The sequence below is a fragment of the Xanthomonas sp. F1 genome, assembly GCF_014199855.1.
This window is the reverse complement of sequence record NZ_JACHOK010000007.1, coordinates 56,317-112,568: the sequence shown is the minus strand read 5'-3', so window position 1 is coordinate 112,568 and position 56,252 is coordinate 56,317. Positions and strand designations below refer to the sequence as shown.

At 68.4% G+C, this 56,252-nt stretch carries 57 protein-coding genes (2 of these 57 only partly in view); 22 read left to right on the top strand and 35 right to left on the bottom strand.

From position 1 onward, the window contains the following. Window positions 1-233, bottom strand: partial view of a DNA/RNA non-specific endonuclease gene (locus GGR71_RS15410; protein WP_160963248.1) — the 5' portion only. Its footprint begins 523 nt before the window's first position; the window shows 233 of its 756 coding nt (coding positions 1-233); its start codon is at window positions 231-233; its stop codon lies off the left edge, out of view. Between the two features lie 197 nt (window positions 234-430). Between GGR71_RS15410 and GGR71_RS15405 the strand changes: the two genes are divergently transcribed. Beyond that, window positions 431-2,938 (top strand): PepSY domain-containing protein, encoded by a 2,508-nt coding sequence (locus GGR71_RS15405; protein ID WP_160963250.1) that lies wholly within the window; start codon window positions 431-433, stop codon window positions 2,936-2,938. A 539-nt stretch (window positions 2,939-3,477) separates the two neighbouring features. Here GGR71_RS15405 and GGR71_RS15400 read toward each other — a convergent pair. Then, window positions 3,478-4,368, bottom strand: coding sequence for a TolB family protein (locus GGR71_RS15400; protein ID WP_160963252.1), 891 nt, complete (start codon window positions 4,366-4,368; stop codon window positions 3,478-3,480). Between the two features lie 52 nt (window positions 4,369-4,420). Between GGR71_RS15400 and aroE the strand changes: the two genes are divergently transcribed. From aroE to GGR71_RS15355, 9 genes are all read left to right on the top strand, one after another. Then, complete coding sequence (gene aroE / locus GGR71_RS15395; RefSeq protein ID WP_160963254.1) at window positions 4,421-5,269, top strand: shikimate dehydrogenase; 849 nt, start codon at window positions 4,421-4,423, stop codon at window positions 5,267-5,269. Between the two features lie 37 nt (window positions 5,270-5,306). Beyond that, window positions 5,307-5,654: a hypothetical protein gene (locus GGR71_RS15390; RefSeq protein WP_048491292.1), complete on the top strand. Its 348-nt coding sequence runs from the start codon at window positions 5,307-5,309 to the stop codon at window positions 5,652-5,654. Between the two features lie 127 nt (window positions 5,655-5,781). Beyond that, window positions 5,782-6,126 carry a hypothetical protein gene (locus GGR71_RS15385; protein WP_160963256.1) on the top strand — a complete coding sequence of 115 codons (345 nt, stop codon included), beginning with the start codon at window positions 5,782-5,784 and terminating at the stop codon, window positions 6,124-6,126. 50 nt (window positions 6,127-6,176) lie between these two features. After that, complete coding sequence (locus GGR71_RS15380; RefSeq protein ID WP_160963258.1) at window positions 6,177-6,533, top strand: hypothetical protein; 357 nt, start codon at window positions 6,177-6,179, stop codon at window positions 6,531-6,533. 67 nt (window positions 6,534-6,600) lie between these two features. After that, window positions 6,601-8,730, top strand: coding sequence for an ATP-dependent DNA helicase DinG (gene dinG / locus GGR71_RS15375; protein ID WP_160963260.1), 2,130 nt, complete (start codon window positions 6,601-6,603; stop codon window positions 8,728-8,730). A gap of 133 nt (window positions 8,731-8,863) precedes the next feature. Continuing rightward, window positions 8,864-9,361: a hypothetical protein gene (locus tag GGR71_RS15370; RefSeq protein ID WP_237474581.1), complete on the top strand. Its 498-nt coding sequence runs from the start codon at window positions 8,864-8,866 to the stop codon at window positions 9,359-9,361. Window positions 9,362-9,899: 538 nt separating this feature from the next. Further along, window positions 9,900-11,423, top strand: coding sequence for a catalase KatB (katB, locus tag GGR71_RS15365; protein ID WP_160963262.1), 1,524 nt, complete (start codon window positions 9,900-9,902; stop codon window positions 11,421-11,423). Between the two features lie 65 nt (window positions 11,424-11,488). Further along, a complete protein-coding gene (locus GGR71_RS15360) occupies window positions 11,489-12,046 on the top strand; it encodes an ankyrin repeat domain-containing protein (protein WP_160963264.1) in 558 nt (185 codons plus the stop codon). A gap of 233 nt (window positions 12,047-12,279) precedes the next feature. Continuing rightward, complete coding sequence (locus GGR71_RS15355; RefSeq protein WP_160963266.1) at window positions 12,280-13,851, top strand: SDR family NAD(P)-dependent oxidoreductase; 1,572 nt, start codon at window positions 12,280-12,282, stop codon at window positions 13,849-13,851. Between the two features lie 96 nt (window positions 13,852-13,947). On the opposite strand, the gene GGR71_RS15350 is transcribed toward GGR71_RS15355, so the two are convergent. The 3 genes from GGR71_RS15350 to GGR71_RS15340 all read right to left on the bottom strand — a co-directional run bounded on the left by GGR71_RS15350 (window position 13,948) and on the right by GGR71_RS15340 (window position 15,644). Further along, window positions 13,948-14,478: a hypothetical protein gene (locus GGR71_RS15350; RefSeq protein ID WP_237474582.1), complete on the bottom strand. Its 531-nt coding sequence runs from the start codon at window positions 14,476-14,478 to the stop codon at window positions 13,948-13,950. 114 nt (window positions 14,479-14,592) lie between these two features. Further along, complete coding sequence (locus tag GGR71_RS15345; protein WP_160963268.1) at window positions 14,593-15,015, bottom strand: hypothetical protein; 423 nt, start codon at window positions 15,013-15,015, stop codon at window positions 14,593-14,595. Window positions 15,016-15,176: 161 nt separating this feature from the next. Next, the gene (locus GGR71_RS15340) at window positions 15,177-15,644 is read right to left on the bottom strand and encodes a metallophosphoesterase family protein (protein ID WP_160963270.1); all 468 of its coding nucleotides are present in this window, start codon (window positions 15,642-15,644) and stop codon (window positions 15,177-15,179) included. 372 nt (window positions 15,645-16,016) lie between these two features. On the opposite strand from GGR71_RS15340, the gene tcuC reads away from it, so the two are divergent. After that, a complete protein-coding gene (gene tcuC / locus GGR71_RS15335) occupies window positions 16,017-17,324 on the top strand; it encodes an MFS transporter (RefSeq protein ID WP_160963272.1) in 1,308 nt (435 codons plus the stop codon). A 96-nt stretch (window positions 17,325-17,420) separates the two neighbouring features. Here tcuC and acpA read toward each other — a convergent pair whose 3' ends face one another. From acpA to ilvD, 18 genes are all read right to left on the bottom strand, one after another. Then, entirely contained in the window at window positions 17,421-19,133 is a 1,713-nt protein-coding gene (gene acpA, locus GGR71_RS15330) for an acid phosphatase (protein ID WP_160963274.1), read from the bottom strand. Window positions 19,134-19,296: 163 nt separating this feature from the next. Further along, entirely contained in the window at window positions 19,297-19,587 is a 291-nt protein-coding gene (locus GGR71_RS15325; RefSeq protein ID WP_184452093.1) for a hypothetical protein, read from the bottom strand. Window positions 19,588-19,625: 38 nt separating this feature from the next. Further along, entirely contained in the window at window positions 19,626-20,624 is a 999-nt protein-coding gene (locus tag GGR71_RS15320) for an AI-2E family transporter (RefSeq protein WP_017907681.1), read from the bottom strand. Window positions 20,625-20,883: 259 nt separating this feature from the next. Further along, the gene (locus GGR71_RS15315; RefSeq protein ID WP_160963278.1) at window positions 20,884-21,273 is read right to left on the bottom strand and encodes a VOC family protein; all 390 of its coding nucleotides are present in this window, start codon (window positions 21,271-21,273) and stop codon (window positions 20,884-20,886) included. Next, window positions 21,270-21,608 carry a hypothetical protein gene (locus GGR71_RS15310; RefSeq protein ID WP_160963280.1) on the bottom strand — a complete coding sequence of 113 codons (339 nt, stop codon included), beginning with the start codon at window positions 21,606-21,608 and terminating at the stop codon, window positions 21,270-21,272. Before GGR71_RS15310 ends, GGR71_RS15315 begins: the two co-directional genes overlap by 4 nt. A gap of 30 nt (window positions 21,609-21,638) precedes the next feature. Then, window positions 21,639-21,932: a hypothetical protein gene (locus GGR71_RS15305; protein WP_160963282.1), complete on the bottom strand. Its 294-nt coding sequence runs from the start codon at window positions 21,930-21,932 to the stop codon at window positions 21,639-21,641. Window positions 21,933-21,947: 15 nt separating this feature from the next. Beyond that, on the bottom strand, window positions 21,948-22,244 hold the full coding sequence (locus GGR71_RS21145) for a DUF2695 domain-containing protein (RefSeq protein ID WP_237474584.1): 297 nt from the start codon (window positions 22,242-22,244) through the stop codon (window positions 21,948-21,950). Window positions 22,245-22,313: 69 nt separating this feature from the next. Beyond that, on the bottom strand, window positions 22,314-22,616 hold the full coding sequence (locus tag GGR71_RS15295) for a hypothetical protein (protein ID WP_160963284.1): 303 nt from the start codon (window positions 22,614-22,616) through the stop codon (window positions 22,314-22,316). A 73-nt stretch (window positions 22,617-22,689) separates the two neighbouring features. Further along, window positions 22,690-23,160, bottom strand: coding sequence for a DUF1161 domain-containing protein (locus GGR71_RS21140; protein ID WP_237474589.1), 471 nt, complete (start codon window positions 23,158-23,160; stop codon window positions 22,690-22,692). Between the two features lie 5 nt (window positions 23,161-23,165). Next, a complete protein-coding gene (locus tag GGR71_RS15285) occupies window positions 23,166-23,705 on the bottom strand; it encodes a hypothetical protein (protein ID WP_237474585.1) in 540 nt (179 codons plus the stop codon). Window positions 23,706-24,154: 449 nt separating this feature from the next. After that, window positions 24,155-24,556: a hypothetical protein gene (locus GGR71_RS15280; protein WP_160963286.1), complete on the bottom strand. Its 402-nt coding sequence runs from the start codon at window positions 24,554-24,556 to the stop codon at window positions 24,155-24,157. Window positions 24,557-24,872: 316 nt separating this feature from the next. Then, entirely contained in the window at window positions 24,873-25,193 is a 321-nt protein-coding gene (locus tag GGR71_RS15275; RefSeq protein ID WP_160963288.1) for a hypothetical protein, read from the bottom strand. A 13-nt stretch (window positions 25,194-25,206) separates the two neighbouring features. Beyond that, window positions 25,207-25,698, bottom strand: a complete 492-nt coding sequence (locus GGR71_RS15270; RefSeq protein WP_160963290.1) for a hypothetical protein — start codon at window positions 25,696-25,698, stop codon at window positions 25,207-25,209. 63 nt (window positions 25,699-25,761) lie between these two features. Continuing rightward, window positions 25,762-26,178, bottom strand: coding sequence for a DUF4279 domain-containing protein (locus tag GGR71_RS15265; RefSeq protein WP_160963292.1), 417 nt, complete (start codon window positions 26,176-26,178; stop codon window positions 25,762-25,764). Window positions 26,179-26,384: 206 nt separating this feature from the next. Then, a complete protein-coding gene (locus GGR71_RS15260; protein ID WP_160963294.1) occupies window positions 26,385-26,825 on the bottom strand; it encodes an OmpA family protein in 441 nt (146 codons plus the stop codon). 454 nt (window positions 26,826-27,279) lie between these two features. Then, the gene (locus GGR71_RS15255; RefSeq protein WP_160963296.1) at window positions 27,280-27,738 is read right to left on the bottom strand and encodes a hypothetical protein; all 459 of its coding nucleotides are present in this window, start codon (window positions 27,736-27,738) and stop codon (window positions 27,280-27,282) included. A 47-nt stretch (window positions 27,739-27,785) separates the two neighbouring features. Then, window positions 27,786-28,223, bottom strand: coding sequence for a hypothetical protein (locus GGR71_RS15250; RefSeq protein WP_160963298.1), 438 nt, complete (start codon window positions 28,221-28,223; stop codon window positions 27,786-27,788). A 275-nt stretch (window positions 28,224-28,498) separates the two neighbouring features. Next, window positions 28,499-30,337, bottom strand: a complete 1,839-nt coding sequence (gene ilvD / locus GGR71_RS15245; protein ID WP_160963300.1) for a dihydroxy-acid dehydratase — start codon at window positions 30,335-30,337, stop codon at window positions 28,499-28,501. A 243-nt stretch (window positions 30,338-30,580) separates the two neighbouring features. Here ilvD and GGR71_RS15240 point away from each other — a divergent pair, with 243 nt between their 5' ends. From GGR71_RS15240 to GGR71_RS15220, 5 genes are all read left to right on the top strand, one after another. Then, complete coding sequence (locus GGR71_RS15240; RefSeq protein WP_237474586.1) at window positions 30,581-31,942, top strand: glycoside hydrolase family 5 protein; 1,362 nt, start codon at window positions 30,581-30,583, stop codon at window positions 31,940-31,942. Window positions 31,943-32,032: 90 nt separating this feature from the next. Beyond that, complete coding sequence (locus tag GGR71_RS15235) at window positions 32,033-32,590, top strand: DUF1190 domain-containing protein (RefSeq protein WP_026143325.1); 558 nt, start codon at window positions 32,033-32,035, stop codon at window positions 32,588-32,590. A gap of 34 nt (window positions 32,591-32,624) precedes the next feature. Continuing rightward, on the top strand, window positions 32,625-33,806 hold the full coding sequence (locus GGR71_RS15230; RefSeq protein ID WP_160963302.1) for a glutathionylspermidine synthase family protein: 1,182 nt from the start codon (window positions 32,625-32,627) through the stop codon (window positions 33,804-33,806). A 67-nt stretch (window positions 33,807-33,873) separates the two neighbouring features. Next, on the top strand, window positions 33,874-34,473 hold the full coding sequence (locus tag GGR71_RS15225; RefSeq protein WP_160963324.1) for a hypothetical protein: 600 nt from the start codon (window positions 33,874-33,876) through the stop codon (window positions 34,471-34,473). Between the two features lie 229 nt (window positions 34,474-34,702). Continuing rightward, a complete protein-coding gene (locus GGR71_RS15220; RefSeq protein ID WP_160963304.1) occupies window positions 34,703-35,368 on the top strand; it encodes a hypothetical protein in 666 nt (221 codons plus the stop codon). Between the two features lie 541 nt (window positions 35,369-35,909). Here GGR71_RS15220 and GGR71_RS21135 read toward each other — a convergent pair. From GGR71_RS21135 to GGR71_RS15170, 10 genes are all read right to left on the bottom strand, one after another. After that, window positions 35,910-36,095, bottom strand: coding sequence for a hypothetical protein (locus GGR71_RS21135; protein ID WP_456362630.1), 186 nt, complete (start codon window positions 36,093-36,095; stop codon window positions 35,910-35,912). Between the two features lie 155 nt (window positions 36,096-36,250). Further along, entirely contained in the window at window positions 36,251-36,562 is a 312-nt protein-coding gene (locus tag GGR71_RS15210; protein ID WP_160963306.1) for a hypothetical protein, read from the bottom strand. A gap of 383 nt (window positions 36,563-36,945) precedes the next feature. Further along, window positions 36,946-38,244 (bottom strand): DUF58 domain-containing protein, encoded by a 1,299-nt coding sequence (locus GGR71_RS15205; RefSeq protein WP_160963308.1) that lies wholly within the window; start codon window positions 38,242-38,244, stop codon window positions 36,946-36,948. Window positions 38,245-38,449: 205 nt separating this feature from the next. Beyond that, on the bottom strand, window positions 38,450-39,442 hold the full coding sequence (locus tag GGR71_RS15200; protein ID WP_160962540.1) for an AAA family ATPase: 993 nt from the start codon (window positions 39,440-39,442) through the stop codon (window positions 38,450-38,452). Next, window positions 39,439-40,626, bottom strand: a complete 1,188-nt coding sequence (locus GGR71_RS15195) for a DUF4350 domain-containing protein (protein WP_160962542.1) — start codon at window positions 40,624-40,626, stop codon at window positions 39,439-39,441. Before GGR71_RS15195 ends, GGR71_RS15200 begins: the two co-directional genes overlap by 4 nt. After that, window positions 40,623-42,329, bottom strand: a complete 1,707-nt coding sequence (locus tag GGR71_RS15190; RefSeq protein WP_160962544.1) for a DUF4129 domain-containing protein — start codon at window positions 42,327-42,329, stop codon at window positions 40,623-40,625. The genes GGR71_RS15195 and GGR71_RS15190 overlap by 4 nt, the downstream gene beginning before the upstream one ends. Further along, entirely contained in the window at window positions 42,319-43,374 is a 1,056-nt protein-coding gene (locus tag GGR71_RS15185; protein ID WP_160962546.1) for a stage II sporulation protein M, read from the bottom strand. Before GGR71_RS15185 ends, GGR71_RS15190 begins: the two co-directional genes overlap by 11 nt. Beyond that, window positions 43,371-44,048: an RDD family protein gene (locus GGR71_RS15180; RefSeq protein ID WP_160962548.1), complete on the bottom strand. Its 678-nt coding sequence runs from the start codon at window positions 44,046-44,048 to the stop codon at window positions 43,371-43,373. The genes GGR71_RS15185 and GGR71_RS15180 overlap by 4 nt, the downstream gene beginning before the upstream one ends. 172 nt (window positions 44,049-44,220) lie before the next feature. Next, window positions 44,221-45,144, bottom strand: coding sequence for a DUF2167 domain-containing protein (locus GGR71_RS15175; protein ID WP_160962550.1), 924 nt, complete (start codon window positions 45,142-45,144; stop codon window positions 44,221-44,223). A gap of 130 nt (window positions 45,145-45,274) precedes the next feature. After that, a complete protein-coding gene (locus tag GGR71_RS15170) occupies window positions 45,275-45,835 on the bottom strand; it encodes an RBBP9/YdeN family alpha/beta hydrolase (protein WP_160962552.1) in 561 nt (186 codons plus the stop codon). Between the two features lie 123 nt (window positions 45,836-45,958). Here GGR71_RS15170 and GGR71_RS15165 point away from each other — a divergent pair, with 123 nt between their 5' ends. Then, window positions 45,959-46,432 carry an Lrp/AsnC family transcriptional regulator gene (locus tag GGR71_RS15165; protein WP_160962554.1) on the top strand — a complete coding sequence of 158 codons (474 nt, stop codon included), beginning with the start codon at window positions 45,959-45,961 and terminating at the stop codon, window positions 46,430-46,432. Window positions 46,433-46,440: 8 nt separating this feature from the next. Here the strand turns inward: GGR71_RS15165 and GGR71_RS15160 are convergent, their stop codons facing one another. Further along, window positions 46,441-46,992, bottom strand: a complete 552-nt coding sequence (locus GGR71_RS15160) for a gamma carbonic anhydrase family protein (protein WP_160962556.1) — start codon at window positions 46,990-46,992, stop codon at window positions 46,441-46,443. Window positions 46,993-47,270: 278 nt separating this feature from the next. Here GGR71_RS15160 and GGR71_RS15155 point away from each other — a divergent pair, with 278 nt between their 5' ends. The 4 genes from GGR71_RS15155 to GGR71_RS15140 are packed head-to-tail and all read left to right on the top strand — an operon-like array spanning window position 47,271 to window position 52,393. After that, a complete protein-coding gene (locus GGR71_RS15155) occupies window positions 47,271-48,779 on the top strand; it encodes a right-handed parallel beta-helix repeat-containing protein (RefSeq protein ID WP_160962558.1) in 1,509 nt (502 codons plus the stop codon). 38 nt (window positions 48,780-48,817) lie between these two features. Further along, a complete protein-coding gene (locus tag GGR71_RS15150) occupies window positions 48,818-50,101 on the top strand; it encodes a carbohydrate porin (RefSeq protein ID WP_184452091.1) in 1,284 nt (427 codons plus the stop codon). A gap of 36 nt (window positions 50,102-50,137) precedes the next feature. Continuing rightward, window positions 50,138-51,037, top strand: a complete 900-nt coding sequence (aroD, locus tag GGR71_RS15145) for a type I 3-dehydroquinate dehydratase (RefSeq protein ID WP_237474521.1) — start codon at window positions 50,138-50,140, stop codon at window positions 51,035-51,037. Window positions 51,038-51,085: 48 nt separating this feature from the next. Beyond that, window positions 51,086-52,393 carry an MFS transporter gene (locus GGR71_RS15140; protein WP_160962560.1) on the top strand — a complete coding sequence of 436 codons (1,308 nt, stop codon included), beginning with the start codon at window positions 51,086-51,088 and terminating at the stop codon, window positions 52,391-52,393. A 417-nt stretch (window positions 52,394-52,810) separates the two neighbouring features. Here GGR71_RS15140 and GGR71_RS15135 read toward each other — a convergent pair whose 3' ends face one another. Further along, window positions 52,811-55,240: a membrane-bound PQQ-dependent dehydrogenase, glucose/quinate/shikimate family gene (locus GGR71_RS15135; RefSeq protein ID WP_160962562.1), complete on the bottom strand. Its 2,430-nt coding sequence runs from the start codon at window positions 55,238-55,240 to the stop codon at window positions 52,811-52,813. Between the two features lie 297 nt (window positions 55,241-55,537). Between GGR71_RS15135 and GGR71_RS15130 the strand changes: the two genes are divergently transcribed. After that, window positions 55,538-56,252: the 5' portion of an efflux RND transporter periplasmic adaptor subunit gene (locus GGR71_RS15130; protein ID WP_184452089.1), read on the top strand. Its footprint extends 476 nt past the window's final position; 715 of the gene's 1,191 nt are visible here — the first part of the coding sequence; its start codon is at window positions 55,538-55,540; the stop codon falls past the right edge of the window.

The window sequence follows — 56,252 nt, the reverse complement described above, 5'->3', positions numbered from 1 at the left end:
GCGACCTGCTGGTCGGTGATGTGCTCGGCCGAGTACAGCGGACCCTTGGTCACGCCGGAGGCCATCAGCACGTATTCGGTATGGCAGACCTCGGTGGTGCGGCTGGTGATCGACGCGTCGAGCGTCGGCGCCTTGCCGCCGGCGTAGAGCGTGGGACAGCTGGTGGCGGCGCTTGCCGCCTGGGCGGCGAACAGCGCAAGCAGGGCAAGACAACCGCGCAGGGAGACGGACATTGCAGGAACCTCGGCTGGTCAGGGGAGGTGAAGAAACTGGCGAGATTCGATGTCCGTCAGGTGACCATTCGATGTGCCGCAAATGGCAACCGCGCCGCGGGTCACGCTTGGCGGTAGACGCCGCGCCGCGCCGGATCAATCGCATGCGATAAGCGTTCTCATTTACAATGCGCGACCGCCCGTTCTGCGCCTCGCCCGTGATCAAGTCCTTGTTGTTCCAATTGCACTGGCTGCTCGGCATCAGCGCCGGGCTGGTACTGTCGGTGATGGGCCTGAGCGGGGCCACGCTCGCCTTCGAGGACGAGATCGTGCGCCTGGCCAATCCGCCGCTGGCGGCCATCGCCGCGCGCCATGCCGCCGGCGAGCAGCCGCTGCCGCTGGCCGAGCTGGCGCGGCGCCTGGACCTGGACGGCGCGCACCGCAGCAACCGGCTGCTGATCGACCCGACCGGCACGCGGCCGTCCGCGGTGCGCCTGCCCGGTCGCGACGGCGGCCGCCTGTATTTCGATCCCTACACCGGCGCGGTGCTGCCGGCGCCGCGGCTGGACGGGTTCTTCTCCTTCGTCGAAGACCTGCACCGGCGCCTGGCCGCGGGCGAGCGCGGCAAGGCGGTCACCGGGGTTTGCGCCTTCGTGCTGATCTTCTTCTGCCTGTCGGGGTTGTACCTGCGCTGGCCGCGGCGCTGGTGGAGCTGGCGCGCCTGGTGGGCGGTGGAGTGGAACCGGCAGGGCCGCAGCTTCCTGTGGAGCCTGCACTCGGTGATCGGCACCTGGTGCCTGCTGGTGTACCTGCTGATCGCCGCGACCGGGCTGTACTGGTCCTACGACTGGTACCGGCAGGGGCTGGTGGCGATGCTCGGCGGCGATGCCGCGCCCAAGGAGAAGGAGGGCGGTCGCGGCGGCAAGCCGCCGGCAGTGGACTACGCACGGCTGCAGGCGGCCCTGGCGACCGTGCCGGCCGCGCAGCGCGCCTATCTGGACCTGCGCCTGCCCGGCCGCAGCGGCCAGCCGATCGTCGCCCGCTACCTGCCGCCCGATCCGGCGCACGACCGCGCCTACGACAGCGTGGAGGTCGATCCGGCCAGCGGCCGCATCCTGCGCCGCCTGGACTACCGCGCGCAGCCGCTGGGCCGGCGCCTGCTGACCAGCATGTTCGCGCTGCACACCGGCAGCTTCTTCGGCCTGCCCGGGCGCGTGGTGATGCTGCTGGCGAGCCTGTGCATGTCGCTGTTCTTCGTCACCGGCTGGATGCTGTACCTCGACCGTCGGCGCAAGAAGCGCGCATTGCGCGCCGCGCGGCGCGCACTGCCGGGGCTGGTCGGCGATGCCGCCGGCGCCTGGCTGGTGGGCTTCGCCAGCCAGAGCGGCCTGGCCGAGCGCCTGGCCTGGCAGACCGCCGCGCAACTGCAGGCGGCCGGCCTGGCGGTGGAGGTGCGCTCGCTGGCCCAGCTGGATCTGGCGCACCTGCGCGGCGTCGAACGCGCGCTGTTCGTGGTCAGCACCTTCGGCGATGGCGAACCGCCGGACGCGGCGCGCGGCTTCGTCCGGCGCGTGCTGCGCCAGGCGCAGGCCCTGCCGGAGTTGCGCTACGCGCTGCTCGGCCTGGGCGATCGCCAGTATCCGCAGTACTGCGGCTTCTCGCGGGAACTGCAGCACTGGCTGGACGCGCAGGGCGCGCAGGCGCTGTTCCCGCCGCTGGAAGTGGACAACGCCGATCCGCAGGCGCTGGCGCAGTGGCAATGGCAACTGTCCGCGCTCACCGGCGTGGCGGCGTCGGCGCCGGTGCTGCAGGCGCCGGCGCCGCTGGACTGGCGCCTGGCCGGCCGCGTCCTGCTCAATCCGGGTAGTGCCGGCGCGCCGGTGTGGCGCATCGACCTGGCGCCGCCGCCGCAGGCGCACTGGCATGCCGGCGACATCCTGGAAGTGCAGCCCTGCCACGCCGACGAGACGGTCCACACCTGGCTCGCCGCGCAAGCGCTGGATGCCGAACAGACGGTGCAGGCCGATGGCCTGCGGCAACCCTTGTGGCAGGCGCTGGCGCCACGCGCGTTGACGCCGCCGACGCCAGGCGACGACCTGCAGGCCTGGGTGGATGCGCTGCCGAACCTGCCGCTGCGCGAATACTCGATCGCCTCGGTGCCGGCCGACGGCCTGCTGCAACTGGTGGTGCGCCTGACCCTGCGCGACGACGGCAGTCCCGGGCTGGGCGCCGGCTGGCTGTGCCAGCATGCGCCGCTGGGTGCGGTACTGCGCGCGCAGGTGCGGGCCAACCCGGGATTCCGCCGGCATGGCGATGCGCCGATGCTGCTGATCGGCAATGGCACCGGCATCGCCGGCCTGCGCAGCCTGCTGCGCGAAGCCGAGCAGGCCGGCGTGCAGGGGCACTGGCTGCTGTTCGGCGAACGCAATGCCGCGCACGATGCGCTGTTCGGCGACGAACTGCAGGCGTGGCAGGCCGCCGGCCATCTGCAGCGCCTGGATCTGCTGTTCTCGCGCGACCAGCCGCACAAGCGCTACGTGCAGGACGGACTGCGCGAGTCCGCCGACGCGGTCCGTGACTGGGTGACGCGCGGCGCCACCGTGTACGTCTGCGGCAGCCTCGCGGGCATGGCGCGCGGCGTGGACGTGGCATTGCGCGAGATCCTCGGCGAGGACGCGCTGGATGCGCTCAGCGCCGAGGGACGCTATCGGCGTGACGTGTATTGAGGTGATGCGCCACCAGCGGCGGGATCAGCTGCCCCGCGTGCTTGCGTCGCCGCTGCACGTCATGTGCAGGCCGCAGATGGTGACTTCAGGGCGCCTCCTGCCGTCTGCGTCGGGCCATGGATCAACCGGATGCGCTGTGCTTCGTAGGAGCGGCTTCAGCCGCGACCGGTACCCGGCAGGGCACGTCGCGGCTGTTCCTGCAAAAAGGGGTGAGATGCGCTCCTGCACGACGACGGCGTGTCTTGCTGAGCTGCAGTAGAGCGAGCTGCTAGATGAGATCTTCGGTCGCGGCAAGCGAACCGGCGATACGTCCAGGTGCCATGCGTCGGGACTGAAGTCCCTCCCACAACGGGCTTCTCGTATGCCCTTGTTGTCGGCCGGCATGGCAGCAGCCTGGGTATCCCGAGACGTCCGCTGGCGGTGCAGGACGACGCTGGCCTGCTGCACTTCGGCGCGTCTCGCCATGTAGCTATCCTCCGCCCGGCAACGCGCGTGCCGCACTCGAACGCCTCAGTGCCTCGCGTCGCCGCTCGACCCGCTTACAGGCAATCGCCGCTGCCCGTCGCCGCCGGCGCCTTGATCCGGTACAGGTCGCGCTTGCCGGCCTTCGGCGCGCGGGCGCTGCCGGACAGCAGCAGTTCGCCGGGTTTGGACGCATCCAGCACGGCGCCGGCGGTGTGGCCGTCGCTGTTGTTGAACGACAGGGCCAGCGGTTGCGGATCCGCGTAGCGGCCGCCGGCGCACTGCGCCAGCAGCACCTGGCTGCTCGTGCCGCCATGGGCACGCGCGAACAGCAGCGCGCGGCCGTCGCCCAGCCACGCCGCATCGGTCTCGTCGTCGGCGCTGTTGACCGCGGCCAGCGCCTGCGGTGCGGCGAACGCCTGGCCCTGCAGGCGCGCCACCAACAGGTCCAGGCCGCCGGCGCCGCCATGGCCGTCGCTGGCGAACAGCAGCCGGGTGCCGTCCAGCGACAGGGCCGGTGCGCGCTCGTTGCCCGGCGAATTCACCGCCACGCCCAGGTTCTGCGGCGCGCCGTAGCCGCCGTCGGCCAGTACCGGCGCGCGGTACAGGTCGCTGCCGCCGTGGCCGCCGGGACGATCGGAGGCGAAGTACAGCCAGCGGCCGTCGGCGCTGAAGAACGGGTCGCTGTCCAGGCTCGGCGAGTTCACAGGTGCCGGCAGCGGTTGCGGGTCGCGCCAGCGGCCGTCGCGCAGCACCGCCTGCCACAGGTCGCCGCCACCCGGCCCGCCGGCGCGGTCGGGACTGGCCCAGACGATGCGCTGGCCGTCGGGCGCGACGCTGGCGCGGGTCTCGTCCGCGGCGGTCGAGACCACGCCCATGCCCTCGATGCCGAATTCGGAAAGCGCGAACGCACACGGCGCGCAGAGTAAACTCGCGGCCAGCGCGAGCGGCAGGACAGGGGTCCGCATGTGGGAGTCCATGGAATGTCGCCGCCAGTCTAAAACAACCAACGAGCGCTCCATGCCCAACTCCCGTTTTGCCGTGTTCGGCCATCCCGTCGCCCATTCGCTGTCGCCGCGCATCCACGCCGCCTTCGCCAAGCAGACCGGCATCGCCCTGCAGTACGAGGCGATCGACGTCCAGGCCGAGGGGTTCGCCGCGGCGCTGGCCGCCTTCGCCGCGGCCGGTGGCGTCGGTGCCAACGTGACCCTGCCGCTGAAGGAAGCCGCCTTCGCGCTCAGCGTGGTGCACAGCGCCCGCGCGCAGTCGGCCGGTGCGGTCAATACGCTCAGCTACCGCGATGGCCAGTGGCACGGCGACAACACCGACGGCGCCGGCCTGGTGCGCGACCTGACCGGCCGCAACGGCCTGGACCTGCGCGGCCGCCGCGCGCTGCTGCTGGGCGCCGGCGGCGCTGCGCGGGGCGTGGCGCCGGCGCTGCTGGAGGCCGGCGTGCAGCAATTGGTGGTGGTCAACCGGGCGCCGGAACGCGCCGATGCGCTGGTCGATGCGCTGGGCGAGCCGGCGCGGGCGATCTCGCGCTACTGGGAGGACCTGCGCGAGCTGGGCGATTTCGAACTGATCGTCAACGCCACCACCATCGGCCGCGACCCGGCCGCCAGCTTCACCCTGCCGCTGTCGCTGATCAACAGCATGACCCTGGCCGTGGACCTGAACTACGGCGAGGTCGCGATCGCGTTCCTGGCCTGGGCGCGTGCGGCGCACTGCCGCGACACGGTGGATGGCCTGGGCATGCTGGTGGAACAGGCCGCCGAGAGCTTCGAGACGTGGCATGGCGTGCGTCCGGACACCGATCCGGTCTATGCCGCGCTGCGCGAGCGCGACGCGGTGCTGGTCAGCGCCGACTGAAAGACGTCGCCTCCACCATCTATCTGGGAATAAACGCATGGACGATTCGTTGATGCTGCAAGTGCTGACCCGACTGCTCACGCAGTTGCCGCTCGCGCTGGTCTATGTGGTCGGGCTGGCGCTGCTGTTCACGCGCCATCCTGGCCGTGCGCGCACCTTGGGCATCTGCGGGCTGGCGCTGCTGCTGTTTGCCTTGGGCCTGGGAACGGCGTTGTCGTTCGTGCCGATGTGGTTGGTTTCCCAAGGCCATAGTTACGCTTCGATCTCGAGCATGCTTGGCATCGTGAGCTTCGTCGTCGGGTTGATCGTCGCGGTGGGCATGCTGCTGGTGGTGATGGCGCTGCGCTTCGCCATGCCGCCGCGCGTGGCAAAACCGCACGGATGACGGCGCGGCGACCCGCGTCCAGGGAGATCGTGCTGCGAGGACTGCCGTTACGCCAGGGCCGCGCGCACGGCGCGGTTCCGGGCTGTGCCGACCGCCTCTTTCGCTGCCCATCAGGAGGAGGAGCGGCGTGGACGCTGTCTTCGTGACCCAGCTGTTGGCCGCCGCGCTGTTCCAGTCGCCGATCCTGGTGATGTATGCGGTCGGATTGGGATTGCTGGCCACGCGCCGCCCTGGCCGGCCGCGCACGCTGGCCCTGTGGGGATTGGGGTTGCTGGTGCTGGTGGTGGTACTGGCGACGGGCCTGTCGTTGTTGCCGGCGTGGCTGATGTCGCGTGCCGCGGACGCGACCGAGTCCAACCTGTGGATCGTCGTATCGCAGGCGATCGTCGCGTTGCTGTCGGCGGTGGGCGCGCTGTTGCTGGTGCTGGCGTTGTGGTTCGCTCTGCCGGCGCGGGGCGCGCCGTCGTACTGAAGAACAAGGACGTGCGTCGTCCGTCGTCCGGGGAGGAGAGGATGTTGGCGATGGGAGTGCACCCGCTACTGGACGTAAGCGCGTTGACCGGCGCGCTCGGCCTGCTGGCGCGCCTGCTGCTGCCGCTGATCGCCTTGCTGCTGCTCCCACGGCTGGCACCGGGCCACGCCCGCACCCTGGCGCGGTTTGGACTGACGGTGTTGCTGATGGGTGCGATCGTGCCGCGGCTGTTGAACGCGGTGCTGGGCTGGGTGGACCTGATGACGCCCCGGTTCCGCGCCCTGCATCCGGATGCCTATGCGCTGGTGCGTCTGCTGGACGATGCGCTGTACGTGGTCGGGCTGGGGCTGCTGCTGCGCGCGCTGCGGCTGGCGCTACCGCGCAAGGCCGCGCCGCCGCTGCCGTAACGCGGCGCGCAACGCCGTTCAGTTCCCGCGTTTCAGTCCTTGCGACGGGACGTGAGAAAATGCGGGGATGACCGATTCCCCTTCGCCGTCGACGCCGCCCGCGTCCGGCTCGCCCCCGCGTCAGCTCACCGAACCGGTCAAGCTGGCGATCCGCGATGCCTACACCAAGCTGCAGGCCAACACGCCGGGCTTTCGCGTGCGCCGCGCGCAGAGCCAGATGATCGGCGTGGTCTCGCGTGCGCTGGGCACCTCCGGCGGCGTGGGCGTGGCCGAGGCGCCCACCGGCGTCGGCAAGAGCCTGGGCTATCTGACCGCCGGCGTGCCGATCGCCCTGGCCAGCAAGAAGAAGCTGGTGATCAGCACCGGCACGGTGGCGCTGCAGTCGCAATTGGTCGAGCGCGACATCCCGGCGTTCCTCAAGGCCACCGGTCTGGAGGCCACGGTGGCGCTGGCCAAGGGCCGCACCCGTTACCTGTGCACGCGCAACGTCGCCGAGCTGCACGGCGAGGCCGCGCAGGACAGCATGTTCGAGGACGAGGCGCCGCTGTACGACCGTCCGCTGAGCCCGGCCGAGGCCGAGCAGGCGCGGGCGCTGGCCAAGGCCTATGCCGACAGGACCTGGAACGGCGACCTGGATGCGGCGCCGGAACCGGTGCCGCCATCGCTGCGCGCGCGCATCACCACCAATGCCGCCGGCTGCGCCGGGCGGCGCTGTTCGTTCGCGGTGCAGTGCCCGGTGCTGAAGGCGCGCAGCGAGGTGCGCGATGCGCAGATCGTGGTCACCAACCACGCCCTGCTGCTGTCGGCGCTGTCGCTGGGCGACAGCGACAACGGCCAGCCGCTGATCGCGCCGCCATCGGACATGCTGCTGGTGCTCGACGAGGGCCACCACATCGCCGGCGTCGCCATCGACCAGGGCGCGGCGAACCTGCCGCTGGACGAGATGGCGCGGCGCACCGGCCGCCTGCAGGCGCTGGTCGGCGCCGCCTACCGGCTCGCCGACAAGGACCGCATCGGCAATCAGCTGCCCAACGAGGCGGTCGAACTGGCCGCGCAGGTGGCCAAGGGCCTGAAAGCCTTCCGCGCCGAGATCGAACGGGTGTGGGTGCCGGAGCCGGGCCAGGACGAACCGATGTGGCGTGCGCCCAACGGCCGCCTGCCCGAGGACTGGAAGCCACTGATCGACGCGCAGGCGCAGGACACCGGGGCGCTGCTGAACTGGGTGCAGGCCGCGCACCAGATGGCGGCCAAGTCCAAGCAGGAGGATGCGGCCAAGGAACGCCTGCAGCGCAACCTGGGCATGGCCCTGGAGATGGTCGAGCAGCAGTACGCGCTGTGGCTGGGCTGGCGTCGCGAGGACCAGGACGGGCAGCCGCCGATGGCGCGCTGGATCACCGCCTCGCGCGATGCCGATCTGATCTGCCATTGCTCGCCGGTATCGGCCGCGCAGGTGCTGCGCTCGCTGCTGTGGAGCGAAGTGGACGCGGCGGTGCTGACCTCGGCCACGCTCACCGGCGGCGGCGATTTCCAGGCGCTGGCGATCGACAACGGCCTGCCCGCGCATGCCGAGATGGTCTCCCTGTCCTCGCCGTTCGACCTGCCCAACCAGGCCGAGCTGATCGTGCCGGCGTTCCCGGTGGCACCGGACGACCGCGAGGGCCATCCGCGCGAAGTGGCGCGCTACCTGGTACGCGAACTGGACTGGGGCAAGGGTTCGATCGTGTTGTTCACCTCGCGCTGGAAGATGCTCAAGGTGGCCGACCTGCTGCCGATCGCGCAGCGCAACCGCGTGCTGGTGCAGGGCGACGGTTCCAAGTCGCAGATGATCGGCGAGCACATGCGCCGCATCGCCGCCGGCGAAGGCTCGGTGCTGTTCGGCCTCAACTCCTTCGGCGAGGGCCTGGACCTGCCGGGCGAGGCCTGCACCACGGTGGTCATCACCCAGGTGCCGTTCGCCGTGCCGACCGATCCGCAGACCGCCACGCTCGGCGAATGGTTCGAGAGCCGCGGCCTCAACGCCTTCAATCTGATCGCGGTGCCGCACGCGTTGCGCACCCTGACCCAGTTCGCCGGCCGCCTGATCCGCACCTCCGACGACCACGGCCGGGTGATCATTCTCGACTCGCGACTGCTGACCAAGCGCTACGGCAAGCGCATCATCGATGCGTTGCCGCCGTTCAAGCGGGTCATCGGCTAGCAGATGTGACGCCTGTTGGAATGACGATGTGACGTCGTGCGCCAAGCTGGTATCGCATGGCCGCGAACCCGGATGAGCGCGGACAGGCTGTTCGCGCTGGTCTAGTATCGCGGGCGACAGGGGGAACATCATCATGCGAATCGCCACATGCTGGGCGTTCGGAGCGGCGTTGTGCGTGCTGACCGGCATCGCCGCGGCGCAGCCGACCGGTGCACCGACAGAAGACGCTGCAGCGGCAGCGCCGGCCAATCCGGCCTATCGCACGCAACTGTTGCAGTTGATCAGCGACGACGCACAGGCCCGCGCCGATCTCAAGCGCGACTACTCGCCGCAGCGGCTGCAGCACGATACCGTCTCGCTGCGCGCGTATGCACGCGAGGTGCGGATGGCACAGAAGCAAAGCCAGGAGCGCCTGACCGATCTGATCCGGCGCCAGGGCTTTCCCGATGCGCAGGCGGTCGGCGTCGACACGGCACACGCGGTGTTCCTGATCGCCCAGCGCATCACCGAGCCGGGATTCCGCGCCGATTTCCAGCGCGGCATCGATGCGGCCGTGCAGCGCGAGGCCTACAGTCGCGCCGATCAGACGCTGTTCGCCGATCGCAGCCGCGCGCTGAGCACGAAGCGCTAGCGTCCATCATCGCGGCAAAGCCCGGGGGGCGGGCTGCTCCACCGGCCTTCTCGCGCGCGACGCGCTTGCCCAAGGATGGCGCGCTTCGCAGGTGCCGCCGCTTCGATCGTGTGCCGAAGCGTCGGCCGCGCGCTGATGCATGCGGTATGCGTGGTCGGCAACGTCCCTTGCCGAGGCGTTGCGGTGTGGCATTGCAAGCGGCGGACGCGTTGCGCCTTTAGAAGCTGCTCTTCGCTTTTTTCGGCGCGCCTCTTCCGATGTGTGCGGCGCTCGGCTGTCGCTGCCCGCGCATTCCAACACGCACCACTACGCCGATAGCCAGGCGCGCGTCTACATTTTGCGGCCATCTGCGCCGCCCCCGGCCGTCGATTGACGCTGCGCCGGCACTCCAGCTGCAACGCATTGCGCGCTCCCCCAATGTTCGCGGTCACAGTGCGTGCGCACGATTGGTTGCATCGATGGCATCGATTGCAAGGAACGAATGTTCTGCGCGCGGCACTGCCGCCATGCTGCAGCTCCCTTCACACGAGCCGACGCCATGCGCCCTGGATCCTTGTTGTTGCTTGCCCTGTTGTCGCCCTCCCTGATCCTGTCGGCCAGCGCCGCGCAGTCCACGCTCACTCGCGACAACGGCGCGCCGGTGGGCGACAACCAGAACTCGCAGACCGCCGGGCCCAACGGCCCGACCCTGCTGCAGGACGTGCAACTGATCCAGAAGCTCCAGCGCTTCGACCGCGAGCGCATCCCCGAGCGCGTGGTGCACGCGCGCGGCACCGGTGTGCATGGCGAGTTCACCGCCACCGCCGACATCTCCGACTTGAGCAAGGCCAAGGTGTTCGCGCCTGGCACGACCACGCCGGTGTTCGTGCGCTTCTCTTCGGTGGTGCACGGCAACCATTCGCCGGAGACGCTGCGCGATCCGCACGGCTTCGCCACCAAGTTCTACACCAGCGAAGGCAACTGGGACCTGGTCGGCAACAACTTCCCGACCTTCTTCATCCGCGATGCGATCAAGTTCCCGGACATGGTGCATGCGTTCAAGCCGGACCCGCGCACCAACCTCGACGACGATGCGCGCCGCTTCGATTTCTTCTCGCACGTGCCCGAGGCCACCCGCACCCTGACCCTGCTGTACTCCAACGAAGGCACGCCGGCCGGCTATCGCTTCATGGACGGCAATGGCGTGCACGCCTACAAGCTGGTCAACGCGCAGGGCCAGGTGCACTACGTGAAGTTCCACTGGAAGAGCCTGCAGGGCCTCAAGAACCTGGATCCGCAGCAGGTGGTGGCGGTGCAGGGCAAGGACTACAGCCACCTGACCAACGACCTGGTCGGCGCGATCAAGCGCGGCGACTACCCGAAGTGGGACCTGTACATCCAGGTGCTCGCGCCCGAGGACCTGGCCAAGTTCGACTTCGATCCGCTGGATGCCACCAAGATCTGGCCGGGCGTGCCGGAGCGCAAGATCGGGCAGATGGTGCTGAACAAGAACGTGGACAACTTCTTCCAGGAAACCGAACAGGTGGCGATGGCGCCGGCCAATCTGGTGCCGGGCATCGAGCCGTCGGAAGACCGCCTGCTGCAGGGGCGCATCTTTTCCTACGCCGACACCCAGCTGTACCGCGTCGGCACCAACGGCCTGAGCCTGCCGGTGAACCGGCCGCGCGTGGCGGTCAACAACGGCAACCAGGACGGTGCGATGAATGCCGGCAGCACCAGCAGCGGCGTGAACTACGAGCCGAGCCGGCTCAACCCGCGGCCGCAGGATCCGAACGCGCGCTACAGCCAGCTGCCGCTGTCCGGCACCACCCAGCAGGCCAAGATCACCCGCGAGCAGAACTTCAAGCAGGCCGGCGAATTGTTCCGCAGCTACAGCAAGAAGGAGCAGCAGGACCTGATCCAGAGCTTCGGCGAATCGCTGGCCGGCACCGATGACGAGAGCAAGCACCTCATGCTCTCGTTCCTGTACAAGGCCGACCCGGCCTACGGCAGCGGCGTGGCGCGGGTGGCCAAGGGCGACCTGGCGCGGGTCAAGCAACTGGCCGCGCAGCTGCAGGATTGATCCGTCCCACGCGCGGCCCGGCGGCGGTATCGCCGCGCCGCGCACCTTTCTTGCGGAGACCCCCAATGCGTCGTGTTGTCCTCTTTGTTCTCGGCCTCGCCGTGAGCGCCGCGGCTGCCGCCGCACCGGCCGCGCCTGCGGCGCCCGATCCGGCCGCGGTGCAGGCGCAATTGCGCAGTTATTTCTTCGATGCCGCGCGGCAGGGCCGCCAGGACATGCTGGCCGAGTTCATCCATGCCCATTACGACCTCGATACCCGCGACGACAAGGGCTACACCGCGCTGATCCTGGCCGCCTACCACGGCCAGCAGGCAGCGGTGGAGCAGTTGCTGCGCGCCGGTGCCGACCCCTGCGCGCAGGACAAGCGCGGCAACACCGCGCTGATGGGCGCGATCTTCAAGGGCGAGCTGAGCATCGCCAAGCGGCTGATGCAGGCCGATTGCGCGCCGGACCAGCGCAACAACGCCGGGCAGACCGCGGCAATGTACGCGGCGCTGTTCCAGCGCACCGAGGTGCTGAAGGACCTCGCCGCCAAGGGCGCCGACCTGCAGGCCAAGGATGCGCAAGGCAACGACGTGGCCAAGCTGCAGCGCGGCGAGTTCGCGACGGCGCCGGCGCGCTGAGCGGTCCCGGCCCGCCTCCGGGGCGGGTGCCGGGCCCGGCCATCGCACGGCGCGTGGATCGCAGGCCCCGGATCGGCGAAAATACGGAGGTGGCCGGTTCCTCCGGCCTGCCGCGGCCCGTGCCGCCGCCGTTCCCGCTTCGGCGCGCGGTGGCGCATCCGGACCGCGTGCTGCCCTGTCGGCATCGTGCCGGCGCTCTGCCGCGGCTCGCCGTCGCCCATCCCGGATCTGTCTTGAACGCCACTGCCCCCGTTTCGCCCGACGACCTGCCCCAGGCCGAGCGCCTGCGCATCGCCCTGGACCTGCTCGAGAGCATCGCCGCCGACCGGCGCGTGCTCGATACCTTCCCGGAAACCGAGCGGGTGCGCCTGCTGCAGGTGGTCGCCCAGGTCTTCAACCCCGAGCCGAAGGCGCGGCGCAAGCTGCTCAAGGAGCAGGCGCGCGAGCGCCACCAGGAGAAGGTGCGCAAGGCCGAGGAACTGCTGGCGCAGACCGGCATCCGCGCGCTGCGGCGCAAGCCGGTGTTCAGCACGCCCAACTATTTCCCGCCGCACACGCCGGCCGCGTTGGCGCATGCGCAAACCGTGGCCGAGACGCCCGCGGCGCACTCGCCCGAGCTGCGCCACTGCTACGTGTGCAAGCAGAAGTACACCGAACTGCATCACTTCTACGACCAGATGTGCCCGCCCTGCGCCGAGTTGAACTACTTCAAGCGCACCGAGACTGCGGACCTGCGCGGGCGCGTGGCGCTGCTCACCGGCGGCCGGGTCAAGATCGGCTACCAGGCCGGACTCAAGCTGCTGCGCGCCGGTGCCGAGCTGATCGTGACCACGCGTTTCCCGCGCGACTCGGCGGCGCGCTACGCGGAGGAGCCGGATTTCGCCGAGTGGGGCCACCGCCTGCAGGTGTATGGGCTGGACCTGCGCCACACGCCCAGCGTCGAGGCGTTCTGCAGCGAACTGCTGGCGACCCGCACACGCCTGGATTTCATCGTCAACAACGCCTGCCAGACCGTGCGCCGGCCGCCGCAGTTCTACGCGCACATGCTGGCCGGCGAGACCGCCGCGCTGCACGACCTGCCCGAGCACGTGCGCCGGCTGGTGGGCCAGTACGAAGGCCTGCGTGGTCCCGACCTGCTGCCGGCCGGGGGCAATACGTTGCCGGCCGGTGCAGGCCAGGCGCGCAGCGGTGCCGACGGCCTGCTGCGCGCCGCGGAGCTGTCGCAGGTGCCGCTGCTGGCCGACGACCTGCTCGCCCAGCAGCACCTGTTCCCGGAAGGGCGCCTGGACCAGGACCTGCAGCAGGTGGACCTGCGCGGGCGCAACTCCTGGCGCCTGCTGCTGGACGAAGTGTCCTCGGTGGAACTGCTGGAGACGCAGCTGGTCAACGCGGTCGCGCCGTTCGTGCTCAACGCGCGGCTCAAGCCGCTGATGTTGCGCACGCCCGAGCGCGACAAGCACATCGTCAACGTGTCGGCGATGGAAGGGCAGTTCTACCGCAACTTCAAGACCACCCGGCATCCGCACACCAACATGGCCAAGGCCGCGTTGAACATGATGACCCGCACCTCGGCGGCCGATTACCAGAACGACGGCATCCACATGAACAGCGTGGATACCGGCTGGGTCACCGACGAGGATCCGGCCGAGATCGCCGCGCGCAAGGTGGAGGAGGAGCGCTTCCATCCGCCGCTGGACATCGTCGACGGCGCCGCGCGCATCGTCGATCCGATCATCCACGGCTTCAACACCGGCGAGCACGTGTGGGGCCAGTTCCTCAAGGACTACGCGCCGACGGATTGGTGAGAGGCGGCGCGCGGGGGCGGTCTGCGCCAACGCGTCCGCGTCCATGTTCCGACGATCGCCGCGGCTCTGCCGGCGGCGTTGTCGTGCTCTCGGACGTCAGTCACCGGCGACCGCACGCTGCATGATGCCGCTGTAACCCCAGGCGAATTGATGCCACTGATCGGTCGGGGGAACATCGAGATTGTTCACCGTGCGCTGCCAGTAGACGATCATCTCGTCATTGGAGGTCCGTGCAAGCGTGAACGACGACGACTCGACCCAGACGCCATCCTCATCGCGTCCCGAGGTGGTGCTGTAAATGAGCGCATGTGGGCCGGAATTGCGCATGCGGAACTGCCCCGGCTTCATTTCCTGCCACGCTCCCCTGACCAGGTTGTAGACGCGCACGTGCCAGCGCGAAATCACGAAGCGAAAACGCATGGGAAAGCCTGCGCTATCCACGTAGTGCGGCGCATTGAAGCCGTCGAGCACGCCTTCCCAACTGCCTTGAAAGTCGAAGCTGGCATCGCTCGGGTGGGCCAGGACGGGGCGTGGCCGATATGTGTAGAGCGGCGCGGTCAGGGTGGCGCAGGAGCTCGTCAGCAGACACAACGCAAGCGCAACGGCCCAGGGTCTACATGCTTTCATGGCACATGGCATCCGATTCGATCGGCCAGCCGCCGGTTCGACATGGTTGGTTTGTAAAAGGTGCATCCGGAGCGGAAAGATCGGACGATGCACTCGAGGCTTGTCCGACGTCGCTCAACGGGATGGGTCGGAGGGGGCGGTCGCTTCGCCTTGGTCGCGTTCGCGGCCCCAGAACTCCACCAGGATGGTCATCATCGTCCACACGATCAGCGTCGGCTGCACCTTGTCCGGCAGCAGGTCGTGGCCCTTGAGCATCACGTCGATCATCTTCGGCAGCAGCAGCGCCACCGCCAGGGTGTAGATCGCGTAAGCCACCCGGTGCCGGCTGCTGGAAATGAACAGGATCGAGGTGACCAGGCTGGCGAGCATCGCCAGGACCACGCCGAACTGCCAGGCATTGAGCCGTTCGGTACCGGTGAGCACCAGGCCCAGCACGGCGCCGAAGAACATGTTCAGGCCGTTGAGGTTGGCCTGGTACTCGTCCTTGGTCATGCGGCCGAGGCCGACCTTGCCGAACACGTTCCATCCCTTGCGCATGCTCGCTCCCCTTCGCAGTGCCGCATCCTGGCGTGGCCATGCCATCCGCTGGCCGCACGCCTCCCCGCGGCCACTGTAGCGAAGATCGCGCGCGTTTGTCGCCTGCCCGCCGCGCGTCGCACGCCGCGTGGCGCTGCGCCACGGCGCGGGAACCGCGTCCGCTAGCCCAGGGTCTGCAATTCGCCGCGCGGGCCGGTCGGCGTCAGATACAGATGGCCGAGGCTGATCGGCAGGCGGAAGCGGCGCGGCCCGGCGCTGCCCGGGTTGAGGTAGAGCACGCCGTCGCGGGTCTGCAGCGACGGCATGTGCGAGTGGCCGCTGATCACCACGTCCACGCCGTCGGCGACCCGCGCCAGCGTCTTCAGGTCGTGGCGCACGTGCAGGCGCACGCCCTCGATGTCCAGGTCCACAGTCTCGGGCAGCGCCTGTGCCCACGGCGCGGTATCGATGTTGCCGCGGATCGCGTGCAGCGGCGCCAGTTCCCGCAGCGCGTCCAGCACGTCCGGTTTGCCGACGTCGCCGGCATGCACGATGGCGGCGCAGCCGCGCAAGGCCGCCAGCGCCTCGGGGCGCAGCAGGCCATGGGTGTCGGCGATCACGCCGAGATGCAGCGGTCGAACGGGACGCATCGGTGGCGCTTCCTGGTGCGTGACCAGCGTGCAGCCTACCCGCTCGGGCGTCGTGGCGCCGTTGCGCCCCGCGCGTGCTGGACTGTTTCGAAGGCGCCTGCGCCAGCGTGCCGAGTGCGGACGCACTCGGTGGGTCGACACTGATATTGGCGCCTGGCCACATCAGCGACAGGCGTCGCTGTGCATTCCGGTGGCACCACCGGCCGCGCCGAGCCGCGGCCTCGGACCGCCGTGCATTAACCCGCACGTAGCGGCGCGCAGCTCCATGGCGGCGTCCGCACCCCACGTGTTGTACCGTTGCCACGCGCGCCGCCCCCGATGTCGCACCACATCGCAAGGCGGCGTCTTTTCTTCTCCAGCAGACTTCGATCGATGACCGCTTCCGCTACGCCCCCAGCTGCCGCCGATGCCGCGCCGCACGGCGCCGCCGCCGTGTTCCGCGTGGTCACCGGCAACTTCCTCGAGATGTACGACTTCATGGTCTATGGCTTCTATGCCACGGCCATCGGCCATGCGTTCTTCCCGGCGAAAAGCGCGTTCGCCTCGCTGATGCTGTCGCTGGCCACGTTCGGCGCCGGTTTCCTGATGCGGCCGATCGGCGCGCTGGTGCTGGGCGGCTACATCGACCGGCACGGGCGCCGCAAGGGGCTGATCCTGACCCTGGGGCTGATGTCGGCCGGCGTGCTGCTGATCGCCTTCGTCCCCGGCTACGGCACCATCGGCGTGCTGGCGCCGGTGCTGGTGCTGATTGGCCGCCTGTTGCAGGGCTTCTCCGCCGGTGCCGAACTGGGCGGCGTGTCGGTGTACCTGGCCGAAATCGCCACGCCGGGACGGCGCGGTTTCTACGTGGCCTGGCAGTCGGCCAGCCAGCAGGTGGCGGTGGTGTTCGCCGCCGCGCTCGGCGTGGCCCTGCATGCATTGCTGTCCGACAGCGTGATGGACAGCTGGGGCTGGCGCGTGCCGTTCGCCATCGGCAGCCTGATCGTGCCGCTGATCTTCCTGATCCGCCGCTCGCTGCAGGAAACCCCCGAGTTCGCCGCGCGCCAGGCGCCGGACCTGGCCGGCATCGCACGCTCGCTGCGCGCCAATGTCGGGCTGATCCTGGCCGGCGTGGGCATGGTGATGATGACCACCGTGTCGTTCTACCTGATCACCGCCTACATGCCGACCTACGGCCGCACCGAGCTGCACCTGAGCGAGCTGGACAGCCTGGTGGTGACCGGTTGCATCGGCCTGTCCAACTTCGTGTGGTTGCCGGTGATGGGTGCACTGAGCGATCGCATCGGCCGCAAGCCGCTGCTCGTGGTCGCCAGCGTGGCCATGCTGCTGACGGTGTGGCCGGCGCTGCAATGGCTGGTCGATGCCCCCTCGTTCGTGCGGATGCTGCTGGTCGGCGAGTGGCTGTCGCTGCTGTACGGCGCCTACAACGGGGCGATGGTGGTGGCATTGACCGAGGTGATGCCGGCGGAGGTGCGCACCACCGGCTTCTCGCTGGCCTACAGCCTGGCCACCGCGACCATGGGTGGCTTCACCCCGGCGGTGTCCACCTGGCTGATCCACGTCACCCATAGCCGCGCGGCGCCGGCGCTGTGGCTGTCGCTGGCGGCGCTGATCGGCCTGGCCTGCACCTTCTTGCTGTTCCGTCGCCAGCGCGGCGCCGGCACGTTCCAGGCCGGCTGATCTCGCGTTGCGTCGAGGCGGGCAGGGCGACGGCAGTCCATCGCGCCCTGCGCGCAGGCCGGGCCGCAGGGGCGCGGCCTGCGTAACGGGCGCGATCTAACCCAGATCCAGCGCGGCGGTCAGGTCGCCCGGCACCACGCCGCTGGCCGCGTGCATCGCGCGTTCGCGCTCGACCAGGCCCGGCAACGGCTCCAGGCCGAAGCGGCGGGTGATGAAGCGCAGGATCGAGCCGGTGTCGTAGACGCTATGGTCGACGTGGCCGCGCTTGGCGTGCGGCGACACCACCAGTGCCGGGATGCGCGAGCCCGGGCCCCAGCGGTCGGCCTTGGGCGGCGCCACGTGATCCCACCAGCCGCCGTTCTCGTCGAAGGTGATGAACACGACGGTCTTGTCCCACAGCGGGCTGTTGCGCAGCGCCTCCACCACCATCGCGATGTGGCGATCGCCGGCCGCCACGTCGGAGTAGCCGGCGTGCATGTTGAGGTTGCCCTGCGGCTTGTAGAACGTCACCGGCGGCAGCGTGCCGGCCCGCACGTCGGCGAGGAAACGGTTCTCCGGGGCGCTGTCGCCCAGGCCGCCGTCGCGCAGCCGGCGTGCCCGTGCCGGCGTGCCGGGGGCGAGGTTGGCGAAGTAGTTGAACGGCTGGTGGTGGATCTGGAAGTTGGGGCTGCCCGGGAACTCGCTGGTGTCGCCGGTGTCGCCCTTGCCCTGCACCGCCAGCGCCCAGCCGCCGGCGTACCAGGCCCAGTCCACACCCTTCGCGTCGAGCGCGTCGCCGATGTGGCGGTGGGTCTGCGCCGGCAGCGTGTTGGGGCTGTTGGGGTCTGCGTAGTCCGGACGCGTCGGGTCCTGGCTGGTGCTGGGCTGGAACGGCGGACTCAGGGTATTGATCGCCCAGAAGTCCGGGGTCAGCGCGCCGTTGCGCACGAACCGTGGCCGGCCGTTGAGCGCGGTGCCTGGCGAATCGTCCTGCACCGCCAGGCGGATCTCGTCGGGGCGGTCGCTGGCCAGCACGCTGATCTGGGTCCGCCCCGGGCTGCTGTCGGCCTTGGGGTAGTACGGCGCCTGCGCGGCGATCAGGTACTGGTGGTTGAGGAACGATCCGCCGAACGCGCCCATGAAGAAGTTGTCGCACAGCGTGTACTCGCGGGCCAGGCTCCACAGCCGCAGCGTGGCCGGCGCATCGGCGTAGTGACCCATCACCAGGCCGCCGGCGTCGCTCCACGCTGCGAAGCCGTCATTGCGGCCGCCGTTGATCTGCATCTGGTTCTCGTAGAAGCGGTGCACCAGGTCGCGGGTCACGATGCCGTGCGGCAGCAGTTGGCCATCGGGCGTGCGCAGCGCGAACGGCGCGTTGGGCAGCGGCCCGATCGCGTCCTCGCCGATCTTGTAGCGGCGGTGCGCCACCACCTGTTCGTCCGGCGCCAGCCCGCCCCAGATCGGCGGCAGGATGTCGAGCACGCTGCCGTCGCGGTCCACCTGCCGCGCCTGCGCCGGGGTCACCTTGGACAGCGGCTGCTGCAGCCCGGGGAACTCGGGGAACAGATTGTTGAAGCTGCGGTTCTCGGCGTAGATCACCACCACGTGCTCGATCTTCTGCCGCAGTTGCCGATCCAGTTCCGTCGGCGATAGCGCACGCGCCGGCGCGCGCTTGGCGCTCTCGGCGTGGGCCTCGGCGGGGCCGCCGAGCGCCAGGGCGCTGCCGGCCAGCGCCAGGCCGCCGAGCAGGCGCCGGCGTTGCGGGTTTTCGGGGGTGGTGTCGGTGTCGGCAGGGGTGGTGGACGCGGGATCCTGGGGCGGCTTCTTCACGGGGTCATCGGGCGAGGGAAAGGCACCCGCCAGTGTGGGCCGCGTGAATGACAAGTCAAAGCCAGCCGGTCCCCGTGCCGGGCCGGCGTTCAGCGGCCGTATCGCAGGCGATGCTGCTGGGGTTCTGGAAGACGATGCGGCCGGCAGCGCCCGAAGCGACCCCTCAGCGGCGCACCCGCGTGCTGCCGAATAGCTGCTCGCACAGCGCCACATAGACGCCCGAGCCGCCGCACGCGGCCGCGCCATTGGCGATGGCGGCGCTCAGCGCCGGGCCGAGCCGCGCCTCGCCCAGGCGCGCGGCCAGTTCCGTCAGTTGCGCCTGGAACCGCTGCTGCATGTCGGCGATCTGCTGGGCGTCGTGTCCGAGCCAGGCGTAGCCCTTGTCGTTGTACGCGGCGGCGCCGTGCAAGGTCTCGGCCAAGTCGCTTTGCGGGTCCTGCGGATCGGTGGGCATCGTGGCGCGCGGGTCGGGGTGGGATCACACGCCGCAGGTCAGGCGGCGGGCTTTCCGGCGCCATCCGCGCCCTCGGCATCGCCCAGCGCGTGCTGCACATACAGGCGCTTGACCAGCACGTAGAGCACCACGGTGAGCGGTGCCGCCAGCACCACGCCCATCGGCCCGAACAGCACGCCGATGCCGAACAGCGAGAACAGCAGCAGCGCCGGCGGCAGGTCCACCGCACGCGCCTGGATCAGCGGCTGCAGCACGTGGCCCTCGAGTTGCTGCAGCACCACGAACAGCAACAGCGCGCCCAGCGCCACCTGCGGGCTGACGGTGAAGCCCAGCAGGATCGCCGGGACCGCGGCCACGATCGGGCCGACGATGGGGATGAAGTCCAGCAGCGCGGTCAACAGGCCGATGCCCAGTGCCACCGGCACGCCCAGCAGCCACAGGCCGATGCCGGTCAGGGTGCCGATCACCGCCATCGCCAGCAACTGCCCGGTCAACCACGCACGCAGCGCCTGGCCGCTGGCGGTCAGCGCCTCATCGGCGACGCCGCGGCGGTCGCGCGGCAGCAGGTGCAGCAGGCCCTGTCGATACAGCCGCGGCTGCGCGGCTAGGTACAGCCCGCCGACCATCATCAGCACCGCATCGGTGACGCCGCCGCCGGCCGACAGCACGATGGCGCCGGCATGCGTGGCCAGGGTCGAGGCGCCGTCGCGCAACTGGTCGGGGATGCGCTCGATCTGTGGCCCCAGCGGGCCGGACTGCAGCCAGGCATGGAACTTGTTCCAGGCCGCCGGCAAGGTGGCGCGGAAGGTGTCGATCTGCGCGGCGACCTCGGCGCCGAACAGCAGCACGATCGCCGACAGCGCCAGCACCAGCACCAGGATCACCAGCGCCAGCGCTGCCCACTCCGGCAGCGGCAACCACTTGCGCAACAGCGTGGCCAGCCCGTGCAGCAGCACGCCCACCACCACTGCGCCGAACACGATCAGCAGCAGCTCCGACAACTGCCAGGCCAGCAGCGCCAGCGCGCCCAGCGCCATGACGACCAGGACCCGCGCCGCGAAGGGACGCAGGGGCGAGGGGGAACTCGGGAGGGAGGCATTCATCGGTGGCGCGGATCCCGATCAGGACAATGAGCGCGGACAGTAGTGATAGGGCAGTGCAGGGCGAGCGAAGATCGTGTGCCGCTGGTCGGCAGCGCGCCTCCTCCGGTCGACACCCACGAGCGATGCCGGCGGGCGGCGCGTGCTGGGCGGTTTCGACGCTCGTTGGTCGGGCGTCCAGCGGTACCGGCCGGCGCTACTGCCCGGCGGGCGGCTGCCAGAGCTCCACCTTGTTGCCTTCCGGATCGATGACCCAGGCGAAGGCGCCATATTCGGATTCGTCGATGCGGTCCAGCACGTGGCAGCCTTCCTCGCGCAGTGCCGCGACCAGCGCGTGCAGATCGTGCACCCGGTAATTGATCATGAAGGGCGCCGTGCCGGGCGCGAAGTGCGGCTCCTGCGCCGCCGCGCCGATCGACCAGACGGTGGAGCCGGTCACCGGCGCGCCGCTGTCGTCGTTCCAGGCGAAGGCGGTGCCGCCCCAGGCCTGCACGTCGATGCCGAGATGCCGCTGATACCAGGCCTGCAGCGCGGCCGGATCCTGTGCCTTGAAGAAGATGCCGCCAATCCCGGTGACGCGCTTCATGGAGCCTCCGCTGGTCCGATGGTGGGCTGGCCGGGCAGTGGCTCGTACCCGTCGCCGCGCCCGCTCAGCCAGCGCAGTCTACGCTTGCCGGCCTCGCCCAGGTACGCCGCGGCGGCCAGCAGCAGCGGATGGCGCAGGTCCGCATCGACCATCAAGCGCACGTGTCCGTCCACTTCGATGTTCAGGAAATGCGCCTGATCCGCCTCGTCGTCGTAGCTGCGCGCCAGCAACCGATCGCGGCCATCACTGAAGCGATAGAGGATATAGACGTAGGAGTAGCCGTACTCGTCGTCGGGCTCGCTGGCGTCCACGTGGTGGGTGATGTCGACGTGCATGGGAGGATTCTTTGTGGGTCCCACTGCTAGTCAGGCCGTGCCCGAGACCACGTGGCCTGTCCCCTCGTTGCCGTTCGCCCAGAGCGTGAAATCAGCGCCTGCCGGGAAACATGCAATTGCCTCAGGCATCAACAACTGTACCGCTGCCCGGAACGTATCGCCGGGCGATGGGCTGCCGGGGAAGGTGAGGCGGGCCGACCACTGTTGCTGGTCGATGCAGAGAATGGCGCACCACTGGCCGGAGACGAGCGCAGCCGCCTTGCTTCCTGGTTGCGCAGGATGCAGCTGCAGATCGGCCAGGAAGTGATGCGGCAGGTCATGCATCAGGTAGATGTCCGTTCACGGCTTGCCCCAGCGCTCCTCGACATTGAACAGCACCTCGCAATCGCAGAAACCGCCGTGTGCACCGAGCCAGGGAATGACCGACTCTGGAGCGACATCGTGGGACGCGAGGAACTGCGTGGTGAGCCGCAAGGAATGATCGCAGCCATCGGCGAGCGCGTCATTCAAGTGGTCGAACAAGGCCCAGAGTGTTTCCTTGGGGAGGGGAAGCGCGGCCTCTTCAGATGTGCGCTGCTCGGACTCCACCTTCCTGCGGGGCGCTTTGCGACCTTGGGCTTTCGGGTCTTCTGTCATTGTCGCTGTCGCTGGTAGAAAAAAATGCTGCGGCGGAAGTAGCGGGGAAGTACGGCGCGCGCCGGACGATCAGTTGTCCTTGATCCAGGCCTTGATCGCCAGGGTGACACGCTGGCGGGTCTCGGCATCCGCCTTGCGAACCAGATACGGCGACCGATTGCCCAATACCCCCGGCGCGGTCGACTGCACGCGCTCGGCGAGCTGCGCGATGAAATCACGTCCGAGCGCGCGGTACTGCGCAACTTCCTGGGCTGTCAGCGCCATTGTCCACGCATAACCGACCGCGCCATGGCTGCAGTTGACGTCGAGCAGCAGCGTGTCGCCGTCGCGCAGGAGGAACCAGGCATGAGGCGCGTGATCCACTACCTGCATGGCACGCTCCTTCGACGCGCGAGGACAATGCCTCGCGTCCACGTTGCATGCATGACGTAACAGCTCCTGTCGCTTACGTCGACGGCTTGTTCTTGCTGTACACGATCTTCTTGCTTCCTGCAGCGCAAGTACCAATGACCTTGCGGTCCTTGACATCGGCGTTGTCGACCACGTCCAGCGTGTAGTCCTTGACGCCGTGGGCATCGAGTTTCGCGGTGAGCTCTGCCTTCAACTCATCGCAGTTCTTGCCGGCAAGCGCCGGCGACGAAACGAGGGCAAGCAACAGGAAGGCAATGGCGTATTTCATGATGGGACCGATGTGTGAGGAAAGGGATCTTTCGGAGTCAGCAAAAGGAGGTGCCGGATAGACGGTGAAACCGAACACTTGCCTGCAGAGAGCGCTAAGTGAGACCTGCATGCACGCGTCGAGTGTAGCAACTTGCCGATTACGGCAATCGCCATGGGCCGCCGCACTCTTCTTGCGGTCCGCCATGCCAGACGCGGCAAGCGACGTGCTGACGAGGGTGCGCGAGCCGTACTGCATCGCGTTCAAGGGTCGGCCCAGACGCCCGAGTCGTACATCAGCCGCATTGTGTAGTTGAGCTGCAGGGTCTGGTTCGGGCCGCAGGCGATCTGCGTAGTCTTGTCCGTCGCTCCAAGTCCGGAAACGGAAATGGACGAGGCAGATCGGAGTGGATCGAACAGGCTATACCGGTAGCCGCCATTGCTGAACTCGATCGATGCATTGCCGTTCAAGAACGAGCGATAGCTAAACAGTCCGGTCGGCAGCTTCTTCTCGGCGGGGTATTGCAGCATCAGCTTGCCACCCTCCGACGCCCGATACTGCAGGTAGCCCGAAGTCCGGTTGACCACCTTCGAGGAACATAGAGAGAACGCGCGTTTGCGCGTCTGGCATGTCCACAAGGTGAGTTCTTCCTTGGTGCAGAGCGGGCTGTGTTGGTACTCCCTCTCGGACTCCTTCAGTGTCGCTTGGGTGATGGATAGGCCGGGTTCGGAGGCCTGTGCTATTGAGCGTGGTACGAAAAAGGCTAGAGCGACTGGAGAAAAGGCAAGAAGGGCGTACTTCATGACGGCTGAGTCCTGAGTCTGGCCTAATCGCGAACTGGCACGTGATGAGGAATCAGCTGCCATTCGACGAATCTACCGAGATTTCCCGCTCGACCTTCGCCCAGTCTATGACGCTGGAAAGCAAAGGCCATGCCCTGATGCTCTGATGCAGGCTGTGGGCGAACCCAAGCAGCACTCCGGCGGCCACGGCAACGACATTGGGAATGCAAGATGTGCCAAGCGTGTATCCGAAGAGGAGCCCCGCAGCGACGAATAACAGGATCCACTGAAACAGCGATTTGCGATTTTCCCAGACAGTATGCCCAAATGATGCTGGTCGATTGCGCGCCGCTTGCAAACGCAAAAGGAATGCTATCCGATGGGGCGCTGCATGGTCTCTCATTAGAGTTGATACCTGGGTTTTGAGTAAGTTCTATAGCTTTCGTGCGCCTGGCCTGGAAGCGGGTGCGTCATGCCGGCGGCCGAGTATCGCGGCCATGACCAGAGCTGCGGCGGTCATTCGCTCGCCGTAGTTGCCAACCAACCAGCAGCCCCGAAGTCGCGGATGCTAGCAGGTGCAACCATTCCACGATGACAAAAAGAGCCGGTTCATCCGTCGGGTCTGACGGCAGTAGCCTCATGAGCATATCTGAGAGGGCGGCGTAAACGACCAGAACGAGGCAGGCGTGCGCGAGGCGATGTTGTGCCACACGCAATGCGAGGTGCGCGAATAGTGCGGCGCACAGCAGGAACGAGAGGAGGGTCCAGGCATTCACTAGCCCTCCGAGATCGAAGAAGCCGCTTAAAAAGCCAACGCCGCACTGGGGAAGGAATAGTAGGGCGGCGTAGGCAAGGATCGATTTCCAGTTCATGCTGGCGTGTGCGAAGGGGTGTGGAGAGGATTAGTGAGTGTTCGTCACGGCGCTTTGAACGCTCACAGCGTTTACCGCGTCGAACACAGTTACCTCAGGAAAAGACAACTACAAGTATCGAGCAAACGGGCGGCAGGCCGCACAGCATAGTACCGAGCCACCGATCTATCTCAGCATATGCAACGCCGCCGCCAGGATATGGAATTCGAACGCCGATGCCGGCCGTGCCAACAGCAAGGAACCTCCGCCACGCACTAGGACACCGGGCAGGCGCGCCTGAAATGCGTGAGTAACCTCGCATTGGCTTCCACGACCTTCAGCATTGCGGTAGTGCATCGCCCGGATCATGTGCCGGGTCGCTTTCCTCTGACATCAGGAAGTCTTGTGGAGAGAGGCCGTACTCAAAGTTGGCTTGCTGGAATGCCGCATCCAGGCTCTCGTGCCAAGTGTCACCACAGAACTCTCCGGTTGCCATGTAACGATACATGGCGCAATACCCAGTTTCCGATTCGACTTCGATCTCGATGCGCTCGGGCACTGGCATCGGAACGGTCTCGGTCAGTTCTCCATGGCCGATGCAGGCAGCCTGATGAATGTCTATGAGTTTCAGGAATCGCGGTGTCGCAGTGTATTTCACGAGTCGGGCGTCGTCACATTGATCTGGTGGAAATGGCCAGCGCATTCAATCTGGCTAGGTAGCGGCCTCGACCGGGGCGTTCCCATATGTTTAGGCCCAATCCAATGCCGAGCTGGACGAAGCGCTTCTGAGCGCCAGCGGACCTGATGGGATCATCCGCAGGGAGGGAGGTCGCGTCCACCAGACGAATGACTTCAGACGCATAAGCCGCCACTCTCCACGGCAGCACCACATACCGCCTGGTGTGGATCGTCCCATGCAGATCGAGTGGCAGCCCATACTGCGTTCGGACGAGGTACGGGCCCGCGATGGATGCTGTCACGGAGTCGCGTGTCGGGGCGACCTTGTTGCCGAGCATGTCCCGTCCGCTGATGCCTTTGCTCCTCGCTTCCTGAAAACTCGCATCCGCACATGAAGCCAGCGACAGCCGGGCGGTGAGGTAGCCGACGCCAAGGAAGGATAAGGCCAGTATGGTCGTTCCGATGCCGATCCTGCTTAAGTTCATCGATTGTCACCTGGAATCGAATGGAACGAGCAGCGTGCGGGCGGTTTGATCGTTGCATGAAGCTCAATCGTGCATCTGATGAGCCGCTGACATGCTGTCGGAGAGGTTCCCCGAAACTTCATTGTAGTCATTCGGATCGCCGTAGTAGATGTCCCACCAGATGGACAGTTGCAAGCGCCCGAGATCTGCCAGAGTCTCAACATCAAGGAATGGACCACCTTGACCGGAGGTAACCCAGTAGCAGCAGATGTCGATCTCGCAGCCAGATGCCCTGAGGTGATCGAGAACCGCCTCCTTGTTTCTCAGTATCTTGATGATCGCGCGGATATGAGCAAGGCCATCTCTGGATGCCTCGATAGCTCTGCTCTCCCAGTCCCAATAGTGATTCTCGCGCCTGACCCGGTATCTCGATGATGGATCAACGTGCCGACTCTTGCGAGGGGTGATACCCAGTAGCTGCGTTATATCCTGCGGCGTCACGGATTCCTATAACACTCTGAGTGACGCGTAGGTTTCGAGACAGGCCATAGAACCCATAATAGGTTGCTTGTCGTGATTTTGCTTTGTGACAGAACTTTGAAGTAGAACAAGTGCGCGCCCTGCTCATTGGCTCGACAGATGTGCAAGCAGTCGCGCCGTGAAGAGGCGTCGGATCCAATGACGGTTAAGTGCCATGCTGGAGCACCTCACGGCTCAATGTCCACGTTTAATTCGGCGCGCTGATTCAGCGAGCTCTGCTCTGCCTTGCCAGCGATTGGGCGAGTAGACCCGTATTCGGTTAGCGCAATGACACATACCGGATCTACGCCAGCGGCCAGTAGGAACCTGTATAAGTACAGCGCCCGCCGTTGCGCGAGGTAGTGGCACTCCTGGTCGGAGCATTCGTGCTGATCCGTATGCCCTGCAACCTCAAACCTTATACCCGAATAGCGCTTGATTAGATCGACAGAACGATTCAAGTTGGCAATTTGGTTTGCACCTGTCACAGCTTCTTCGATTGTCTCGCCCTTGATGGGATGGCCGGCTTTGAAGAAGGCGCCATCTAGGTCGAGCGACGAACTAAATGCAGCGGTCGAATGTCCAGCGAGAGAAGCTGTCAATAGCAAGATAGAGATGAACTTGAACATGGTGGCTGACGCTTGAGTTAAGCCAAACCGCGAAGGGGTCCGGCTTGTAATGAATCTTAGGTGCCAACCTCAGCCCGCTTGCCGCGCTGACCTAGCAACACCCGGAGAAAGAGCAGCGCAGCAAATGCTATGGCGGCACTCTGTACCATTGGCGTTGGAGTGACACCAGCTTGCGGCCAGAAAGTAAGTCTAATGGTCAGGACGGCGAAGCATGCCAAAGCCAGCAGAAGCAGCCACTTTGCGATACGAGCCGAGAACGGAGTAGCGATAGCTGGTGCTGCGATAAGCAGGAACCCGATGCCACTGATCGCTAGTCCTGTCTGACCCCGGTTGATATTGGCCGGACGCAGCAATTGCTAGCAGCAGTGCGCCTATCACTGCGGCTCCGCCGCCACCAATGATTGCAAGTAGGTTTATAAGTCGTCGATAGCGCATCGCTGCCTCCTAATGCCAGTCAAGCCGCGCCGCGAAACGGTTTCGGCTTGAGTGAGTTGTTAGATGGCTGGCCTTTGACCCTGCAGAACCACTCGCCGAACCCCAGATCTGGCTGGTCTACTCGGTAGCAATCACCTTTCAAAAGTACATTGCGTAGAATGGTTCTATCCCCAATACGTTCCTTGACGAGTAGTGAGTTGCCACGCTTGAGGATCACCTCGGATGGCTCCCAAGGTATCGAGCCCAGATCATCGTCGGGGAAGTATGCGCGAGAACTGCTTTCTCGCGTTTCCACAGTAAGCCGCCCAAAGAAATTGTCGCGGAAGAACCTGCGCTGCTTATCAGACAGCTTGTCGCTGCGCGACATCTCTTCAAGCGTAAGGTCGGCATTCGACCGCCATTCGCCGCAAAGATCACACGGGCTGTTTGCACAACCACTTAGTGCCAAGAAACTGGTGACAACTGCGACTATTTTCATGTTGGCGCCTAAAACACGACGCGAGCGACGTCGACTTGAATGAATTTTTAGGGCTCAGCTGCATACGATAGCAGGCGAGAAACATTGCGATGAAACGTCTGCTTGCCATTTGGAACTGGTTGCTCTGGTGAGGTGAAGTCCATGTAGTGATGGTAGACCTGACAATTGCGATCGATCTCGCGGCCTGTGTCGCAGTAGTAGGCGAACCAGTCTTTATCAAAGGCTTTCCTGTGCCAAAGGAGGACGTATGGTCTGAATTCCGCAACCGCAGCCTGGATATCTGGAAAAACAGACTCTAAGTGTTTATGAACTCTGTCCGGCCAGTTGCTCGCAACCGGATAAAGACCGGAAAATTTGGTCAGTAGTGTACTGCGAAACTTGACCGACGCCGCTCTTGCGGCATTGCGTCGATGGACGTGTAATGAGATCAAAGCACTGAAGAGCGCTAGAAGCACGACGATCGCTTGTTGTGGATCAACGGACATGTTCGTGTGAGCCATCACTATTAGGCCGCCTAAACGCGGTGATGCATCAAGTGTCCACCAACGCCAGGGGTCTGCAAAGTGGGGAATTCCTAATCTTCATTAATGACTTGCCGGATTGTGGCGCGGCTCTGGGCGTCGGTGCTGGTGATGCCAACATCAAGAAAAGCAACCCAACGGTGGTCGTTTGTGGTCCCGTCGGGACTGAAGTCCCTCCCACAGTGCAGTGCGAGGAAGCCATGAAGACCGCGGATTTCCACGGCCTCCATGACAACGCTTCACCCCTCCAGCAGCGCCTTGTCCCGCACCGCACCCTTATCCGCACTAGTCGCCAGAAGCGCATACGCCTTCAACGCCGTGCTGACCTTGCGCGGACGCGCTTCGGCCGGCTTCCATCCGCGGGCATCCTGGTCGGCGCGGCGCGTGGCCAGTTCCGCGTCGGAGACCAGCAGGTCGATGTGGCGTTGGGGGATGTCGATGCGGATGCGGTCGCCGTCGCGGACCAGGCCGATGGCGCCGCCCGCCGCCGCTTCGGGCGAGGCGTGGCCGATCGACAGGCCGGAGGTGCCGCCGGAGAAACGGCCGTCGGTGAGCAGGGCGCACTGCTTGCCCAGGCCCTTGGACTTCAAGTACGAGGTCGGGTACAGCATCTCCTGCATGCCCGGGCCGCCCTTGGGGCCTTCGTAGCGGATCACCACCACGTCGCCGGCCTTCACGTCGTCGGCGAGGATGCCCTTGACCGCGGCGTCCTGGCTTTCGAACACCTTGGCGTTGCCCTCGAACACGTGGATGGATTCGTCAACGCCCGCGGTCTTCACCACGCAGCCGTCCACGGCGATGTTGCCGTACAGCACCGCCAGGCCGCCTTCCTGCGAGTAGGCGTGGGCGACGTCGCGGATGCAGCCGGTGGCGCGGTCGGCGTCCAGGCTCGGCCAGCGCGTGGCCTGGCTGAAGGCGACCTGGGTGGGGATGCCGGCCGGCCCGGCCTGGTAGAAGGTCTGCACCGCGGCGTCGTCGCTCTGGGTGATGTCCCACTGCGCGATGGCCTCGGCCAGGCTGCGGCTGTGCACGGTGGGTTGGTCGGTGTGCAGCAAGCCGCCACGCGCCAGTTCGCCTAGGATAGCGACGATGCCGCCGGCGCGGTGCACATCCTCGATGTGGTACTTCTGCGTGTTCGGCGCCACCTTGCACAGCTGCGGTATGCGCTTGGACAGGCGGTCGATGTCGCGCAGGGTGAACGGCACTTCGGCCTCCTGCGCGGCGGCGAGCAGGTGCAGGATGGTGTTGGTGGAGCCGCCCATCGCGATGTCCAGGGTCATCGCGTTCTCGAACGCCTCGAAGGTGGCGATGCCGCGCGGCAGCGCGCGCGGGTCTTCGGCGCCGTACCAGCGGTGGCACAGTTCCACCGCGGTGCGGCCGGCCTTGAGGAACAGTTGCTCGCGGTCGGCGTGGGTGGCGACCACGGTGCCGTTGCCGGGCAGGGCCAGGCCCAGCGCTTCGGTCAGGCAGTTCATCGAGTTGGCGGTGAACATGCCCGAGCAGGAGCCGCAGGTCGGGCAGGCGCTGCGCTCGAAGGCGGCGACCTTCTCGTCGGAGGCGGTGGGATCGGCGGCGATCACCATCGCGTCGATCAGGTCCAGGTTGTGGTCGGCGAGCTTGGTCTTGCCGGCTTCCATCGGCCCGCCGGAGACGAACACGGTGGGGATGTTGAGGCGCAGCGCGGCCATCAGCATGCCGGGGGTGATCTTGTCGCAGTTGGAGATGCACACCAGCGCGTCGGCGCAGTGCGCGTTGACCATGTACTCGACCGAGTCGGCGATGATCTCGCGGCTGGGCAGCGAGTACAGCATGCCGTCATGGCCCATGGCGATGCCGTCGTCCACGGCGATGGTGTCGAACTCCTTGGCCACGCCGCCCACGCGCTCGATCTCGCGTGCGACCAGTTGCCCGAGATCCTTCAGGTGCACGTGGCCGGGCACGAACTGGGTGAAGGAGTTGGCGATGGCGATGATCGGCTTGTGGAAGTCGGCGTCCTGCATGCCGGTGGCGCGCCACAGCGCGCGGGCGCCGGCCATGTTGCGGCCGTGGGTGGAGGTCTTGGAGCGATAGTCGGGCATGGGAGCAGCGAACGAGCGGGCGGGGAGGCTGGCGATGGTGGCGCGATCGGATCGTTGCTGCTGCAACCGTCCCGGCGCCCACCGGTGGGCCGACCACGTTAGCACGCAGGCTGGCGCCGCCGCGCGCCGGCCGGGAGTGCGAAGCGGGTCGCAGACCCGCCTGCCTGCGCTTGGCAGACTGCGGTGGCCGGTGCGTCAGGGGGCGTAGGCCCGGCTCGCCCATCATGACCACAGGAGGTGTCCATGCTTCGGCATGTGCGTTCGTCGTCTTCCGCTGTTTCCTCTCCCACCCCGTCCCTTGCCTCCGCCCCGGCCGATCCGGGCCGCCGCAGCGTGCTGCGCACCGGTGTCGGCATCGCCGCCGGCGCCGCGCTCTGGGGCCTCGGAGGCCAGGCCCGCGCCGCGGGCACGCTGCCGTTCGCCGGCCTCAACCTGTCCGGGCTGGCGTCCAATAACTTCGTGGACAACGCCGTCATCGACCGGCACTACCGCGACATCCGTGACCAGCACATCGCCGCCGCTGGTGCCTGCCCGTTGTTCCGCCTGCCCACCACCGCCGCACGCTTCAGTACCGGCCAGGGCATGCCGCTCAACAGCACGTACTGCGACCAGGTCGAGAAGGTGCTGGATCGGCTCGCGCAGCGCGGCAAGCTGGCGATCCTGGAGTTGCACGACTACATGCGCCTACCGATCAAGGTGGCGAGCAAGTCCGGTTACCGGCGCGATGGGTCTGGCCAGCTGATCGGGCCGGATGGCCGCGTGGTCACCGATCCCGCCGACCAAGCGGTGTGGAACGGGACCTACCGCAAGGGCAATTTCCTGTACCTGGCCTACTTCGACCCGGCCGACAACCTGCTCAAGCTCTACGAGTACCGCGTGATCGGCACGCCGGGCTGCACGCTGTACAACGCCGCCGGCCTGCCGGACCTGTGGAGCCGCATCGTGCAGCGCTTCCGCGCGCATCCGGCGATCTTCGGCTGGGGCCTGATGAACGAGCCCTACGAGGGGCCGGAATACAACGCCGACGGCAGCAAGCTGGTGATGGCCGACCACTGGCTGCGCACCGCCACCGCCACCGCGGCGCGCATCTTCGATTTCGACCGGTCGCACTACGTGTTCGTCTGCGGCAATCAGTACGCCAGCGCGCGCCTGTGGGACCAGGTGTCCAACAACCTGGACACGATCCCCGACCCGTACGACCGCATCGTCTACGAGGCGCACAACTACCTGGACAACGAGGGCCGCGGAGGCGGTGCCTGGGCGAATCCCAATGAATCCGTTGCGCCGGACACCGGTATCGACATGGTCACGCCGTTCATCGACTGGCTGGCACACAGAGGCAAGCGCGGCTTTCTCGGCGAGCACGGCTATCCGGCCGGCAACGCCAGCGCGGAATTGGCGACCAGGCGCATGCTCGCGCACCTGCAGGCCAATAACATCCCGAGCACGCAATGGTGCTTCGGGCCTGGCTGGCCGGACAACGACGTGCTGGGCATGAGCCGGGACGTGGGCATGGACATCCAGGTCAAGTCCAACATCGCCGCGGTGCAGCCATACTTCGACGCGCGCCTGTCCAGCTACGTGCCGCCGCCGCCGACGAGCTGATCCACGCGTGGGTGCCGGTTCCGCCGGCCGCGGGTTTCCGCGGCCGGCGGAACCGGGCATCATCGTGCCTGGACTCAGGAAGACGTTGCCATGAAAAGGTCGAAGACGACCGCCTTGTTGTTGATGAGTGCCGCGCCGCTGCTGTTCACCGCCTGCGGGCGCGAGCCGGAAGCCAAGGCCCAGGAAGGCCTGTACACCTCGGTGGATGCCTGCGTGGCGCAGACCCACGACATCGCCACCTGCCGCGAGGCCTTCGCGCAGGCGCAGAAGCAGGCGGCGGAGCAGGGCCCCAAGTACGCCAGCCGCGAGCAATGCGCGCAGGACTATGCGCAAGATCGCTGCGTGGAGCAGCGCGACAGCCACGGCCATTCCTTCATCGGGCCGATGATGACCGGCTTCTTCCTGTCGCAGATGCTCAACAACAACCGCGCTGCCGGTTTCAATGCTGCGCCCGCCTACCAGGACCGGCAGAACCAGTGGCAGCGGCCGGCGTCCTATTCCGGCGGCGCCGGTGCGGCGGCCGCCAGCGGCACGATGCTGCGCGGCAACCAGACCATGACCCACATCGGCGCCACGCCGAACCGCGCGGTCACCGTCAGCCGCGGCGGCTTCGGCGAATCCGCCGGTGGACGCGGCTTCGGCAGCTGAGTACCGCTTTTTCTCTCTTCGCACGAGACCCCGCATGAAACGCATCGCGATCGTCGAGCGCGGCGACTGGCGCGCCCAGGCCGCGGAGTACGGCTTCCGCTTCCACACCATCGACGGTCAGCGCTACTGGGACGAACGCGCCTACTATGCGTTCAGCCTGCGCCAGATCGAGCGCGACCTGGAAGATCCCAGCGCCGAACTGCACGCGATGGCGATGGGCCTGCTCGACGAGATCGTCGCCAGCGAGGCGCTGATGCAGCGGCTGGCGATTCCGCCGGCGTTCCGCGACTGGATCGCCGACAGCTGGCGGCGCCGCGAGCCGCATCTGTACGGGCGCCTGGACCTGGCCTACGACGGCCGCGGTCCCGCCAAGCTGTACGAACTGAACTACGACACGCCGACCTCGCTGTTCGAATCGGCGTTCTTCCAGTGGCAGTGGCTGGAGGACCAGCGCGCGCAGGGCCGCCTGCCGGACGACGCCGACCAGTTCAACTCCATCCACGAAGCCTTGCTGGAGCGTTTTGCCGTGCTCGCCGGCTGGCTGCCGCCGCCGCTGTACTTCGCCGCGGTGCGCGATTCGGAAGAGGATCAGGGTACGGTCGCCTACCTGCGCGATTGCGCCGCGCAGGCCGGCGTCGGCGGCGAGCTGATCGCGATCGAGGACATCGGCCTGTCCAGCGACGGCCGCTACACCGATCTGGACGACACGGTGATCGGTGCGCTGTTCAAGCTGTATCCGCTGGAGGACATGTTCGCCGAGCGCTTCGGCCAGGCGCTGCCGGGCTCGGGCCTGCGCCTGCTGGAGCCGCCGTGGAAGGCGCTGCTCAGCAACAAGGGCATCCTACCGCTGCTGTGGGAGCGCCATCGCGGCCATCCCAACCTGCTGCCGGCCGCGTTCGACGACGGCAGCGCGTTGCCGCCGGGCTGGGTGCGCAAGCCGCTGCACTCGCGCGAGGGCGCCAACATCGTGCTGCACCTGGACGATGGCCGGGTGCTGGAGAGCGATGGCCCCTATGCCGGGCCCTACATCCGCCAGCAGGCGCATCCGCTGCCGGCGTTCGAGGGGCGCTACCCGATGGTCGGCAGCTGGATCGTCGGCGACCGCGCCTGCGGCATCGGCATCCGCGAGGACGACGGCCCGATCACCCGCGACAGTGCGCGGTTCCTGCCGCACGCCATCGTCGAGGACGCGCGGCCGGGTGTGCTGTATGCGTGAGTCTGTGTCGCGCACTGAAGCGGCGTCGCCTGGCGCGCCGCGTCGGCATCGCAACGACGGCGTGCGCTTGGTCGATTACGCCGACCAGGTCGCGGTGCGCTGCCATCGCTGCGGCACGCCGGGTTGGGTGCTGGCGGAATGGCAGCCTTATCACTGGAAGGCGCGCTTCCGTTGCGGTCAGTGCAGTGCGTCGCTGGATAGCGCAGCCGACGACTGGGTCGGGGCGGTGCAACTGGTCGGCCGCCGGGCCTGCGGCCATTGTGGTCATCAATGGGTGCATGTCTGCGTGGCCTTGGCCGCCGCTTCACCGCCGCCCAAGACCTTGCCCGGCCGCTGTGCGTCTTGTCGCAAGGAATGTGCGGTGACGGTGCAGCCGCGGCGCGTGCGCGACGGATCGCCCAGCGATCCGCATTTCGGCATGCCGCTGGCGCTGGTCGCGCCGACCCGTGCCGGCCTGCTGTGGGCCTACAACCCGCGCCATCTGCAGGAGTTGCAGGACTACGTAGGGGCGACGCTGCGCGAGCGCCGCGGCCTGTTCGGTCGCTCGATGGTGGCGCGGTTGCCGGCGTGGATGAAGCTGGCGCGGCACCGGCCGCTGATGCTGCGCACGCTGCAGCGCCTGCAGCAGGCCAGCGTGCAGTTGCCAGCGGTACCTGCGGCGACGTGAGCGGCGGCGGAGTGCGCGGTGCTGCCGCTGTCGCCGTGCGAGCGCAGGGCGAGGACCTGATCGATTCGCCGCGGTTGGCGCGCTTTGCAGCAACGACGACGCGATGTTGGTGGGAAGACTGGACTTCCGGACGTGATGCGGCGAGGGTCAGCATGCCGAGCTGTGGAGCACGGCTGGCATGCACGGCGTTGCGCATCGGTCGGAACGGTATGCGAGCGGTGCACTGACCATGACCAATCAGACCAAGGACGCCGTCCTCCAGCAGATCGCCGACGTCGTCGGCCCGCTACTCGAACGCCAGGGTTTCGTGCGTCGGCGGCATCGGTTCGAAGCGGCCGATGGCAGCGGCAGCCTCCGTGGCTATGAGATGTCTCTGTCCAGGAGCAAGGCACATTTTGCGTTGCTCCTGCGGCTGATGCTGTCCAATCCCACGTTGATGAAGCGCGTCAACGCGGTGCTGAAGCAGTCCTTGCTGGATGCAGACGCGGCGTATCCCGCGAACTGGGACGCCGCCACCATCGGCAAGGCGATACAGGCCCGGACGCGGGATACCACCGTGGCGATGCTGACCGATTGGCGCTGCTTCAAGGCGGCGGACGAATCCCTGGAGGCGTTCCGAACGCGCTTCTCGATCTGGATGTGCGTGTTCGACACGATCGAGGAAGTGGACGACTGGCAGGCGCAGCTCGTGCAGAGTGTCGTGTTTGCGCACGACTGGTTTTCGAGCGTGGGATCGGAGCAGTGGATCATCGAGAACACCCTGTATCCGGCGCTGTATCTGCTGCACGCGCAGGGGCGGCATGCCGAGCTGGAGCGCAAGTACGAAGAGGTACTGTCCAACAGCAGATCGAAGAACGAGGTGGCGTTGTTCTTCAAGCATTTGACCATGCGCTAACGCGCGTGCAGTGCAGCCCCGCACGCGCGATCCAGGCCTGTTGCCTGCTTCCGGGCGTTCGCTGCGCGTTGCCGACATGGGAGCGGCTTCGGCCGCGACGCACGATGGCGTGAGCGTCGGTGGTCTTCGGACGCTGTCGGGACTGAAGTCCCTCCCACAATGCACCAACCCCGCATGCCGTGTCCTCGTAGGAGCGGCTTCGGCCACGACGCGCGGTGGTGTGCGCGTTGGTCGTCTTCGGGCGCTGTCGGGACTGAAGTCTCCCCCACACCACAGTGCACCGACCATGCTCGCCGTGTCCTTGTGGGAGCGGCTTCAGCCGCGACGCGCGGTGGTGTGCGCGTCGGTCGTCTTCGGACGTCGTCGGGACTGAAGTCCCTCCCACAGTGCACCCATCACGCCAGCCTTGTTCTCGTCAGGAGCGGCTGGGGCGATGCAGCCGCCAATGTGCTGGCCATGCCGCGGGTTGCATGTCACCGCACTGCATCGACAGCGTCGCGCTACAGCAACCCATCGCGCTTCACCGCCAGGTAGCGCTCGATCAGCGCGGCGGGCGGTCCTCGCCGGTGACGTCGAGCACCATCACGCCGTGGCTGCGCAGCGCCTCGTGTGCGGCGCTGCGTTGCTGCAGGTAGCGCGCCACCGCGCCGGCCTGCACGGCCTGCGGCAGGTCGTGCACGTCTTCGCTCAGCGCCAGATCCAGCTCGCGCTCACGCAGGCTGGCCACGCACACCAGGTGGCGGCGCTGCAGCGCGCGGCGGCCAGCAGGTCCTCGATCGCCGAGTCGCTTGTCACTGACTGCACGGCGACTCGCATGTGAGCCTTGACGCCTGAACTAAGCCGCGCCGCAAAGCGACTTCGGCTTGAATGCATCGCTAGGCATCAGCACGCAAGCGTTGAAATTGCGTTGAGCTTCCATTTGTAAATCACCCAAAGAAGCGCCAAGGAAAATGCACAGAGAGCGCTAATCGCCTTGCTCAAGCGCGAATCCTCGCGCATTCCGATCAGGAGCTCAGTAACGCAGCCAGTCCCCAAGGTTACGGAGACCGGAAGAATCCACATAAAAATTGCCTGCCTCTCGATGGAAGCGCAGTTGGGTACTTGGCCAACGTTCAGCGCAAAGAAGATTCCAGCTACGGCGACCGCCGTGACGGCGAGTTCTGTTAGAACGATGGGTAGGGATTTGTCGCTCATCACCTGAGGCCTAACTAACTCTTGGACCCCGTAAAAGCGGTGTTGCACCCAGTATCGACCAAGGCTGGAGGTCTGAGAAGAAGGAACTCCTACTCCGCAACTCATGATTTGCCGGATGGCACCGCGGAGCTCTGGCCTTGATGCTGGCTGCGTTATTCGACGATTGAGCAGGCGCATGAGTTAGACCTGTGACGATGCAGGCCTAACGGCTTACCTGGCCACCATGCTGCTGGATCAGGTCCGCGACCGGCTGCGGCTTCGCCATTACAGCCTCCTTACCGAGCAGGCGTCTGTGCGCCGGAGATGGCGCTCATTCGGGCTAACCGTAAGCGGCATCCCGTGCAAAGGGGGTCGGCAGCGACGCCATGGGCCGCAGCGTCGCGCTACAGCAACCCGTCGCGCTTCACCGCCAGGTAGCGCTCGATCAGCGCGGCGGGCAGTTCCTCGCCGGTGACGTCGAGCACCATCACGCCGTGGCCGCGCAACGCCTCGTGTGCGGCGCTGCGTTGCTGCAGGTAGCGCGCCACCGCGCCGGCCTGCACGGCCTGCGGCAGGTCGTGCACGTCTTCGGCCAGCGCCTGGTCCAGTTCACGCTCGCGCAGGCTGGCCACGCACACCAGGTGGCGGCGCTGCAGCAGGCGCACCGCGGCCAGCAGGTCTTCGATGTCCTCGTCGCGGACGTTGCTGACCAGCATCACCAGCGCGCGGCGGCGCTGGCGCAGCGATAGTTCGGTGGCCGCGGCCAGGTAGTCGGTGGCCACCGGTTGCGGCTGCAGGTCGTAGCTGGTGCGCAGCAGTACGTCGACCGTGGCCATGCCGCGCTGCGGCGCCACCCAGCGCGCGTCGCCGCCGCTGGCCATCATGCCCACCGCATCGCCCTGGCGCAGCGCCAGGTACGACACCACCAGCGCGGCGTTGAGCACGTGGTCGAAATGCGACAGACCGCGCTCGCTGGCCAGCATCCGCCGCCCGGTGTCGATCAGCATCAGCAACTGCTGGTTCTTCTCGTCCTGGTACTCGCGCGAGATCAGCTTGCGCGCGCGCGAGGTCGCCTTCCAGTCGATCTGGCGCAGGCTGTCGCCGACGCGGTACTCGCGCATCTGATGGAAGTCGGTGCCTTCGCCGCGGCGCCGCTTCAGGTGCGCGCCGACCAGGCGCGAGGCCTGTTCGGCGCTGAACAGGGCGAAGCGGGTCAGCGGCGCGAAGTTCGGATACACACGCACGGTCCGCGCTTGCCCGGCCAGGCGTTGCTGCCACCACAGGCGCCAGGGCGCATGCAGGCGCAAGTGGGTGCCGTCGAAGACGAAGCGGCCGCGCGCGGTCGGGCGCAGTTGGTAGCGCACCTGGGTCTGGTGCACGGCGGGCAGGGTCATGCGCTGCGGCAGGCCCTGCAGCTCCCAGCCGCTGGGGACCAGGTCGAACAGGTCCACGCGCTGGCGCTGTGCGCTGTCCAGATGCAGCACCACCTCGCGCTGCACGCCCAGCGGCAGCGCTTCGGGCAGGTCGCGGCGCACCTGTGGCGTGGGCCGGCGCCACAGCCGCCACGCATCGAGCGCGGCGATCAGGGCGATGCCGGTGCCGAGCGCCTGCCAGCTCCACAGCGGCAGCCAGCCCAGCGCCACGGCCAGGCCGTACAGCGCCCACAGCGCGAGCAGGGCCAGCAGGAGCGGGGCGGGTCTCATCGGGGGGCCGGGATTCGGGATTGGGGATTGGGGATTCGTAAAGGCGCGCACGGGCGGCTGCAGCGCTGCGTGGTGGTGAGGCGTCGCCGGGTTAACGGGAGCGCGGTACAGCGGATCGACCAAGACGCTTTGACGCAGTCAGCGGCACGCGCCGCTGCCGCGCCGCGCTGTTGCCAATCCCCAATCCCGACTCCCCAATCCCCGCTCATTTCCTGGGCGCCTCCACCTTGGCCAGCAGCGCGCCCAACGCGTCGTCGGCGCTCTGGCCTTCGATCTGCAGTTCCGGGGCCAGGGCGATACGGTGGCGCAGGGCCGGCTTGGCCACGTCGCGGATGTCGTCGGGGGTGACGAAGTCGCGGCCGCACAGCACCGCCTGCGCGCGCGCCGCGCGCACCAGGGCGATGCTGCCGCGCGGGCCGGCGCCCAAGGCGATGCCCGGCCAGCGGCGGGTGGCGGCGACGATGCGCACGGCGTAGTCGATGACCTGCGGGTCCACCGCGATGGCGGCGGTGCCGGCCTGCATCGCCACCACGTCCTCGGCGCCTAGCACGCGCGGCACCTGCGACAGGTCGAAGTCGCCGGCGCTGCGGCCGCTGGTGACCGCGGCGACCATGCGCGCCTCGTCTTCCAGTTGCGGGTAGTCGATCAGGATCTTCAGCAGGAAGCGGTCCAACTGTGCTTCCGGCAGCGGGTAGGTGCCTTCCTGCTCGACCGGGTTCTGCGTGGCCAGGGCCAGGAACGGCGGCGCCAGCGGGAAGGCGGTGCCTTCGATGGTGACCTGGCCTTCCTGCATGACTTCCAGCAGCGCCGACTGGGTCTTGGCCGGGGCGCGGTTGATTTCGTCGGCCAGCAGCAGATGGGTGAACACCGGGCCGCGGCGGATCTTGAAGCTTTCGGTCTTGGGGTCGTACACGGCATGGCCGCTGACATCGCTGGGCATCAGGTCCGGGGTGAACTGCACGCGTGCGTAGTTCAGTTCCAGCGCCTGCGCCAGCGCACGCACCAGCAGCGTCTTGCCGAGGCCGGGCACGCCCTCGATCAGCACGTGGCCGCCGGCCAGCAGCGCGATCAGGATCTGCTCCAGCACCTGCGGCTGGCCGATGAAGGCGTGGCCGACCGCGGCGCGAATCGCCTCGGCGCGTTCGATCAGGGCAGGGCCGGCGAGCGGCGCGACGGCGTCGGAGGAGGCGGTGGTCATAACTGGTTTCTCATCTGGACGAGGAGGCGGATGCGCTCGCGCAAGGCGGCGGGTTGGTTGGGCGGCGGCGGCTGCAGCGCCTGTTCGACCTGCGCGACCGGCAGCTGCAGGCGTTCGGCGATGGCGGCCGCCTGGGCCTGACCTTCCAGCGCAGCGGCGAGCGGCGCGCGCCGGCGCAGCCGCGCCAGGAACGCCTCGCGCACCGCCGCGTGCAGCAGGTCGGCGCGGCCATAGCGCAGCAGGTGTTCGCCGCTGGCGTGCACGTGTTCCAGCAGCGAACGGCGATCCTCCGCCGGTGCGGCGCGCAGCGGCCCGAAGCGCTGCATGCGCGACCACAGCCAGGCCAGCAGGATCAGCAGCGCCGGCAGCCACGCCGGCCAGCCGCGGGTGAACAGGGTGCGCCACAGCGACGGCAATTCGGCCGAATAGATCAGGTGGATGGTGCCCTGGCCGTAGTTCGGCCCCAGCACCTGCCGCGCCAGCAGGCGGTTGCCCGCTTCGCGCAGCCCGCCGCTGCGCAGCACCGGGTCGTTCTCCATCGGCGAGCCATCGAACATCGCGCCGATCCGGTTGTCCTGGTTCTCGAGGAAATCCAGCTCCGACAGCACGTCCACGCTGCCGTCGCCGTAGGGAACGCGCGCAAACACGAAGTCGTCGTCCTCGCCGCTCCACCAGTTGTCGGGCGTGTCCGGATCGATGTGGAAGCGGCGGCCGTCGCAGAACACTTTTTGCGGCGCTGCGCCCGGTACCGCCATCATCAGGCAGTTGTCCGGGCTGCGCGCCTCGCCGGTGATGTCCAGCGCCTCCAGGATCGGTACGTCGCCATGCTTGACCTCCGCGGTGGGTGTGCGCAGCACCAGATGCCCGCCATGCTCCACCCACTCCAGCAACGCGTCGCTATCGGCCTGGCCGAGCATGCGTGGATCGCCGTACAGCACCACGCTGTCGTGCGGATGCAGGCGCATCGCCGCCAGGTCCAGGCGTTGCCGCGACTCGGCGCGTACGCCGTCGGCGCGCAGGGTCTGGCGCAGCGCATACAGCGGGTTGTAGGCGGCTTCGCCGCGCGGCGGCAGCACGATCACCCGCTCGGCGCGTTCGTAGCGTCCGAAGAACCAGGCCGCGACCACGCTGACCAGCAGCAGGCCGACCAGGAAGATCAGCGCATTGCGCGTCCCGCTGTTCATGCCTGCCACCGGAACTGCCGCTGCAGGTCGTCGACCAGCGCGTCGAAGGCGCTGTCCTCGGGTAGCCGGCCGGCGTAGGCGGCGTGTTGCCAGACCCGCACCATGCGCGCGAACAGGCCGCGGTCGGCGTCGTCGGGCAGGCGTTGCGCGGCGCGCAGGCACTGCGCCTCGGTGGCGCTGGGCGGCAGCACCAGATCGGCGCGCTCGCACAGCGTCGCCACGCTGGCCCGGTACAGCAGCGCCAGCGCATCGCGATGGCGCCCCTCGCGCCAGGCGCGCCGCGCCACGGTCGCGACGTCGTCGGGCAGCGGTTGCGGCGCCAGCACCGGGGTGTGTTCCGGCGCCGCCGGCACCGCCGCGCGTCGGCGTCCGCCGCCGCGCAGCCATGGCAGCCAGTGCTTGGCGGTCAGCAGCAGCACCAGCAGCAGGATCCCCACCACGATCCACAGGCCCCACTTGCCAGCCAGCGCGATGGCCTGGCCCGCTGCCTTGATCCACTGGCCGAACGGGGTGAGGTCCTGCTTCTTGTCGTCCGGCTTGGGTGGTTCGTCGGGATTGCGTTTCTTCCAGTAGCCGATGGTGCGCTTGGCGGTCAGCAGCGGATCGTCGTAAGCGCGGTCGGCGGCACGGGCGAAGCGCGCATCGGCGGCGGGCACGGTGTCGAACACTTCGTCCAGCGGGACCGGGCGCGCGCCGTGGTGGTGGCTGTCGGCGGCGTGTGCGGTGGCGGCCTTGGTGTCGGTGTCGGCATCCGCATCAGCGTGGGTATCGGCATCACTGTCCGAGTCGGCGTCGGTCTCGCCGTCGCCATCGCGCTTGTCGTCGGCGGTGTGGGCCTTCCGCTCCGCTGCGGTCTGCACTGCCGCGTCGGTGGCCGGCTGCGCGCGCAGCGCCGCGACCGGCGCGGCGAGCAGGGCCACGCACAGCAGCGCCAGCGGTGCGGCGTTGCGCAGGCGCGCGGCCATCCGCCGCAGCGCCATCTCCACGTCCCAGGCTTCGAGCTGGGTGCGCCGGTTGAGGTACAGGCCGAAGCCGGCGCCGACGAAGAACGGTTCGATCAGGGTCATCGCCAGCCAGCCGATGGCGTTGAAGCCGAGGTCGGCCCACACCGGCGTCTGCTGACCGATCAGCGACCAGGCCGCGCGCGCGGTTTCCGGCAGCAGGTCGATGGGCACGAACAGGGCGATGGTGGCGATGCACGCGACGAAGAGCATGCCCTCGAACGTGGCGAAGACGCTCGCCATCAGCAGCGCATGGCCGTAGATCGCCCCGCCCAGGGTGCGGCGGCGCTCGCGCTGCTGCTCGGCGCTTGCGCCTTCCAGCAATTCCAGCGGCATGAACACGCTGCGCGCCGGACTCAACCGACGCCAGGTCAGGTAGCCGAGCAGGGTGCGCCAGCCCCAGGCGCCCTGCGCACGCACGGTGTCGCGCACGCGCGGCACGTCGCCGAACACCGCGCGCGAGATCACGAACAGCGGGATTCGGTCCAGCACCGGCTTCAGCCACCACAGCAGCAGCGGTGCCAGCCACAGCGCGTCGATCGCCCAGGCGCCGAGGTTGAGCACGGCGAACAGCGGCACGGTGACCAGCAGCCAGGGTTTCCAGATCGCCCCGGCGTGGCGGCGGACCAGGGCGCTGCCCAGTTCCATCGCTTCCCAGGCCGAGCGTGCACGCAGCACCACGTCCAGGCGCTCAATCCGCATCGATGGCCTCCGCGCGGCCGCGCCCGCCACGCCACAGCCACGCCAGCACCAGTGTCCACAGCACCGCGGACACGCTGTACTTGATCCACGCCGGCACGGTCGCGATGGACGACCAGAACGCCTCGATGAAGGCGGCCACCAGCAGCATCGCGGCCACGCCCAGGCACAGCCGGGCGCCGATCTTGCCGCCTTCCACCAGCGCATCGATGCGCCGCCGCCGTCCCGGCGCCAGCACCTTCAGGCCGAGCTGCAGGCCGGCGCCGCCGGCGATCACGATCGCGGTCAGTTCGAACGGCGCATGCCCGGCAACGAAGCGCCAGAAGGTGACGCCGTAGCCGATCTGGTGCAGATGCCCGGCCACCGCGCCGATGGTGATGCCGTTGAACAGCAGCACCAGCACTGTGCCCAGCCCCGCCAGCAGGCCGCTGGCGAAGGTGCGCAGGCCGATGCTGATGTTGTTCATGATGTAGTGGCCGAACATCTGCCAGTCGGTGCCGCTGTCGCGTCCGAGCTTGTGCGCGCTGGCGGCCGGGTCGTACATGCGCTCGATCTGGCTGACCTGCATCGGGTCCATCAACCCGTGGATCAGTTCCGGGCGGAACTGCAGCAGCACGAAGATGGTCACCAGCGGCACCACGAACAGCGCGGTGGCCGCGGCCATGTAGCCGGCCTGGCTGCGCACCAGTTGCGGGAATTCTGCGAACAGGAATTCCGCCGCGCGCCGCCAGCGTGGCCGCGGCGCCCGGTACAGGACGGTGTGGCCCTGCTGCATCAGGTGCTGCAGACGCGCGGTGACCTGCGGGCTGTAGCCACGTCTGCGCGCCAGCGCCAGCTGGTGGCACACGCGCCGGTAGCGCGCCGGCATGTCCTCGTCGGCGAGCGGCGGCGGCAGGGCTGGACTGGGGGGCGGCGGCGTGGCCACCTGATTGGCGTCGTTGGCGGTGTCGGCCTTGTTCGGCGCCGACTTGCGCGCGCTGCGCTGCAGCCAGGCCTCGAACACCTGCCACTCATGCTGATGGCGGAGGACGAACTGTTCCTGCTTCATCGGCGGCCCAGCAACCAGTTGGCCATCGCGTACAGGCGCAGCACCCCGGCCTGGCCCGACGTGTCGGTCAGCGGCTGCGCCAGCGCGGCCAGCTCCAGCTGCCGCTCCGGAGTGAGCCGCGGCGCGCGCTCGGCGAAGGCGATCAGCGCCGTCTGTTCGGGCGGCAGCAACGGCCGCGGCGGCGCGAGCGCGCTGGCGATCGGCGGCAACGCCTCGTCCTCGCGCGGCGGCTGGTGCACCACGAGCGTGCCTGCGACCAGATCGCCCAGGCGCCGCGAATGGGCGTCGAACAGGCAGGCGATCAGGCCGACCGCATAGCCGAACGGCAGCATGTCCACGGTGCGCAGCAGGTTACGGGTGATCGCCGCCATCCAACCCACCGGCGCGCCGTCGCGCGCCACCACGCGCAGGCCCAGCGCCTGCTTGCCCAGGGTCTGGCCGCGCCAGCCCTCCAGCACGATCGGGTAGGCCCAGAACACCAGGAACATCGCCACCAGGTACAGGCCCTGGCCGAGGCCGCCGAGCAGACCGAGGAACATGCCCATGGCGGTGAGCAGAGCGAAACGCAGTGCCAGGTCGATCAGCCACGCCAGCGCGCGCGGCACCGCGCCGGCGGCCGGCAAATGTAGCGGTACGCCCTCGGGGGTGATGACTTCGCGGTAGGTATCGAGCATGCCGCTTACCGCCGCCAATTGGTGTGGCGGACACGGGCACCTGCGATGTGGGGAGGCCGTCCTTCCGTTCGGCCGGCTGCCTGTGGCGGCATGCTGCTCTCGACTGCGTCCTGCTCCGAAGCGGCACTTTAGCCGGCGTGGCGTGAATTGCCCAGCACGCCGGCGGCGCCAATCAGCGCACCGTGCCGCCGTCGCGCTGGCGCCCGGAGAACAGCTTGCGCACGCCGGCGACCAGCGCCATCAGGCCGACCAGCAGCAGCTTCCAGGCCTTGGCCAACAACAGGCCCAGCTTGGCGAACAGGCCGGCCTTGGCCGCCAGGCCGCCGCCGATCAGGGTGGCCAGGCCGTAGCTGGCGATCTTGTCGGTGGACGGGTTGTGGTCGGCGTAACGGGCGCCGCTGTCGAACTCGGCCATCGGCAGCAACTGCTGCATGCCCTCGCGCACCTGCGCCAGCTCGCCCATGCCGGAGACCGCATTGAGGCTCAGATAGCCATGCCGGCCGAGCACGCGGATGTCGTAGTTGAGGGTGTGCTCGCGCTCGCCGGCGAACGCCAGTTCGCGCGCCCAGTACAGCTTCTTGCTGCCGGTGTCGTAGTGCGGCGGCACCGCCCAGCCGATCAGGTCGACCTGTTCGTAGCCGGCCTTCTTGCGCTGCGCGTTGGACTCGCGGGTTTCCTCCTGCATGTCCTTGAGCATGGCCTGGTAGTCGATCTTGCTGGCGTCCTCGTCGGACACGTAGCCATCGTCGGAATAGGTGACGACCACCGCCCAGCTGCCCTTCTCGTCGAGCGCGGGCTGGCGCGGCACGATCAGGCCCAGCACGTCGTCGTCGGGCGGGTTGCCCCAGTAGCTCTCCAGCACCCTGCGCGCGTCGGTCTTGTCCAGAAAGCGGAACGCTGGGCCGAGGTCGAAATGCACCTTGGCCTGCGGCAGTTCGATATGGCCATCGCGGAAATGCAGCGAGCCGACGAACTGTTCGGCGGTCATGTCCGGGCCGCTGTCCTGGGCCAGGGCCGGGCCGGCGGTGGTGCACAGCGCACAGAAAAAAGCGGCCAGCAGGCCGCGCAGCGAGGTGTTGAGCATCGGCGATTCCATTCGTTCGGTGGCGTCCCCACGCCAGAGGCGCCTAGTGTCGCGCAAGCGCGCATGGCGCGCCAGTCGCGAACGCGCCCGTTTGCCGGTCCACGGCATCGCGCGGCGTCCTGCCGGCGATGCGTTGCATCGCTCAGATGGGTGAGGCCGGCGCAGGTCCGAGGCCGGCGTCGAAGGCGGCCAGCAACTGCGCGCCGTGCGGCCATGCGCCCAGGTCGCTGTCCGCATTGAGATGGCCCAGGCGCTCGAGTTCGACCAGTCCGCTGCCCCAGTCGGAAGCGCAGCGGCGGCTGTAGGACAGCGTTGCGTACGGATCGTCGCTGCTGGCTACGATCAGACTGGGAAACGGCAGCGGCGCCGCCGGCACCGGGACGAAACTGGCGGCCTGCGCATGCGGAAACGCGGCACTGGCCGGGTCGGGCACCGCGACCAGGAAAGCGCCGCGCGGCTGCCGGTGGGCGCGCGCGGCCCAATGCGCGACCAGCAGGCAGCCCAGGCTGTGCGCGACCAGCAACGGCGGCGTGGCGCAGTGCTGCACGCAGCGGTCCAGCGCACGCAGCCAGTCGTGCAGCTGCGGCTGCGCGAACGACGCCGGTTGCAGCCGACGCATGCGCGGGTCGTGCCGCTGCCAGAGGGTTTGCCAGTGCCCAGGCCCCGAGTCGCAGATGCCCGGCACGATCACCACGTCCTGCATGCGCTACGCTCCGTCGAAGAAAGCATGAGTGTCGCGCTGCCTGTCCGGCATCGCCATGGCGATGCATCGGCCGATGCGGCGTTTTTCCGATGAATCCACGGTGCGTGACGAGGGGCGAGACGAGTGGCGGCGAAGACCTGGCGGGGCGATGCCCTGGACTACGCGATCCTGGAGGCGCTGCAGTGCGACGGGCGCATCGCCCTGGCGGCGCTGGGGCGGCGCATCGGGCTGTCGCAGCCGGCGATGTCCGAGCGTGTGCGCCGGCTCGAGGAACAGGGCGTGATCACCGGCTATACCGCCCGGGTCGACCCGCGCGCGCTGGGCCTGGCGACCTCGGCCATCGTCCGCCTGCGCACCACCCATGCGCAGATCGGCGCATGCCTGGAACTGTTCGCGCAGATGCCGCAGGTGCTGGACGTGCATCGGGTCACCGGCGAGGACTGCTTCGTGCTGCGCGTGCTGGTGCCCGCGCCGGCGCAGCTGGAGCCGGTCATCGACGCCCTGGCGCGCTTCGGCGCGGTGACCACCAGTGTGGTGCTACGCAGCGAGACGCCGCGCCCGATCGGCCGTGCGCTGATGGCGTTGGCGGCCGAGTAGCGGCGCGCCTACTGCGGCGACGCAGCGGCAGCGGCCAGATAGCGGTCCTTCAGCCGCACGTAGTGCTGCGCCGAGTAGTGCAGGCTTTCGATTTCCTTGTCGCTGAGCATGCGCGCCTTGCGCGCGGGATTGCCCAGCCACAGTTCGCCCTCGCCGACGGTCTTGCCCGGGCCGACCACCGCGCCGGCGCCGACGAAGCCGTACTTCTTCACCGTGGCGCCGTCGAGGATGCACGCGCCCATGCCGATCAGGCACAGGTCCTCGATGGTGCAGGCATGGATGATGGTGCCGTGGCCCACGGTCACGTCCGCGCCGATCAGGGTCGGGTAGCCGGCCGCGTTGAACGGACTGTGGTGGCTGACGTGGATGATGGTGCCGTCCTGGATGTTGCTGCGCGCGCCGATGCGCACATGATTGACGTCGCCGCGGATCACCGTGCCCGGCCACACCGACACGTCGTCCTCCAGCACCACCTCGCCGATCACGGTACAGGCCGGGTCGACATAGACGCGCGCGCCCAGCTGCGGGGTCTTGTCGAGATAGGGGCGGATCGGTGACATGGCGCTCTCCGGCGGTAGGCGGCCGGTGGCCACGCGGGCGCCGATGATAGCGTGGCGCCCGGTGCCGGCTGCGGCCTTCGGAGTACCAGGGAGAACAGGGCACTTCGTGCATTTGTGCGATAAACGCACCGCTAATCGATATTCGCACTTGAATGGTGCACTGCGATAAAACTAGCGTTGCCGCTGTTCCGGCGCCTGACAGCGCGCGACGCGTGCCCCGCTGGCGGCTGCGGCGCCGCCCGCCGCCGGTGCGGTCCCGATCCTGTTGGAGATGGTGCATGTCCTGTGCGTTTTCCCGCGGCTTGGCCCTGCTCGCGGCCCTGCTTCCCGGCGCCGTGTGCGCCTACCAGGCCGAGCCGCTGCCGCCGGAGCGCAGCGTGCTCACCGTGGATCGCTACGCCGACGATGACGCGCCGGGCTCCCTGCGCTGGGCGATCACGACCGCCAACCAGGCCCCGGGCCGCTACCGCATCGAGATCGCCGCGGTGGGCGCGCCGCCCTACGTGATCCGCCCGCGCGCGCCGTTGCCGGCGCTGCAGGGGCCGCTGCAGGTGGTGGGTCTGGCGCGGGCGCACGACGGTCAGTACATCGCCATCGACGGCGCCGGCTACATCCACGGCAAGGGCACCGCCGCCTGCCCGGGCGCAGAGAAGGGCCAGTTCGGCACCAATGTGCGCAGCACCACGCTGCCGGGCCTGGTGCTGCGCGACACCCATGGCGTGGAACTGAGCGGCCTGGAGATCCGCAACTTCTGCATCGGCGTGCTGATCAACCGCGCCAGCGACAATGTGCTGCGCGACAACCGCATCGTCGCCAACCACGGCGGCGCCGGGGTGATGCTGACCGGCGACGACGGCAACGGCCAGTCCACCGCCACCACCACGGTGCGCAACCGCATCGAGCGCAACACCTTCCTCGACAACGGCGACGGCCTGGAGCTGACCCGCGGCGCGGCCTGGAACCTGGTGGCCGACAACGTGTTCCGCTCCACCGACGCCAACCCCGAGCCCTCGCAGGGCATCGAGATCCTGTGGGGCAACGACAACACCGTGCTGCGCAACCGCTTCGAGCGCTATTCCGACGGGCTGCAGATCAACTGGGGCAACCGCAACACCATCGCCGACAACGACTTCGCCGGCAATTCGATCGGGGTCAGCGTCACCGGCCGCGACAACCTGATCGAGGGCAATCGCCTGACCGGCAACGGCATCGGCATCGCGGTGCGCCCGCAGCCGCGCAGCGAGCCCAACCGATTCAGCGCCAACCTGCTCTCCGGCAACGGCCTGAAGATCGAACGCTGTTTCGCCGGCGGCGCCTGCGTGCCGGGCCAGCCGCGCGGCGCCATCGTGTTCGGCGTTCCGGGCCTGGAACACGCGCCCTTCGTCGGCTCGCGCGGCATTGGCGTCGATCCGGACCCGCGCAAGCGCGCAGCGATCTGCGGTGCCGCCGCGGCCGACGGCTGCCAACCGCCGCCGAACTTCGGCCAGGCCGCCCCGCAGTTGCGTGCGATCGAACGCGGCGCCGGCGTGCCGCAGGTGCAGGGCAGCTTCGTCGGCCGCGCTGGCCATCTGTACACGGTGGAATTGTTCGGCAACCGCCGCCGCGGCGACGACGAAGCCGAACGCTATCTCGGCCGCGCCGAGGCGCAGGTGGATGCGCAGGGGCAGGGCCGGTTTGTGGTGCCGCTGGACGGCGATGCCGCGGAGTTGGCCACGCTCACCGCCACCGTCACCAGCGACGATGGCGCGACTTCGCCGCTGAGCGCACCGCTGGCGGTGGCGCCGTGAGCCGCGCTGCATCGGCCGGCGTTCTCACGGTGCGACGCGTGCCGTCGCTGCCGGCCTGGTCGCTGCTGGCCGCGGCCGTCGTCTTGGCCCCGGCCGTCGCCACCGCGCAGGATGCCGACCTGGCGCACAGCACCTTGACCGGCGACTGGGATGGCGTGCGCAGCGATTGGCTGCAGCGCGGCGTCAATGTACGCGGCGACTACGTCGGCGAAGCCATGGGCGTGGTCGATGGCGGCCGCGGCGAGCACGGCGCGCGCTATGCGCAGCAGGTGCGGCTGGGCGTGGACCTGGACCTGGCCAAACTCGCCGGCTGGGACGGCGGCGCGCTGCATATGACCATCAACGACCGCCGCGGCCGCAGCACCTCGGCCGACCTGCTCGGCAACCGCTTCCCGATCCAGGAAGCCTACGGCGGCCAGTTCACCCGGCTCACCGAACTGAGCTACGACCGCCGCTTCAACGACGGGCGCAGCTACGTCAAGGCCGGCTTCTACGCGATGGGCAACCAGTTCGGTGCGCACACGCTGCTCACCAACTTCGTCAACGCGGCCTTCTGCGCGCATCCGCTGGCGATGTCCGGCAACAGCGGCTGGTACAACTATCCGAATGCGCGCTGGGGCGCGGAGGCGGCGCAGCAACTGACGCCGGCGACGAACCTGCGGGTCGGCTGGTTCCAAGTCAACCCCAGCACCAACAACAACGTACACACCGCGTTCGACCTGGACGCGCGCGGCACCACCGGCTCGCTGTTCCCCGTGGAGCTCACCTGGACGCCGGGTGCCGGCGGCGCCTATCCGGGCACCTACAAGTTCGGCGGCTACTACGACTCCTCGCGGGTGCCGCGCAAGGGCCTGGATCCGCGCGCCACCACCGGCCGCGACGGCGCCTACCTGCTGGTCGAACAAAAGTTGTACTCGCCCGGCGGCGAGCGCGGCCGCGGCCTGACCGGCTTTGCCCAGTACATGGTGTCCGACCGCGCCACCGCGCAGATCACCCGCTGGTATGCGCTGGGCGGGGTGTACCAGGGCATCGGCCGGCGCAGCCAGGATCGCATCGCGCTGGGCTACGTCGGCGCCGACATCAACCACCGCCTGCTCGACGCGCGCCGCGCGGCGCTGCTCGATGCCGGCGTGCCGCCGGACGCGCCGGTGTTCGCGCTCGACACCGCCGAGGAACTCTACGAACTGTCCTACAGCGCACAGCTCACGCCGTGGCTGATGCTGCGGCCGGATGTGCAGTACATCGTCAACCCCGGCACCTTCGCCTATGCGCGCACCGACAACGCGCTGGCGGTGGGGCTGCAGGTCAAGCTCACCTTCTGAGCGCGCGCTGCGCGCCTTCTTTCCAGGCCGATCCCGATGCCCCTGTTTCCTTCCCGACTGACCTTGCTGTGCTGCGCCGGCCTGCTGCTGGCCTCGCCGCTGCAGGCCGCGGCTGCGGTGCCTCCCGCAACTGCGCCGGCATCGCCCACGGCCGCCCTGCCGCCTCCGCACGTCCTGCAGATCCGCGGGCTCGACATCGGTGCCGGCCTGCCCAAGATCATCGTGCCGATCACCGCGCACGACGCCGAACAGGCGCTGGCGCAGGCGCAGCGCATCGCCGCCTCGCCCGATGCGGACCTGGCCGAGTGGCGCATCGACCTGATGGACGGCGCCACCGACGCGGCAGCGCTGGCGGCACTGGGGCCGCGCCTGGCACAGGCGCTGCACGGCAAGCCGCTGCTGCTGACCTTCCGCACCAAGGCCGAGGGCGGTGCGGTGGCGATCGACGATGCCGCCTACGGCGCGCTGTACGCCCGCCTGCTGGAAGCGCGCTTCGCCGACCTGCTCGACGTGGAGATGGTCCGCGACCCGGCGGTGCTGCGGCAGCTGGTGGCGCAGGCGCACCGGCAAGGCGTGTATGTGGTGATGTCCAGCCACGACTTCCACGCCACCCCGCCGGTGGCGGAGATCGTGGCGCGGCTGCAGCGACAGCAGGCGCTGGGCGCCGACGTGCTGAAGATCGCGGTGATGCCGCGCGATCCTGGCGACGTGCTGCACCTGCTCGACGCCACCTGGCAGATGCGCCAGCGCAGCGGCCAGCCGCTGCTGACCATGGCGATGGGGCCGCTGGGCGCGGTGTCGCGATTGTCCGGCGGCACCTTCGGGCAGAGCCTGACCTTCGGCATGCTCGGCAGCGCTTCGGCGCCGGGCCAGATCGACGCGGCGCGGTTGCGGCAGGCGCTCGACGCGCTGCAGGCCGCTGCGCCCTCCAAGTAATCCCGCGACGCTGCGGTTCTCGTTCGCCGTTCCTGCAGGAGTGTTGCCATGAGCCATGCCGCCGCCCCGCCCACCGCGCTCGTCCTGGACCGCATGAGCGGCTTCCAATGGACGGCCATTGCGGTCTGCGTGTTGTTGAACATGCTCGACGGGTTCGACGTGATGGTGATGGCGTTCATCGCCCCGCACGTGTCGGAGGCCTGGCACTTGTCGGGCAAGCTGCTGGGGATCGCGCTCAGCGCCGGGCTGGTGGGCATGGCGCTGGGCTCGCTGTTGCTGGCGCCGCTGGCCGACCGCTGGGGCCGGCGCACCATGATCCTGTGCTGCCTGGCGATCCTGACCGCTGGCATGGCCGCCTCGGCGCTGGCGCAGGACATCTGGCAACTGGCCGCGCTGCGCGTGTTCACCGGTATCGGCATCGGCGGCATGCTCGCCGGCGTCGGCGTGATCACCGCCGAATACGCGAGCCCGACGTGGCGCAGCACCGCGGTGGCGCTGCAGGCCACCGGCTATCCCATCGGCGCCACGCTGGGCGGGTTGATTGCCGCGATGCTGCTGGAACGCTGGGGCTGGCATGCGGCTTTCCTGTTCGGCGCACTCGCCTCGCTGCTGTGCATCCCGGTGGTGCTGGCGCTGCTGCCCGAATCGTTGGACTTCCTGCTCAGCCGGCGTCCGCCGGATGCGCTGGCGCGGCTCAACGGGCTGCTGACGCGCATGCGCGCACCGACCCTGGATGCCCTGCCGCCGCGGCCGCCAGTGCAGGAGAAGGCGGGTTACGCGGCGCTGTTCACCCCCAGCCTGCGCCGCAACAGTGTGCTGATCGCGCTGGGCTTCTTCATGCACATGTTCGCCTTCTATTTCGTGCTGAGCTGGACGCCGAAACTGCTGGTGCAAGCCGGGCTGTCGGCCGAACAAGGCGTCACCGGCGGGGTGCTGCTGAACCTGGGCGGCATCGTCGGTGGCGCGGTGTTCGGCGGTCTGGCCGCGCGCTTCGCGCTGCCGCGGTTGACCGCGGCCAGCTTCCTGATCGCCGCACTGGGGATGGCGGCGTTCGCCACGCTCGGCGCGCAATTGCAGTTGGCCTTCCCGGTGGCCTTCGTGATCGGCGCTGCGCTGTTCGGTTCGATGGCCGGCCTGTATGCGGTGGCGCCGATCGTGTTCGCGCCGACCGTGCGCACCACCGGCCTGGGCTGGGCGATCGGCATCGGCCGCGTCGGCGCGATCCTCTCGCCGATGACCGTCGGCGTGCTGGTCGACGCCGGCTGGCAGCCGGCCAACCTGTACTACGTGCTGGCGTTGCCGCTGCTGGTGGCCATTGCCGCGGTGCTGACGATGCGGCTGCAGCCAGCGCGTTGAAGGCAAGCCGGGCCGCAGCGCGCGTCTGCTGCAGTCTCTGGGAACAGTGCCCTTGGCGGCGCTCGCGGTGCCGATGTGGACTACATGACCTCCTGGGCATCGCTGCCTGGCGCCGGCCCGATGTCTCGGCGGCGACGCTTGGCGACAGCCAGTGCAAGCGCTGCGCTGGGCACCGGCGGCGCCGTGCGCTGGCACGGTGCGAGCTTCGTGCAACTGCCGACCCGTTTTCCCTGACGTCATCGTGTGGCCGACCTGCGCACGCTATGGCGGGCGTGGAGTGGGGGCGGCTTTCGGCGCCGGGCATCGCGGTGGCGGCCAACGTGCTGCGCCCGGTCGAGGCGGCCTGAGGCCCGCCGACGCGGCGGCCCCAGGCCAGTGCCACCGTGCGCAAGTCTTGCCTGCGCGCGGTCTTTCTACCTATTTGGCGTCCGGCAGCGCGTAGGCGATCACGTAGTCGCCGCGGTCCGGCGACTGCCGCGCGCCGCCGGCGGTGATCACGATGTACTGCTTGCCGTTCCTGGTCGACACGTAGGTCATCGGCCCGCCCTGGCTGCCGACCGGCAGCCGCGCCTTCCACAGTTCCTTGCCGGTGCCGCTGTCGTAGGCGCGCAGGTAGTAGTCCTGGGTGCCGGCGATGAACACCAGGCCGCTCTGCGTGGCCAGGGTGCCGCCCAGGGTCGGCATGCCGACCGGGATCGGCAGGTGCATCTTGAAGCCGAGCGGGCCGGTGTCCTGCACGGTGCCCACCGGCACCTGCCAGGCGATGCTGCGGGTCTTGAGGTCGATCGCGCTCAGGGTGCCGAACGGCGGCGCCTGGCAGGGGATGCCCAGCGCCGACAGGAAACGGTTCTTGTTGACCGCGTACGGGGTGCCCTTCAGCGGCACCGCGCCCATGCCGGTGTTGACCGCCTCGCCGCCGCTGGAGGCGGCCGCCTTCTGAGCCTTCTGCGGAATCATCTGTACCCACAGGCCCAGGCGCATGTCGTTGGCGAACACCACGTCGTGCACCGGATCGACCGACAGCCCGCCCCAGTTCATGCCGCCCAGCGAGCCGGGGAAACTCAGCGACACGTCGGTGCCGGGCGCGGTGTACAGGCCCTCGTAGCGCATCTTCTTGAAGGCGATGCGGCACAGCATCTGGTCCAGCAGGGTGGCGCCCCACATGTCCGCTTCGGTCAGATGCTTGGTGCCGATCTGCGGCATGCCCACCGACAGCGGCTGGGTCAGCGCATACGGTTCGTGCGGGATGTCGGCGGCCTTCACCGGCACTTCGCGGACCTCGGTCAGCGGCGTGCCGGTGGCGCGGTCGAGCACGTACAGCTGGCCGGCCTTGGTGCCGATGATCAACGCCGGCACGCGGCGGCCGTCGGCCATCGGGAAGTCAATCAGGCTCGGCTGCATCGGCAGGTCGAAGTCCCACAAATCGTTGTGCACGGTCTGGTAGACCCACTTGACCTTGCCGGTGCTGGCGTCCAGCGCGGTGATCGAGGCGCCGAAGCGGTGGTCCAGCGCGCTGCGCTCGGCACCGTACAGATCGGTGGACGGGCTGCCCATCGGCAGGAACACGGTGTTGGAGGCGGCGTCGTAGGACATCGGCGCCCACACGTTCGGCGTGCTGCGCACGTAGGTCTTGCCCGCGGCCGGCGGCTGCGTGTCCTGCGGGTTGCCCGGGTCGAAGGCCCAGCGCTGCGCACCGGTGATCACGTCGAAGCCGCGGATCACCCCGCCGGGCATGTCGGCCTGGACGTTGTCGGCGACGCGGCCGCCCACCACCACCGTGGTCCCGGCCACGGTCGGCGCCGAGGTCAATTGGTAGAGCGGATCCGGCGCGGCGCCGAGGCCGGCCTTCAGGTCGACCTGGCCGTTCTGGCCGAAGCCTGTGCAGAACGCGCCGGTGTCCGCATCCAGCGCGATCAGCCGCGCGTCGATGGTGTTGGTCAGCACGCGGCGGCGGCAGTTCGCGCCGGCCGGCAGCACCGCCGCCGCCACCGGCGAGGCGTTGGCGGCGCTCGGCTGCGCCAGTGGCGCGTCGGTATCGAAATAGGCCAGGCCGCGGCAGCGCTGCCACACCGAGGACTGTGCGTTGATCTCGCGCTTCCACAGTTGCCGGCCGCTGCTGGCGTCCAGCGCGATGACGTTGTTGTGCGGGGTGCACACGTACAGCGTCTCGCCGATCTGCAGTGGGGTGGTCTGGTCCTCGGCGCCGTTGCCGTCGCTGACGGCGATGTCGCCGGTGCGGTAGGTCCAGGCCACCTGCAGCTGGCCGACGTTGCCGCGGCCGATCTGGTCCAGCGCGGCGAAGCGGCTGCCGCCGGCGGTGTTGCCGTAGTGGCTCCAGTCGCGTTGCGCCTGCGCCGGGGTCACCGGCACCGGTGCCGGCCCGGGGCCGCTGGCGACCACCGGCGCATGCGGCACGAACATGCCGGCCAGGCCGCCGGCGCAGGCCAGCGCCAGCACTGCCGCCAGCGCATAGGCGCCGCGTCCGCCGGGCAGGCCGCGGGCGCGGCGCAGGGTCGGGTAGACCAGGGCGACCAGCAGCGCCAGCACCGCCGGCATCATCAGCCGCGACACCAGCGGCCAGAACGCCAGGCCCGCATCCCAGAATGCCCAGGCCATGCTCAGCACGAAGGCCAACGCATACAGCCACGCGCCGGCCGGGCGCCGCCGCAGCACCAGCAGCGCCGAGACCACGCAGGCCGCGCCCATCGCCAGGAAGTAGACGCTGCCGCCGAGGGTGGCCAGGCGGATGCCGCCGACCAGCAGCGTCAGCCCGATCAGCGCCAGCAGCAGGCCGACGCTCCACAGCACGATCCGGCCGCCGGCCGACACATCCGATTGGGTTTGCACGTTTTCGATCCTCTGCAGGGTAGGTGCGCGGCGCCCCCTATCGGCTACGACGATGGCGAGGGCAGGGCGTGCGCACGATGGCATGCCGCGGTTGGAAACGACGTCGGCAAGATGGGCGATTATCGCATTTGTGTTCGGTAATAGAACGAAAGGCGCCATCTGCCAATGCGACGCTGCGTGCCGGTTCCGACGTTTCTCCGACCTTGGTGAAGCCCGTACAACGCACTGTTACAAGGATGGTGCGATGCGACACATCGGTGGAGTAGCGTTGCGCGTCTTCTACCAGCCGCACTCCCCATGTCCGACCTCTTCCTGGCGCCCCGTCGCCCCCTTCGCTGTGCCCTCGTGCTGGTCGTCGCCGTGGCCGGAGGCTGCTCCGGCGACAAGCCGGCGGCCGCGCCGCCGCCGCGGGTGGGGGTGCTGACCCTGGGCGCGCGCACGCTGCCGGTCGAGCGCACCCTGGCTGGTCGCACCGTGGCCTACGAGACGGCCGACGTGCGCCCGCAGGTCGGCGGACTGCTGCGCCAGCGCCTGTTCCAGGAGGGCCAGGAGGTCAAGGCCGGGCAGGCGCTGTACGTGATCGACCCGGCGCCGTACCAGGCCGCCTACGACATCGCGCGCGGCAACCTGGTGCAGGCCGAGGCGGCGCTGGCCAGCGCGCGGCCCAAGGCCGAGCGCACCCGCAGCCTCACCGACATGGACGCGGCCAGCAAGCAGGACGCCGACGACGCAGTGTCCGCGCTGCGCCAGGACGAGGCGGCCGTGGTTGCGGCCAAGGCGTCGTTGCAGGCGGCGCGGATCAACCTCGACTACACCCGCATCACCGCGCCGATCTCCGGCACCATCGGCACCTCCGCCTACACCGTCGGCGCGCTGCTCACCGCCGCGCAGGACGCGGCACTGACCACCATCCAGCGGCTGGACCCGATCTACCTGGACGTCACCCAGTCCAGCACGCAGATGCTGGCGCTGCGCCGCCAGCTCGACGCCGGGCAGATCCACGCCATCGACG

Bases quoted from the DNA above. Each gene is read 5' to 3' on its own strand.
- GGR71_RS15180 (WP_160962548.1), bottom strand. From the start codon at position 44,048: ATGCTCGATACCTACCGCGAAGTCATCACCCCCGAGGGCGTACCGCTA.
- GGR71_RS15305 (WP_160963282.1), bottom strand. From the start codon at position 21,932: ATGCATGACCTGCCGCATCACTTCCTGGCCGATCTGCAGCTGCATCCT.
- tcuC (WP_160963272.1), top strand. From the start codon at position 16,017: ATGACCGCTTCCGCTACGCCCCCAGCTGCCGCCGATGCCGCGCCGCAC.
- GGR71_RS21145 (WP_237474584.1), bottom strand. From the start codon at position 22,244: ATGACAGAAGACCCGAAAGCCCAAGGTCGCAAAGCGCCCCGCAGGAAG.
- aroE (WP_160963254.1), top strand. From the start codon at position 4,421: ATGCCCAACTCCCGTTTTGCCGTGTTCGGCCATCCCGTCGCCCATTCG.
- GGR71_RS15200 (WP_160962540.1), bottom strand. From the start codon at position 39,442: ATGACCACCGCCTCCTCCGACGCCGTCGCGCCGCTCGCCGGCCCTGCC.
- GGR71_RS15350 (WP_237474582.1), bottom strand. From the start codon at position 14,478: ATGAAAGCATGTAGACCCTGGGCCGTTGCGCTTGCGTTGTGTCTGCTG.
- aroD (WP_237474521.1), top strand. From the start codon at position 50,138: ATGCCCCTGTTTCCTTCCCGACTGACCTTGCTGTGCTGCGCCGGCCTG.
- GGR71_RS15345 (WP_160963268.1), bottom strand. From the start codon at position 15,015: ATGCGCAAGGGATGGAACGTGTTCGGCAAGGTCGGCCTCGGCCGCATG.
- GGR71_RS15285 (WP_237474585.1), bottom strand. From the start codon at position 23,705: ATGAAGTACGCCCTTCTTGCCTTTTCTCCAGTCGCTCTAGCCTTTTTC.
- GGR71_RS15230 (WP_160963302.1), top strand. From the start codon at position 32,625: ATGAAACGCATCGCGATCGTCGAGCGCGGCGACTGGCGCGCCCAGGCC.
- GGR71_RS15315 (WP_160963278.1), bottom strand. From the start codon at position 21,273: ATGAAGCGCGTCACCGGGATTGGCGGCATCTTCTTCAAGGCACAGGAT.
- GGR71_RS15360 (WP_160963264.1), top strand. From the start codon at position 11,489: ATGCGTCGTGTTGTCCTCTTTGTTCTCGGCCTCGCCGTGAGCGCCGCG.
- GGR71_RS21140 (WP_237474589.1), bottom strand. From the start codon at position 23,160: ATGCAGTACGGCTCGCGCACCCTCGTCAGCACGTCGCTTGCCGCGTCT.
- GGR71_RS15195 (WP_160962542.1), bottom strand. From the start codon at position 40,626: ATGAACAGCGGGACGCGCAATGCGCTGATCTTCCTGGTCGGCCTGCTG.
- GGR71_RS15170 (WP_160962552.1), bottom strand. From the start codon at position 45,835: ATGCAGGACGTGGTGATCGTGCCGGGCATCTGCGACTCGGGGCCTGGG.
- GGR71_RS15140 (WP_160962560.1), top strand. From the start codon at position 51,086: ATGAGCCATGCCGCCGCCCCGCCCACCGCGCTCGTCCTGGACCGCATG.
- GGR71_RS15190 (WP_160962544.1), bottom strand. From the start codon at position 42,329: ATGCGGATTGAGCGCCTGGACGTGGTGCTGCGTGCACGCTCGGCCTGG.
- katB (WP_160963262.1), top strand. From the start codon at position 9,900: ATGCGCCCTGGATCCTTGTTGTTGCTTGCCCTGTTGTCGCCCTCCCTG.
- GGR71_RS15175 (WP_160962550.1), bottom strand. From the start codon at position 45,144: ATGGAATCGCCGATGCTCAACACCTCGCTGCGCGGCCTGCTGGCCGCT.
- GGR71_RS15255 (WP_160963296.1), bottom strand. From the start codon at position 27,738: ATGAAAATAGTCGCAGTTGTCACCAGTTTCTTGGCACTAAGTGGTTGT.
- GGR71_RS15325 (WP_184452093.1), bottom strand. From the start codon at position 19,587: ATGCCCACCGATCCGCAGGACCCGCAAAGCGACTTGGCCGAGACCTTG.
- dinG (WP_160963260.1), top strand. From the start codon at position 6,601: ATGACCGATTCCCCTTCGCCGTCGACGCCGCCCGCGTCCGGCTCGCCC.
- GGR71_RS15280 (WP_160963286.1), bottom strand. From the start codon at position 24,556: ATGAACTGGAAATCGATCCTTGCCTACGCCGCCCTACTATTCCTTCCC.
- GGR71_RS15260 (WP_160963294.1), bottom strand. From the start codon at position 26,825: ATGTTCAAGTTCATCTCTATCTTGCTATTGACAGCTTCTCTCGCTGGA.
- GGR71_RS15220 (WP_160963304.1), top strand. From the start codon at position 34,703: ATGACCAATCAGACCAAGGACGCCGTCCTCCAGCAGATCGCCGACGTC.
- GGR71_RS15390 (WP_048491292.1), top strand. From the start codon at position 5,307: ATGGACGATTCGTTGATGCTGCAAGTGCTGACCCGACTGCTCACGCAG.
- GGR71_RS15210 (WP_160963306.1), bottom strand. From the start codon at position 36,562: ATGAGCGACAAATCCCTACCCATCGTTCTAACAGAACTCGCCGTCACG.
- GGR71_RS15205 (WP_160963308.1), bottom strand. From the start codon at position 38,244: ATGAGACCCGCCCCGCTCCTGCTGGCCCTGCTCGCGCTGTGGGCGCTG.
- ilvD (WP_160963300.1), bottom strand. From the start codon at position 30,337: ATGCCCGACTATCGCTCCAAGACCTCCACCCACGGCCGCAACATGGCC.
- GGR71_RS15320 (WP_017907681.1), bottom strand. From the start codon at position 20,624: ATGGCGCTGGGCGCGCTGGCGCTGCTGGCCTGGCAGTTGTCGGAGCTG.
- GGR71_RS15270 (WP_160963290.1), bottom strand. From the start codon at position 25,698: ATGAACTTAAGCAGGATCGGCATCGGAACGACCATACTGGCCTTATCC.
- GGR71_RS15380 (WP_160963258.1), top strand. From the start codon at position 6,177: ATGGGAGTGCACCCGCTACTGGACGTAAGCGCGTTGACCGGCGCGCTC.
- GGR71_RS15235 (WP_026143325.1), top strand. From the start codon at position 32,033: ATGAAAAGGTCGAAGACGACCGCCTTGTTGTTGATGAGTGCCGCGCCG.
- GGR71_RS15155 (WP_160962558.1), top strand. From the start codon at position 47,271: ATGTCCTGTGCGTTTTCCCGCGGCTTGGCCCTGCTCGCGGCCCTGCTT.
- GGR71_RS15240 (WP_237474586.1), top strand. From the start codon at position 30,581: ATGCTTCGGCATGTGCGTTCGTCGTCTTCCGCTGTTTCCTCTCCCACC.
- GGR71_RS15400 (WP_160963252.1), bottom strand. From the start codon at position 4,368: ATGCGGACCCCTGTCCTGCCGCTCGCGCTGGCCGCGAGTTTACTCTGC.
- GGR71_RS15370 (WP_237474581.1), top strand. From the start codon at position 8,864: ATGCGAATCGCCACATGCTGGGCGTTCGGAGCGGCGTTGTGCGTGCTG.
- GGR71_RS15295 (WP_160963284.1), bottom strand. From the start codon at position 22,616: ATGCAGGTAGTGGATCACGCGCCTCATGCCTGGTTCCTCCTGCGCGAC.
- GGR71_RS15185 (WP_160962546.1), bottom strand. From the start codon at position 43,374: ATGAAGCAGGAACAGTTCGTCCTCCGCCATCAGCATGAGTGGCAGGTG.
- GGR71_RS15310 (WP_160963280.1), bottom strand. From the start codon at position 21,608: ATGCACGTCGACATCACCCACCACGTGGACGCCAGCGAGCCCGACGAC.
- GGR71_RS15250 (WP_160963298.1), bottom strand. From the start codon at position 28,223: ATGTCCGTTGATCCACAACAAGCGATCGTCGTGCTTCTAGCGCTCTTC.
- GGR71_RS15160 (WP_160962556.1), bottom strand. From the start codon at position 46,992: ATGTCACCGATCCGCCCCTATCTCGACAAGACCCCGCAGCTGGGCGCG.
- GGR71_RS15340 (WP_160963270.1), bottom strand. From the start codon at position 15,644: ATGCGTCCCGTTCGACCGCTGCATCTCGGCGTGATCGCCGACACCCAT.